This window comes from Symplocastrum torsivum, assembly GCF_059505465.1.
In genome coordinates this window covers 230,685-288,355 of sequence record NZ_JCACKQ010000095.1, presented here as the reverse complement: position 1 = coordinate 288,355, position 57,671 = coordinate 230,685, and the positions used below count along the sequence as shown (strand labels likewise).

At 44.4% G+C, this 57,671-nt stretch carries 45 protein-coding genes (1 of these 45 only partly in view); 26 read left to right on the top strand and 19 right to left on the bottom strand.

Annotated features, from left to right (window positions below; translation table 11 throughout):
• Positions 1 to 916, top strand: partial view of a carotenoid isomerase gene (crtH, locus tag AC5JL3_RS24520; protein ID WP_496076960.1) — the 3' portion only. The gene continues 635 nt to the left of window position 1, outside the view; the window shows 916 of its 1,551 coding nt (coding positions 636-1,551); its start codon lies beyond the left edge, outside the window; the stop codon is at positions 914 to 916.
• A gap of 111 nt (positions 917 to 1,027) precedes the next feature.
• Here crtH and AC5JL3_RS24515 read toward each other — a convergent pair whose 3' ends face one another.
• Together AC5JL3_RS24515 and AC5JL3_RS24510 are read right to left on the bottom strand one after the other, a co-directional pair.
• Entirely contained in the window at positions 1,028 to 1,846 is an 819-nt protein-coding gene (locus AC5JL3_RS24515; RefSeq protein ID WP_496076959.1) for a hypothetical protein, read from the bottom strand.
• A 378-nt stretch (positions 1,847 to 2,224) separates the two neighbouring features.
• On the bottom strand, positions 2,225 to 3,184 hold the full coding sequence (locus tag AC5JL3_RS24510; RefSeq protein ID WP_496076958.1) for a glycosyltransferase: 960 nt from the start codon (positions 3,182 to 3,184) through the stop codon (positions 2,225 to 2,227).
• Positions 3,185 to 3,306: 122 nt separating this feature from the next.
• On the opposite strand from AC5JL3_RS24510, the gene AC5JL3_RS24505 reads away from it, so the two are divergent.
• From AC5JL3_RS24505 to AC5JL3_RS24490, 4 genes are all read left to right on the top strand, one after another.
• Positions 3,307 to 4,542 (top strand): glycosyltransferase family 4 protein, encoded by a 1,236-nt coding sequence (locus AC5JL3_RS24505; RefSeq protein ID WP_496076957.1) that lies wholly within the window; start codon positions 3,307 to 3,309, stop codon positions 4,540 to 4,542.
• A gap of 351 nt (positions 4,543 to 4,893) precedes the next feature.
• Positions 4,894 to 6,111 (top strand): glycosyltransferase family 4 protein, encoded by a 1,218-nt coding sequence (locus tag AC5JL3_RS24500; protein ID WP_496076956.1) that lies wholly within the window; start codon positions 4,894 to 4,896, stop codon positions 6,109 to 6,111.
• A 373-nt stretch (positions 6,112 to 6,484) separates the two neighbouring features.
• The gene (rnc, locus tag AC5JL3_RS24495; protein WP_496076955.1) at positions 6,485 to 7,645 is read left to right on the top strand and encodes a ribonuclease III; all 1,161 of its coding nucleotides are present in this window, start codon (positions 6,485 to 6,487) and stop codon (positions 7,643 to 7,645) included.
• A gap of 520 nt (positions 7,646 to 8,165) precedes the next feature.
• The gene (locus AC5JL3_RS24490) at positions 8,166 to 8,738 is read left to right on the top strand and encodes a pentapeptide repeat-containing protein (protein WP_496076954.1); all 573 of its coding nucleotides are present in this window, start codon (positions 8,166 to 8,168) and stop codon (positions 8,736 to 8,738) included.
• 111 nt (positions 8,739 to 8,849) lie between these two features.
• Here AC5JL3_RS24490 and AC5JL3_RS24485 read toward each other — a convergent pair whose 3' ends face one another.
• A complete protein-coding gene (locus AC5JL3_RS24485; RefSeq protein ID WP_496076953.1) occupies positions 8,850 to 9,851 on the bottom strand; it encodes a tetratricopeptide repeat protein in 1,002 nt (333 codons plus the stop codon).
• A 208-nt stretch (positions 9,852 to 10,059) separates the two neighbouring features.
• Between AC5JL3_RS24485 and AC5JL3_RS24480 the strand changes: the two genes are divergently transcribed.
• The 8 genes from AC5JL3_RS24480 to AC5JL3_RS24445 all read left to right on the top strand — a co-directional run bounded on the left by AC5JL3_RS24480 (position 10,060) and on the right by AC5JL3_RS24445 (position 24,133).
• On the top strand, positions 10,060 to 11,274 hold the full coding sequence (locus AC5JL3_RS24480) for a DUF790 family protein (RefSeq protein ID WP_496076952.1): 1,215 nt from the start codon (positions 10,060 to 10,062) through the stop codon (positions 11,272 to 11,274).
• Positions 11,275 to 11,385: 111 nt separating this feature from the next.
• Positions 11,386 to 12,462: a sulfonate ABC transporter substrate-binding protein gene (locus AC5JL3_RS24475; protein ID WP_496076951.1), complete on the top strand. Its 1,077-nt coding sequence runs from the start codon at positions 11,386 to 11,388 to the stop codon at positions 12,460 to 12,462.
• A complete protein-coding gene (locus AC5JL3_RS24470) occupies positions 12,441 to 15,923 on the top strand; it encodes a PAS domain S-box protein (protein ID WP_496076950.1) in 3,483 nt (1,160 codons plus the stop codon). The genes AC5JL3_RS24475 and AC5JL3_RS24470 overlap by 22 nt, the downstream gene beginning before the upstream one ends.
• Positions 15,916 to 16,311: a response regulator gene (locus tag AC5JL3_RS24465; RefSeq protein ID WP_192221046.1), complete on the top strand. Its 396-nt coding sequence runs from the start codon at positions 15,916 to 15,918 to the stop codon at positions 16,309 to 16,311. Before AC5JL3_RS24470 ends, AC5JL3_RS24465 begins: the two co-directional genes overlap by 8 nt.
• A gap of 228 nt (positions 16,312 to 16,539) precedes the next feature.
• On the top strand, positions 16,540 to 18,321 hold the full coding sequence (locus AC5JL3_RS24460; RefSeq protein WP_496076949.1) for a PAS domain S-box protein: 1,782 nt from the start codon (positions 16,540 to 16,542) through the stop codon (positions 18,319 to 18,321).
• Positions 18,322 to 18,683: 362 nt separating this feature from the next.
• On the top strand, positions 18,684 to 22,193 hold the full coding sequence (locus AC5JL3_RS24455; RefSeq protein WP_496076948.1) for a PAS domain S-box protein: 3,510 nt from the start codon (positions 18,684 to 18,686) through the stop codon (positions 22,191 to 22,193).
• A 276-nt stretch (positions 22,194 to 22,469) separates the two neighbouring features.
• Positions 22,470 to 22,850, top strand: a complete 381-nt coding sequence (locus AC5JL3_RS24450; protein ID WP_496076947.1) for a hypothetical protein — start codon at positions 22,470 to 22,472, stop codon at positions 22,848 to 22,850.
• Between the two features lie 419 nt (positions 22,851 to 23,269).
• Positions 23,270 to 24,133 (top strand): DUF29 domain-containing protein, encoded by an 864-nt coding sequence (locus AC5JL3_RS24445; protein WP_496076946.1) that lies wholly within the window; start codon positions 23,270 to 23,272, stop codon positions 24,131 to 24,133.
• Positions 24,134 to 24,224: 91 nt separating this feature from the next.
• Here AC5JL3_RS24445 and AC5JL3_RS24440 read toward each other — a convergent pair whose 3' ends face one another.
• The gene (locus AC5JL3_RS24440) at positions 24,225 to 24,575 is read right to left on the bottom strand and encodes a DUF760 domain-containing protein (protein WP_496076945.1); all 351 of its coding nucleotides are present in this window, start codon (positions 24,573 to 24,575) and stop codon (positions 24,225 to 24,227) included.
• Positions 24,576 to 25,088: 513 nt separating this feature from the next.
• On the opposite strand from AC5JL3_RS24440, the gene AC5JL3_RS24435 reads away from it, so the two are divergent.
• From AC5JL3_RS24435 to AC5JL3_RS24425, 3 genes are read left to right on the top strand one after another with little or no spacing between them, the layout of a single operon-like run.
• Positions 25,089 to 29,807, top strand: a complete 4,719-nt coding sequence (locus AC5JL3_RS24435) for a PAS domain S-box protein (protein ID WP_496076944.1) — start codon at positions 25,089 to 25,091, stop codon at positions 29,805 to 29,807.
• Entirely contained in the window at positions 29,800 to 31,266 is a 1,467-nt protein-coding gene (locus AC5JL3_RS24430; protein WP_496076943.1) for a response regulator, read from the top strand. The genes AC5JL3_RS24435 and AC5JL3_RS24430 overlap by 8 nt, the downstream gene beginning before the upstream one ends.
• A 37-nt stretch (positions 31,267 to 31,303) precedes the next feature.
• Positions 31,304 to 33,310 (top strand): adenylate/guanylate cyclase domain-containing protein, encoded by a 2,007-nt coding sequence (locus AC5JL3_RS24425; protein ID WP_496076942.1) that lies wholly within the window; start codon positions 31,304 to 31,306, stop codon positions 33,308 to 33,310.
• A gap of 46 nt (positions 33,311 to 33,356) precedes the next feature.
• Here AC5JL3_RS24425 and AC5JL3_RS24420 read toward each other — a convergent pair whose 3' ends face one another.
• Together AC5JL3_RS24420 and AC5JL3_RS24415 are read right to left on the bottom strand one after the other, a co-directional pair.
• Positions 33,357 to 33,800: a QcrA and Rieske domain-containing protein gene (locus AC5JL3_RS24420; RefSeq protein ID WP_496076941.1), complete on the bottom strand. Its 444-nt coding sequence runs from the start codon at positions 33,798 to 33,800 to the stop codon at positions 33,357 to 33,359.
• A 77-nt stretch (positions 33,801 to 33,877) separates the two neighbouring features.
• Positions 33,878 to 34,855 carry an AEC family transporter gene (locus AC5JL3_RS24415; protein WP_496076940.1) on the bottom strand — a complete coding sequence of 326 codons (978 nt, stop codon included), beginning with the start codon at positions 34,853 to 34,855 and terminating at the stop codon, positions 33,878 to 33,880.
• A 154-nt stretch (positions 34,856 to 35,009) separates the two neighbouring features.
• Here AC5JL3_RS24415 and AC5JL3_RS24410 point away from each other — a divergent pair, with 154 nt between their 5' ends.
• Both AC5JL3_RS24410 and AC5JL3_RS24405 read left to right on the top strand, forming a co-directional pair.
• Positions 35,010 to 35,837, top strand: a complete 828-nt coding sequence (locus AC5JL3_RS24410; protein WP_496076939.1) for a M15 family metallopeptidase — start codon at positions 35,010 to 35,012, stop codon at positions 35,835 to 35,837.
• A 117-nt stretch (positions 35,838 to 35,954) separates the two neighbouring features.
• Positions 35,955 to 36,638: an ATP-dependent Zn protease gene (locus AC5JL3_RS24405; protein WP_496076938.1), complete on the top strand. Its 684-nt coding sequence runs from the start codon at positions 35,955 to 35,957 to the stop codon at positions 36,636 to 36,638.
• Between the two features lie 65 nt (positions 36,639 to 36,703).
• Here the strand turns inward: AC5JL3_RS24405 and AC5JL3_RS24400 are convergent, their stop codons facing one another.
• Together AC5JL3_RS24400 and AC5JL3_RS24395 are read right to left on the bottom strand one after the other, a co-directional pair.
• Positions 36,704 to 37,753: a GGDEF domain-containing protein gene (locus tag AC5JL3_RS24400; protein WP_496076937.1), complete on the bottom strand. Its 1,050-nt coding sequence runs from the start codon at positions 37,751 to 37,753 to the stop codon at positions 36,704 to 36,706.
• Positions 37,754 to 38,422: 669 nt separating this feature from the next.
• The gene (locus AC5JL3_RS24395; protein WP_242058662.1) at positions 38,423 to 38,620 is read right to left on the bottom strand and encodes a heavy-metal-associated domain-containing protein; all 198 of its coding nucleotides are present in this window, start codon (positions 38,618 to 38,620) and stop codon (positions 38,423 to 38,425) included.
• A 1,112-nt stretch (positions 38,621 to 39,732) separates the two neighbouring features.
• Here AC5JL3_RS24395 and alaS point away from each other — a divergent pair.
• Together alaS and AC5JL3_RS24385 are read left to right on the top strand one after the other, a co-directional pair.
• Positions 39,733 to 42,432: an alanine--tRNA ligase gene (gene alaS / locus AC5JL3_RS24390; RefSeq protein WP_496076936.1), complete on the top strand. Its 2,700-nt coding sequence runs from the start codon at positions 39,733 to 39,735 to the stop codon at positions 42,430 to 42,432.
• A gap of 329 nt (positions 42,433 to 42,761) precedes the next feature.
• Positions 42,762 to 43,049: a hypothetical protein gene (locus AC5JL3_RS24385; RefSeq protein WP_496076935.1), complete on the top strand. Its 288-nt coding sequence runs from the start codon at positions 42,762 to 42,764 to the stop codon at positions 43,047 to 43,049.
• A gap of 287 nt (positions 43,050 to 43,336) precedes the next feature.
• Here the strand turns inward: AC5JL3_RS24385 and AC5JL3_RS24380 are convergent, their stop codons facing one another.
• The 6 genes from AC5JL3_RS24380 to AC5JL3_RS24355 all read right to left on the bottom strand — a co-directional run bounded on the left by AC5JL3_RS24380 (position 43,337) and on the right by AC5JL3_RS24355 (position 48,981).
• Entirely contained in the window at positions 43,337 to 43,876 is a 540-nt protein-coding gene (locus AC5JL3_RS24380; protein WP_496076934.1) for a Uma2 family endonuclease, read from the bottom strand.
• A gap of 201 nt (positions 43,877 to 44,077) precedes the next feature.
• Positions 44,078 to 44,503 carry a hypothetical protein gene (locus AC5JL3_RS24375; RefSeq protein WP_496076933.1) on the bottom strand — a complete coding sequence of 142 codons (426 nt, stop codon included), beginning with the start codon at positions 44,501 to 44,503 and terminating at the stop codon, positions 44,078 to 44,080.
• Positions 44,504 to 44,542: 39 nt separating this feature from the next.
• Entirely contained in the window at positions 44,543 to 46,594 is a 2,052-nt protein-coding gene (locus AC5JL3_RS24370) for an FHA domain-containing protein (RefSeq protein WP_496076932.1), read from the bottom strand.
• Positions 46,595 to 46,610: 16 nt separating this feature from the next.
• Positions 46,611 to 47,150, bottom strand: a complete 540-nt coding sequence (locus AC5JL3_RS24365; RefSeq protein ID WP_496076931.1) for an FHA domain-containing protein — start codon at positions 47,148 to 47,150, stop codon at positions 46,611 to 46,613.
• Positions 47,151 to 47,566: 416 nt separating this feature from the next.
• Positions 47,567 to 47,812, bottom strand: a complete 246-nt coding sequence (locus AC5JL3_RS24360) for a hypothetical protein (protein ID WP_192221062.1) — start codon at positions 47,810 to 47,812, stop codon at positions 47,567 to 47,569.
• Positions 47,813 to 48,192: 380 nt separating this feature from the next.
• Positions 48,193 to 48,981 (bottom strand): DUF928 domain-containing protein, encoded by a 789-nt coding sequence (locus AC5JL3_RS24355; protein ID WP_496076930.1) that lies wholly within the window; start codon positions 48,979 to 48,981, stop codon positions 48,193 to 48,195.
• 343 nt (positions 48,982 to 49,324) lie between these two features.
• Between AC5JL3_RS24355 and AC5JL3_RS24350 the strand changes: the two genes are divergently transcribed.
• Entirely contained in the window at positions 49,325 to 50,080 is a 756-nt protein-coding gene (locus AC5JL3_RS24350) for a carbonic anhydrase (protein WP_496076929.1), read from the top strand.
• A gap of 313 nt (positions 50,081 to 50,393) precedes the next feature.
• On the opposite strand, the gene AC5JL3_RS24345 is transcribed toward AC5JL3_RS24350, so the two are convergent.
• From AC5JL3_RS24345 to AC5JL3_RS24335, 3 genes are all read right to left on the bottom strand, one after another.
• Positions 50,394 to 51,341, bottom strand: coding sequence for a DUF5996 family protein (locus AC5JL3_RS24345; RefSeq protein ID WP_496076928.1), 948 nt, complete (start codon positions 51,339 to 51,341; stop codon positions 50,394 to 50,396).
• A gap of 449 nt (positions 51,342 to 51,790) precedes the next feature.
• Positions 51,791 to 52,237: a hypothetical protein gene (locus AC5JL3_RS24340; RefSeq protein ID WP_496076927.1), complete on the bottom strand. Its 447-nt coding sequence runs from the start codon at positions 52,235 to 52,237 to the stop codon at positions 51,791 to 51,793.
• Between the two features lie 339 nt (positions 52,238 to 52,576).
• Positions 52,577 to 53,299 (bottom strand): hypothetical protein, encoded by a 723-nt coding sequence (locus AC5JL3_RS24335; RefSeq protein ID WP_496076926.1) that lies wholly within the window; start codon positions 53,297 to 53,299, stop codon positions 52,577 to 52,579.
• Between the two features lie 235 nt (positions 53,300 to 53,534).
• Here AC5JL3_RS24335 and AC5JL3_RS24330 point away from each other — a divergent pair, with 235 nt between their 5' ends.
• The 3 genes from AC5JL3_RS24330 to AC5JL3_RS24320 all read left to right on the top strand — a co-directional run bounded on the left by AC5JL3_RS24330 (position 53,535) and on the right by AC5JL3_RS24320 (position 54,645).
• Positions 53,535 to 53,783, top strand: a complete 249-nt coding sequence (locus tag AC5JL3_RS24330) for a type II toxin-antitoxin system RelN family antitoxin (protein WP_496076925.1) — start codon at positions 53,535 to 53,537, stop codon at positions 53,781 to 53,783.
• The gene (locus tag AC5JL3_RS24325; protein WP_496076924.1) at positions 53,773 to 54,153 is read left to right on the top strand and encodes a type II toxin-antitoxin system RelE family toxin; all 381 of its coding nucleotides are present in this window, start codon (positions 53,773 to 53,775) and stop codon (positions 54,151 to 54,153) included. The genes AC5JL3_RS24330 and AC5JL3_RS24325 overlap by 11 nt, the downstream gene beginning before the upstream one ends.
• 231 nt (positions 54,154 to 54,384) lie before the next feature.
• On the top strand, positions 54,385 to 54,645 hold the full coding sequence (locus AC5JL3_RS24320) for a hypothetical protein (RefSeq protein WP_496076923.1): 261 nt from the start codon (positions 54,385 to 54,387) through the stop codon (positions 54,643 to 54,645).
• Here AC5JL3_RS24320 and AC5JL3_RS24315 read toward each other — a convergent pair.
• Both AC5JL3_RS24315 and AC5JL3_RS24310 read right to left on the bottom strand, forming a co-directional pair.
• Positions 54,619 to 55,467 (bottom strand): Uma2 family endonuclease, encoded by an 849-nt coding sequence (locus tag AC5JL3_RS24315; RefSeq protein WP_496076922.1) that lies wholly within the window; start codon positions 55,465 to 55,467, stop codon positions 54,619 to 54,621. The two genes, AC5JL3_RS24320 and AC5JL3_RS24315, sit on opposite strands and share 27 nt — an antisense overlap.
• An 86-nt stretch (positions 55,468 to 55,553) precedes the next feature.
• A complete protein-coding gene (locus AC5JL3_RS24310) occupies positions 55,554 to 56,477 on the bottom strand; it encodes a DMT family transporter (protein ID WP_496076921.1) in 924 nt (307 codons plus the stop codon).
• Between the two features lie 175 nt (positions 56,478 to 56,652).
• Here AC5JL3_RS24310 and AC5JL3_RS24305 point away from each other — a divergent pair, with 175 nt between their 5' ends.
• A complete protein-coding gene (locus AC5JL3_RS24305) occupies positions 56,653 to 57,249 on the top strand; it encodes a CPBP family glutamic-type intramembrane protease (RefSeq protein WP_496076920.1) in 597 nt (198 codons plus the stop codon).
• Between the two features lie 39 nt (positions 57,250 to 57,288).
• Positions 57,289 to 57,663: a DUF1823 family protein gene (locus AC5JL3_RS24300; protein ID WP_496076919.1), complete on the top strand. Its 375-nt coding sequence runs from the start codon at positions 57,289 to 57,291 to the stop codon at positions 57,661 to 57,663.
• Positions 57,664 to 57,671 lie beyond the last annotated feature (8 nt).

Below are 57,671 nucleotides of genomic sequence, written 5' to 3'. Positions count from 1 at the left end.
TATGGAATGCTACTGCTGGTCAGTAGTACCTGCTGATAAGACACCGATGATTAATGCTGGGATGGTGTTTTCTGACCGACATTACGGCGGAATTAACTATCCTAAAGGTGGAGTTGGGCAAATTGCCCAAAAGTTGGTGGAGGGACTGGAGAAAGCTGGGGGACAGATTCGCTACAAAGCCAGAGTAACAAAGATTTTGACAGAAAAGGGAAAAGCCGTAGCTGTGCAACTAGCAGATGGCAAAGTCTATCGGGCAAAGCGGATTGTTTCTAATGCTACTCGCTGGGATACGTTCGAGAAGTTGCTGCCACCTGAGGAGATGCCAATATCTGAGAAGAAGTGGCGTAAGCGTTACCAGAAGTCACCGAGTTTCTTGAGTTTGCACTTAGGAGTTAAGGCAGATGTCTTGCCAGCAGGTACAGAGTGTCATCATATTTTGCTGGAAGATTGGCAGAAGATGGAGGAAGCGGAGGGAACAATTTTTGTCTCAATCCCAACGCTGCTTGACCCAGACTTAGCGCCAGAGGGTTATCATATTGTTCATACATTTACGCCGAGTTGGATTGACGATTGGCAGGATTTGTCTGCTAGTGACTATGAGCAGAAGAAGGAAGAATCTGCATGGCGGATTATTGACCGACTAGAGAAGATTTTTCCCGGCTTAGATGCCGGGTTAGACTTCATGGAAGTGGGGACTGCCCGTAGTCATCGGCGGTTTTTAGGACGTGAGGATGGTACCTATGGCCCAATTCCGCAGCGTAAGTTGATGGGGTTGTTGGGGATGCCATTTAATAGAACCGCTGTACCAGGATTGTACTGTGTTGGTGATAGTACGTTTCCAGGGCAGGGGTTAAATGCAGTAGCCTTTTCCGGGTTTGCTTGTGCCCATCGGGTAGGAGTAGATTTGGGGTTGTAGGTAACTGAGTGGAAGGCGATCGCATTTTCATCATGACTAAGATATCGCTTTCATCGCCGTGTACGGCTACTCAACCAAAATTGTAAGCGTACTCTAACAACTCCAGCCGATTCACTTCAAAGTGATAAAAAACAGCGGGGCACATCTTTCTAGGGGAATTCCTGCATCAATTTGCTCTGCGCTGAATGCACAGGCACTAGTTGCTGGTAAGGAAATCAGTTCTATTTTGTCAAGTCGTTGTAAACGCTGGAGTGTCTTGTCTAACTCTTCCCTTGATAAAATTAGTTCTAACCTCTCACGTAGATGAAAAATTGGCAGACGGTTATTTGTTGCGAGTTGTGTATCTAATTCACGAATTGTCAGTAAAATCTTATCATCACTAACTGGTTGCGTTGTCATAGATACGGGTGGCGAAACTTCATAGAAAGATTCCCGTAAAAACTGGAGGTAATTACTCATCAAATCCAGGCTGACAACTAAATTTTTGTCTTTAGAAGTGTACTCATATTGCAGATACTCCTTACCTCGCTCTGTCAGCCAGACTTCTTTAATCTTTTTGTGCTTTGGCTTTACCTGAATTAAATTCCGATTCGCTAAGCTTTGAATAACTGTCTGTTGCTCCTCAACAGGAATGTCAGTTTCTTGGGGTGTCATCGCACCTTTGGCACAGGCCTTCAGTATTTTGAGTTCCTGCTCCGTCAAAGGTAAGTCATCTGAGTCTTGCTTCAGTAAAAACTTACCGGGAGCAGCAATCTTAAATTTAGTAATTTCGTAGGTAAAAATGAGAAAACCGCGATCGCCCAAGTTGCGGCAAATTTCCTCTTGCTCAGGAATTGAGATTTTAGACTCAGGCTTAATTTCAACCAGAGGTGCCTTGTATCCTTCAAATTCCAACAACTTTAAGATAAACTTTAACTCAAGAATTTCCATATCCTCACCTTCACCCAAAGAGGCAGCAATAATTTAAATTAATCTGGCAATTTAATCTTTTAAAATCGTTCCAATGATATTTGACCTGACATCTTCCCTCTTATCTGTCAGGTAATAAATTCACTTCTCCTAGCCCAAGCCCTACTACATAGAATCGAATATAGTTTCAGTTTCTCTAGCAGTCTTCTCTAGGAGTTAAGAGATTGAGTTTTTTAGGGACTCGATTTCAAAAGTCACAGATTTGTGACAGAATATAACCTTAATCAATTTGTATGTAAATAACTTCTAATTATTTATAGATATCTATTCCTTCCAAAAGAGGGATGCTTTTTCCTGTAAATCTACTCTTAGCTCAAGAAAGCTCTTAAAGTTGTTTAATCATTCCTTCTTTGTAAACTTCAGTTTAACTAATTTACCTATCGTTCTTGGCACTCCATACAACTTACTAAAGAAAAGATTCCAAAAATAACCATATTGAGGGAAATACTTTGCTAATAGTACATCAGAGATAACGTGAAATCTCGGAGGTTTTAGAGAAGGATTTTTATCAATGTATCTAACTTGTTCGGGTTTCGGCATCCAGTGCCCGATGATTAGATCTTTTTGATAAAACTTCGCTTGAATAAATAACCCTAATAATCGATCAAACCCTGTTGAAGGTATCCAGGTAATAGCTCCCATTACTTTAGTCGCTTGGGAAAGCTCAGGAAGTGCTTGCTGGACTAGTTCAGTTCTCCAAATAATATTGTTAAAGTTTTCAAAATGATACCCTTGATTATCTCTTCTTTCTAGAAAAGGGAAAATGAGATAGCGGCTATCAAAGTGTTTATCTAAAGGAGCAATCGGAACTTCTAATAATCCCTTATAGTTTCCCTGTTGGTAAGGATAAGGGTTTTCCGGTGTCTTTTGGTCTACCTCTAGTTGATTGACATCGGGTATAGTATCCCAATGCCTTTTGATTCGTGCTTCATCAGAGATGTCTATAACCGCTTTTTGCAACCGGAGTATCCAACTCTCAGGAAATCTCTTAAAGTATTCTTGCGTCAAGTTGCAGACTTCAGGATGGACAAAATCATCATCATCTAGTGCTAGAACATAATCACCCTCGGCATTGAGTAATCCGACAAACCTTTGCATCATCTCGCCTTTGTAGGGACTGGTTAAAACTTTTATTCTCGAATCCTTAATTACTTTAGCTCTGACATGAGGAGGATAAACTAAAATAAATTGGACATTACCTTGAATCTTTAACAGATTATCTAACCAATAATCACTAAAGTTTCCTAAGGTAGGAGTAACAATAGATAGAGTTATTTTCTTATGATTGTTGGAATTCATAAAGTTGCATTTTGTTAAAATAATTTCTTGAATTTGGTAATACCCTTTACTTATTTTAAGTTCTCTTTGAGCCAGACGAACCCTCTCAATTTCAATAATTAAAGTATTTCCTAGGAATCTTTATGAATATTTTGATGCTCTCATCTACCTTCCCCTATCCACCCAGTCGAGGAGGAACAGAGATCAGAACCTTTAACTTGCTCAAATATTTGCAACAGCGTCATGAGGTTACGCTAATTACTCAACGTCATGCAGGAATCTCAGATGCTGAAGTGGAAGAACTGCAAAATTGGGTAAGTCAGTTGATTATTTTTCCGCTACCGCCAGAACCTGATCGCAAAGCTGGGATTGCTGGGATGTTGAGTAAGGTAGGGCGCTTTGCCAACTCAGTGATTAAGGCAACGCCACCGAATGTACTCTATCGCTATTCACTGGCGGTTCAGGCGTGGGTAGATGCTTGTGTGAAAGCGGGGAAGTGTGATGTCATTACTTGCGAACATAGCGTTAATGAAATCTATGTTCGTCCTGAATTCCGTACCTCAGTGCGAACTGTCGTGGATGTCCATAGTTCGATCTATGGCTGGATTCGCAACCATCTGGAAATGGGGGCTTCCCAGAATGCATTACGCGATCGCCTTTATCTTTCTCTATTATTAGCTCGCTACGAGAAGCGCTACACTGCCAAGTTCTCCAACATTGTTGTCACCACCGAGGATGATCAACAGCAGTTTCTTCAACTCTGTCCAGATAGCCAGATTCAGGTAGTTTCCAATGGCGTGGATCTAAACCTATTTCCCTATCGTTCAGTTGATCCAGGAGGACGGGGGTTAATCTTCGTGGGCGCTATGGATGCTATCCATAACATTGAAGCGGCCCAATTCTTTGCGCTGGAGGTGTTACCAGTGTTGCAGCAGCGCTATCCTGATGCCACCTTCAGGATTGTTGGTGCCCAACCCACTCCAAAGATTTTAAAGCTAGGGGAACGTCCCGGCGTTATCGTCACGGGTGCTGTCCCTTCAATCGTGGAATACCTACATCAAGCCACTGTATGCGTCGTACCACTACGAACAGGTTACGGGATTAAAAATAAAACACTGGAGGCAATGGCAGCAGGGACACCTGTGGTAGGAAGCGATCGCGGTTTGGAAGGATTGGCGGTTGATGGTGCTGATGTTCCCTTGAGGGCATTGCGGGCAAACCAAGTGCAGGAGTATGTCGAGGCAATTACCCGGTTGTTTGAAAATGCTCGGTTGAGAGAGGAACTGTCTCAAAATGCGCGATCGCTAATTGAACAGAAATACACTTGGGAACGTGCGGGTGAGCTTTATGAACAAGTACTTTTAGGGCGTTTGGATTAGGATCGTAGTAACTCAATCGTTTAGGTAAAGGGGAAAGGAAGCTTTCACAGCGTTTCATCGTCCTGCCAAAAGATGCTGTAAAAAGTCAGGATTGATAACACTTGGCAATCTACAGCGATGTTTTATTTAAGACTTGGCATGAAATATCCTGAAAAACTTGCAAACGATTGATTTATGATTTAAATCCTTTTGCTTGGTAATATATATAGCACCAAAAAAGTTAAAAAATATTAACTAAAATATTATTTGAGCTTAAATGCAAATACTAGAACAATCAGGAAGTACGATGACCTAGACGAGAAATTCTCCCTCAATAAGTTTATTGCAGTATCTTGAAAAACTTAACAGTCTATGAAGATTCTTATGCTTTCTTCTACGTTTCCTTATCCACCAACACGAGGCGGAACTCAGGTAAGGACGTTCAATTTACTGAAATATTTGAGTGGGAGTCATGCGATTACCTTAGTGACTCAGCGCTCAGAAGAAGTCATAGATGCGGAAGTGGAAGAACTGCAAAAATGGGTAGATGAATTGGTGATTTTTCCTCAACCACAGGTATCAGAGGGGGAGAAAAGCTTATTAGGGAAAATGCAGCGCTTCACTACGTTTTTACAACAGGGAACGCCTCTAAGTGTACTGGATCGCTACTCCACAGAGATGCAGGAATGGATAGATGAGGCAGTAAAACTTTCAACTTTTGAAGTGATTACCTGCGAACATAGTGCTAATGAAATCTACGTGCGACCAGAATGGCAGCAACAACTACGAACAGTTGTGAACATTCATAGTTCTGTATATGGAACGCGCCGTGTTCAGTTGGAAACAGGAGCCTCAGAAAATCAACTTAAAGACCAATTGAATTTGCCATTGTTGGCTCGTTATGAGGAGCGATATTGTTCTAAATTTGCGGCAATTGCTGTTACAACACCGGAAGATCGGCGTCAGATTGCAACGTTCAACCCAGAGGCAGAAATTGCGGTGATTCCGAATGGTGTTGATTTTGCACTGTTTCCAAAGCGCCTCTCTGACCCTGGAGGACACCACTTAATGTATATCGGGGCAATGGATAACCAACTCAATATTGATGCCGTGCGATTTTTTAGCTTAGAGGTGTTCCCAGAAATTTTGCGACGATATCCAGAGGCAACACTAGAACTGGTAGGGAAAAAGCCAGTGCCAGAGGTTTTGGAATTGGAGGAATGCCCAGGTATTACTGTAACGGGACAGGTGCCGTCGATGGTGGATTATCTGCACAAGGCAACTGTTTGTGTCGTGCCAGTCCGGACTGGTGTTGGGATTAAAAACAAAACACTGGAAGCACTAGCGGCAGGGGTACCTGTGGTAGGAAGCGATCGCGGTTTGGAAGGACTAGCAGTTGATGGTGCGGATGTTCCTTTAAGAGCATTACGGGCGAATGAACCAACAGAGTATGTGTATGCGATTAGTCGGTTATTTGAAGACCGCCAACTACGAAAGCAACTCTCAGAAAATGGGCGATCGTTAATTGAGGCAAAATACACTTGGGAACGCGCTGGTAAGCTATATGAACAGGTGCTAACAGGACGTTGAGACAACTTTCTTTGATGTCAAAGGATATCGGTAAACAGTCGCGTAAGCTTTTGTATTTTGTCTATGAAGCTTTCTTAAATTCTTGACGAAAGCAGAATTGATTGTTAGGTTCGTAAGAGATACCTGAAACATCCGCATTTGATATAAAACGTGGGTTGCTGTCTCAACTTCAGAATTATTTATCTAAAACAAGGTAATTCTGTGGTTAAGACATTGACCGACACAAAAGCACAGTTTCTTGTGTGCTTGGTATAAATTAATTTTGCTTTAAGGAACTTTTTCTTTGAGAGTCCTTGGAGCAACAACCTGCTGATTCTAGATGCGTGATTTACTAATGCTGTTGAGGTAAAAATACATATCTAAATGCAGAAGTATGAAACTCATAAAAGACCAAAGAAACGATTTGAAAAATATCGTTTCCCTTTATTGGGATTGTCAAAACGTTAAAATAACGCCAGAGCGAGCGGAGTTTTTACTGGATTTTGCCAATGAGCAAGGACACCTGGTTCGCCAAAAGGCTTACTCAAATTGGCAGCGTGAAAACCGAACTTATGCAAAACTTTTAAGCAGCATTGGTTTTCAACGAATTAATGTTTCCTCCACTGCCAAAAATAGTGTAGACAACAAGTTGATAGTTGATTGTATTGAAGAGGTATATAGCATTGAGGCGGCTGATACTTTTATTATTGCATCAGGAGATGGAGACTTTACTAGCTTAGGTCATGTCCTGAAAAACAGAGGAAAAAAGGTAATAATCTTTGCTCAGCAAGGTGGAGTAAGTCAAAGTCTACTTGATATTGCAGATGAATCTCACATCATTGAAAGATTAGATGAAGTTCCAAAGCTCCCACCTTTCCGAAATCCTTCTTACTTAGAGCAAGCACTCAATCACAGTTCATATATTAATGAAAATCCCAGCGCAGGTGAAGACAACGAGCGATTAGAGTTTCTTGGTGATGCTGTACTGAATTTCCTTAGCGGTGCGTTCCTCTATAACTTTAGTCCAGAACTAAAGATGAACGAAGCTCAACTGACTCGTCTGCGATCTATGTTGGTGGATGAAAAGCAATTGGCAAAGTTTGCAAAAGAACTGAATTTGGGTAGACGAATACGATTAGGTAATGGTGCAATAAAAGAAGGAGGACGCAAAAATGTATCGTTGCTCAGTGATATATTTGAAGCCGTTGTCGGTGCATACTTTCTTGATTCAGGTATTGAAGCAGTTCGTACTTTGGTTGAACCTTTATTTAATTCTGTAGTAAAAGATATCGTTACTCCTCAGTCTGATATTAGCTCTGATATTCTTGACCCTAAAAGTCGATTTCAACAATTAGTGCTGGCAAATCTTGACCCAACACCGCCTAAATATATAACCGACCGATCTGGTGGGACGGACAATGCCCCAGAGTTCACCTCCAAGGTGTTTGTGGGTGAGAAAGAGTGGGGAGAAGGCAAGGGTCGCAGCAAAAAAGATGCTGAAAAGGCGGCGGCTGAAGCGGCGTTAGTTAATGCGAAGAAACGAGGGCTAGTGTAGAGATATAGATTTAAGGTTTCTACAAGAACTAATAAGTAGTAGTAGAGTGGGCACTACCCACCCTACAGGTAGAGGTTCTGCGTAAGTCCTGTTCTTGAAGAGATGATGCATAACAAAACTACACCCTGCACTTAAACAGACAGCATAATAAACTTCTGTTAAACGTTAGCGCTAAACAATTATCGTTGCTATAGAATTTTGGTACAGTTGGCTACAAACCACTAGCTGCTACCACTGGTTAGCACTAAGCAGCCCTTAGCTTTCTGACCTAGGTTAAAAACGCTTAATACTACTTACTGACCACTATTCAGTAGCTATCTAGTCATAGCCGTCTCAACCGCTCACTTATTGCAAGTTGGGCGGAAAATTTAACTTCATTTTAGATACGGTGTGAGATTTGTTCAGCTTGTTGATATTGCGGCTGAGGTGAGTGCATTGCTAAAGACAGTAATGAAACCTGAAGCAAGAACTCTCCAAATCAAGGCCGCTTGGATTAAGAAGATTTAGGAAAACAAGGATTATGAAAACGCAAGACCTTTTGAACCATTACGCCGCGAGAGAGTGGGATTTTCGGGAGGTGAATTTGGCTGAAGCTGTCCTCAGTGGCGTTAACCTGAGTCGGGCTGATTTGAGTCGAGCTGATTTGAGTCGGGCTGATTTGAGCCACGCTGAATTGAGTGGCACGTCTCTCCATCAAGCTAACCTGACGAATGCTGACTTAAGTGGGGCTGATTTGACTGGAGCAAATTTAACCGAAGTCAATTTAATTGGTGCCGATTTGAGTGGGGCAAACTTGAGCGGTGCTGACTTAAGTAAGGCTGATTTACGTTGCGCCAACCTTCATCATGCTAATCTCAGTGATGCGAACCTAACGGACGCTGAACTTAGTGGGGCAGATTTGAGTGGGGCTTCCTTGAGGAATGCAACTGTCAAGGGCGCAACCTTAATTGGTGCTGATTTAATTGGTGCTGATTTAACTGGGTCAGATGTGATTGAGACAGAGGTGAATCGGGAAGCAACGTCGAGTGGTGTATCCCACAAGTGGGTGACGTGGAACGGCAGTTGCCCAACAAACGGCAGTTGTCCAACATAGGCAGGGCTGACGCACTACCACCACATATAGTAGGGGCGCACAGCTAGGCGCCCCTACTATATGTGGCTGGGGTTTTGTGATTTAGAAATTATTCATAGTTTTCTCAAGGTTTCAGCTACCAAAAACCAACGCTTTGAACTCCTCAGTGTCCCGGATACTGTCAAAGTCTGAATCAGTTTTGGCTAGCGCTTGATATTCAACGGGATTAAGCTCAATCACTTGTTTTAGGGAAGCGATCGCTAACTTTACATCACCCAGCAACGCATAGCAGCACGCTTGGTTGTACAACGCATATTCATCCTCTGGCTCAGGTTCTAGCGCTTTGTTGTAGCCAATAACGGCTTCCTGATAACAGCCCAACTGCCGCAGCAACTCACTGCGCTTGTACCAACTCCAGAAATCTGACGGTTTGATTTCTAACGCTTTGTCGTAACTTGCGATCGCTTCTTCAAGGTGCCCCCAGTGGCGTAAAGCATCGCCCCGACGATACCAACTCCAAAAATCTGATGGTTCGTTCTCCAGTGCTTGGTCGTAGCTGTTAACCGCTTCCTGGTATTGTCCTATCTGCCGCAGAGCATCACCCAATCGGTACCAACTCCAGTAGTCATCAGAGCGTACTTCTAACGCTTTCTTAAAACTTGCGATCGCTTCTTCAAACCAATCCAAGTCTTCCAACGCTACACGCCCTCGGTTGTACCATGCCCAGTAATCTCGTGGTCGTGCTTCCAAGGCTTTATCATAGCTAGCAACTGCATCCTCATAGCGTTCAAGGTGACGCAATATGCTCCCTCGCTCACACCAAGCCCAGTAATCAGTAGGCTTTTCTTCTAGGGCTTTGTCATAGCTAGCCAACGCTTCTTCATAACGTCCTAAGGCATCTAGAACATCAGCCCGCCAGTACCAAGCCCAATAATCATACGGCTTGTATTCCAAAGCTTTGTCGTAGCTGAAGAGCGCATCTTCGTAGTGCCTGCTATCACGCAACGCATTGCCCTGCTGATACCAATCCTGGTAGCTATCGGGTCTGCACTCCAGAATTTTGTAGACCGTGTAGGATAAAGGTCGCTGCCTAGGCATCACTCTACTCATCTTCAACTCTCTTGTTCGTGACATCGGTTTGGCAAAACCAGCTACTGAATCTCAAGCAAATAGCTTTCAGCGATTAGCTCTCAGCTAGGAGTTGAATGAGTTTAACCCCCACAATCATAGGAGCCTCAAACCCGCTAATAGCTGACCGCTCTCTAATGAAGAGTAGCATTGCTTTGAGGGCATTAACAGCATGGCTTGTAAGTGTCTCGACTATCAAGTATCAAGTTAATCAATGTTACCGACTGAACTACTCATTAATCGACAAAATGGTGAAGAAATCATTCCGAAACGGTTGCCGATTAACCCAGAAAGCTGTGCGATCGCGAATGAATTAATTATCGGGTTTCAGGAAGCCGTTGGCGGTACCCAAGGGGAACTCGATCGCAAGTTGTCAGAGTTGGAAGGCGACAGCCCCGACTACCGCCTCAAACGAGGGCTTGCCCATCTTCTCAAAACCAGCTTCTGCACGTTTGAAATTGTCAGCCCCCTGGAACCTCCTTTACTGCGGCAGAGAGTCTTTGCCCTTGCTGCCCAATCCGTTCCCAGCCCTCAGGCAACCGAGGCAACCCTCGAACACTTGAGCCTTGCCCTTAGTAAAGAGTTAAACCGTGAAATTGTACCCCAGCAAATTCGGACTGGACTCTACGCAGATTTACAAGAAAATCGCATTCTCACCCAATTTGATGACCCTGCACCAGAGGCACTGCTGCACCGCTACAACTTGTCTCAAGTGCAGGGAATCTTCTACCGCGCTAGTCAGATGACGCTGAATGCTCACCGGAATGTCCCTGGCGAGTATAAGCTCTTATTTCGCTATTTGAAGTTGTTTCAACTGATGACCTACATTGAAGGTGACGCTGACCATGGCTTCACAATTACCATTGATGGCCCAACCAGTTTATTTAAGCCGAGTACCCGCTACGGTTTAGCGATCGCAAAATTACTTCCAGCCTTGCTGCACGTTACAAAATGGAGTCTCAAGGCTACCTTACAAAGTCGCGATCCTTACACAGGTGCTAGGAGAACTGGGCGTTTTAGTCTCAATGACAAATGTGGCTTAGTCACTCACTATCCTCCTGGTAAGCCCTATGACAGTATGTTAGAAGCTGCCTTTGCTAACCGTTGGAACTCCTTGAAAACAGAGTGGGTGCTAGAGCGAGAAGTTGACCTTGTCCCCATCCCTGGTAGTGTGATGATTCCTGACTTTCGCCTTGTTCATCCCGATGGGCGTGATTACTTACTGGAAATTGTTGGCTACTGGCGACCAGAGTACTTACAGAAAAAATTTGCTCAGGTGCGTCGTTCGGAGTGCGATAACTTGATTTTGGCGATTTCTGAGCGACTAAATTTAGAAAAAGCGGGTATCAAAATGGCAAATGTACCCGCCAAGATTATCTGGTTTAAGGATAAACTTTCTCCAAAAGCCGTGCTGGAAGTTTTGGACTGAGTTTTTGTGAGTTTCTGTGAGTTTCTTATAACACCGTTAAATTAAGGAAAAAGAGCATATAGCAGTTAGCGGTCAGCTATCAGCTATCAGCATTAAGAATAAATCGATCCTGTGTCAACCAAATCTCTATACGACTTAGCTGTTAAAGCTCCTGAAAAACTTGTCCGCCTGAAGTTGACTAGAATTAGACAACATTGGGCGTTTATTATCTCATTGCTGTTTGTTGTTGGCTTGTGCTTGAGCTTAGTTTTAGGAAGCTGTACCTCAAAGCGATCGCTTTACTCTACCGCCAAAGCAGACAACTCACCGTCAACCCCCACCAAAATCGTTCGCATTGCTCACCAGCCTCATGGAACAATGCTCTACCTCAAAGTTAGTGGCAGTTTGGAAAAACGTTTATCACCAATGGGTTTTTCCGTCGATTGGAACGAATTTTCCGCAGGTCGGTCGATCTTAGCGGCAATGGGAGAAGGAAAAATTGATATGGGTTCTGCGGGAGTTGTACCGCCGATTTTTGCACAAGCGAGTGGTGTGCCTTTTGTCTATATTGCTAACGAACCAGCAGTACCTGAAAGCATTGGTATTTTAGTTCGCAAAGATTCGCCGATTCGGACGCTAGCTGACCTCAAAGGTAGGACAATAACAGCAACCAAGGCATCCGCAGGTCAGTATCTTTTAGTTCAGGCATTGATTAAAGGGGGTTTGACGCTAGAGGATGTGAAATTTGTCGATCTGCCACCATCTGAAGGGCGGACAGCGTTCGAGCAGGGGAAGGTCGAGGCTTGGGTGGGTTGGAGTCCCTTTTTAATCGAGTTGCAGGAAAGTATGCCCGTTCGTCTCCTGACGAATGCTGAGGGACTGATGAATGACACAAACTTTCATTTAGCGACGCACTCCTTTGCCAACGACCATGGTGACATTGTCAAAATTGTGATGGAAGAAGCGCGAGAGGTCGGTATTTGGGCAATGAATCATTCTAACGAAGCGGCTGAACTTCTAAGGGCAAGCACAGGATTGAAAGCTTCAACAGCGTTAAGGGTAACTAAAAGTCGCCAGTATGAAGCGCTACCGATTCAAGATCGAGCAATTGAGGAACAACAACGGATTGCAGAAACCTTCTTTCGCTTAGGACTACTGCCAAAGCGAATTTGGGTTGAAGATGCTGTATGGAAACAGGAATTGAGTTAATTGATAAAAGTGAAACTGCAATGTCCCGCCATCAAATCTTTTCGATCGCCAACCAACTGCGCTACGGTCTGGTTTCAATTGTTGTCTCTACCGTTCTGATCACAGGCAGTACGTTAACTTATCTTAGCTTTCGGGAACAGGCAGAACAGACAAGGTTGCTTCAGCAAGAGCGATCGCAAGGAGCAGCCAACAAAATTAGTGCTTATTTAGATAACTTACAACGTCAGCTCAACTACCTTTCAGAGTTGCGCGGCTTAACAGATTTTACGCCTGAAACTCAACGCAGCCTTCTCGAAGGATTAGTGAATAGTAATAGTGCTTATGAGATTGTTGGCATTCTTAACAACGAGGGTCAAGTTGTACAAGCAATGTCGCCCTACGAGCCGATATCGCCGTCCAGATTGTATTTTGCTCAAGCCTATGTTGATTCGCCTCTGTTTTTAACGACATTTAGCAGCGGTAGAAATTATGTCAGTCCAGTAGAAATTGACACCAAGATTGGTCTTCCTGTCGCTACTTTAGCCGTACCCATACGCAATAATAATAATCAGATTAATGGAGTTTTGTTCGCAAAAATTAATCTCAATTTTCTCACACAGATTGCCACACGAACTCAAGTTGGCAAAACTGGCTATAGCTACGTTCTCGACAAACGCTTAGCCCTTATTGCTGGGGGATTGGGGACAGTAGAACGTCAAAACTCTAAACAACAAACAAACGTTGAAACGCGGCAAGACCTCAAAAACAGACCATTTGTTCAAGAGTTAGCCAAACTATCACTATCTCCAGGAATTCAACCCGTTATTGTCTATAAAGGATTGAACGGTGAAGACGTTGTCGGCACAGCTACCCTAGTTCGTAGGGTGCAGTGGCTAGTTGTGGTAGAACTTCCGACAGATGAAGTCTATGCTCCGGTTCGCTGGATGATTTTAGTAATGGGTGGTGCTACTTTAGGGGGTACAGCCCTAGCTGTTGGTTTGGGGATTGCTTTTTCTAAGTCGATTACTGTTCCCTTAAAAAGCCTTACCGATGCTGCCTCTAGAATTAGTAACGGGCAGTTCGACTCTCAAGTGAATATTGCTGCCTCTAATGAATTAGGAAATCTCGCTAAGTCATTCAACAGTATGGCAAAGCAACTACAAACATTCTTTGCTGAAATGAATGCTTTGAATGAAGAATTATCGAAGAGTCAGCGCCGACTAACCCAGTTTATAGAAGCGATGCCAGTGGGTGTATTTGTAGCGGAGGCTAACGGCAAGCCCTACTACACGAATCAAGTAGGGCAACAGATTCTCGGTAAAGGAATTGTTGAGTCAGCGACAGCAGAAAATTTGCAAGAAGCTTATCAAGCTTATCTAGCAGGAAGCGAACAACTATACCCCCAAGAGCGCAATCCGATTGTTAGTGCTTTAAATGGGAAAAGCGTGAGGGTGGATGATATGGAAATCCGCCGTTCAGACAAAATTATTCCCCTAGAAAGTTTTGGAACACCGATCTATGACGAATTGGGCAACATTACTTATGCGATCGCAACTTTTACGGACATCACCAAACGCAAACAAGCTGAGAAAGTATTAGCCCAGTACAATCAAACACTACAACAAAAAGTAGAAGAACGCACCCAGGAATTAGAGCAGGAAATCGTGGAACACAGGCGGACAGAAGTAGCACTCTTGCAAAGTGAAGCACAAAATCGTGCCATCCTCTCTGCCATACCGGATTTGATGTTCCGAGTTAGTGCAGAGGGTATTTATTTAGGCTACGTTACTACCGCAGACTTCACAGACTTGTTACCGTCAGACTTTGATCCAATTGGCAAGCACATCTCAGAATTTTTGCCTCCAGAAGTCCATTCCCGTCACCTCCAACACCTGCAACAAGCACTCGATACAGGCAACAGCCAAATTTATGAACAGCAAATTTGGATTGAGGGCAAGTTGCAACACGAAGAAGTTCGGGTAGTCGTCAGTGGAGAGAACGAAGTGTTGTTCATGATTCGGGATATAAGCGATCGCAAACAGCTAGAAGAGGATTTATCGCAAGCTAACCGTTTCCTAGATAGCATTGTCGCCAACATTCCCTTGGCACTCTTTGTCAAAGATGTTCAGAATGACTGGCGTTATATCCTTTGGAATCAAGCTGCTGAAAAACTCTATGGTGTTTCGCAAGCGGAAGCGATTGGACGCAATAGCTATGATTTTGTTGATGCTGAACAAGCTAACCACTTCTTATCTGAAGACTTAAAAATTCTCGAACAAGGTACATTAACGATCATTGAAGAAGAGAAAATTGAGCACAAAGTTCGAGGTAGCCTCTGGCAGCGATTTATCAAAGTGCCCGTATATAACCAGCAAAGACAGGCAACCCATCTATTATGTATTGGCGAAGATATAACGGTTCGCAAACAAGCAGAAATTGCCTTACGTCAAAAAAATGAGGAACTTCTGATTACTCTGCAACAACTTCAAACGACTCAAGAAGAACTAATCCAATCTGAAAAAATGGCAGCCTTGGGTCAACTCATTGCTGGCATTGCTCACGAGATTAATACACCACTAGGGGCGATTCGTTCATCGGCGGGAAATATTTTCAAGTTCTTGGAGCAAATTCTAGAACAGTTGCCCGTACTTTTTCAATCTTTCTCAATAGAGCAAAGAGATGATTTCTTTGCTTTAGTACAACGTTCGCTGCAACAAGAAGTCACCTTCTCTACCAAACAAGAGCGTCAATTTAAGAAAGCTTTAATTCGCCAATTGGAAGCTGAGAACATCGACAACGCTGCTACGATTGCTGATATCTTAGTTACGATGGGGATTTATAGCGGAATTGAGGTCTTTCTCCCTCTTTTAAGAACATCAGATAGCTTACACATCCTCGAAATTGCTTATAAACTTTCCGGTTTGCAAAGAAGTGCGACAACGATTAATATCGCCACAGACCGTGCCTCAAAAGTTGTCTTTGCCTTAAAAACTTACGCCCGTTATGACTCATCTGGAAAAATGAGTCTCGCCTATCTAACTGAGGGAATCGAGACGGTCTTGACCCTCTACAACAACCAACTCAAACAAGGGGTTGAGGTAATTAAGAACTATGGTGAGTTACCACTCGTGCTATGTTATCCCGATGAGCTGAATCAGGTATGGACAAATCTGATTCATAATGCATTGCAAGCGATGAACAACCGAGGCACTTTGACGATTGATGTCAGCCAACAAGACCAGCAAGCTCAGATTACCATTACCGATAGTGGCAAGGGAATACCACAAGAGATTCAAGGGAGAATCTTTGAGCCATTCTTTACAACCAAGCCTCCAGGAGAAGGTAGTGGTTTAGGACTTGATATTGTCAGAAAGATCATCATCAAGCATTCCGGTGAGATTACGGTAGAAAGTGAACCCGGACGCACGACATTTAAAGTTTTACTACCAATTCAGCCCAACCAGGAGACACAAGATGTCTAAACCAGTTATTCTATGTGTTGACGATGAAAAAGTCATATTAGATAGTCTCAAGACACAACTTCAATTAGCTTTTGGCAATGCCTACCTCTATGAAGTTGCTGAAGATGCTAATGATGCCCTAGAGGTTATTAATGAACTGAATGAGGAGTCAATCAGCATTATTCTAATTGTCTCTGATTGGTTAATGCCCGGAATGAAGGGAGATGAGTTTCTGATTCGCGTCCATCAGCAATTTCCAGCAATTATTAAAGTGATGCTGACGGGTCAAGCGGATGAGTCAGCCATTGAGCGGGTAAAACAGCAGGCAAATCTTCATTGCTGTTTATTTAAACCTTGGTCTGAAGAAGAATTAGTAGAAACTATCAAATCTGGATTGTCAAAACTATAAACAACAAGACACCTAAAGAATAAAGAGTTAAACTTAATCTTTTACCTTTATCCTTGATAGCTAGTGTATCTGCAACTAGAAAATAGTGTATGACAGATAGTACTTTAGTATTACCACGACAAACGACTAATTAAGTGGATTGCAAGAGTAAAATAAAGCTTAAACACTTTCTTTAGAGCTTGGTTTGAAGAGAATTAGTGGAACCCTAAAATCTGGTTCAGGCAAATTATGACCAAACAGGTAGTTATCTGTGTCGATGATGAGATGACTGTACTCAGAAGCCTTAAAGCAGAACTAAAAGAGGCAATCGGCAAGGATTATCTGATCGAAATTGCTGAGGGTGGAGAGGATGCTTTAGCGTTATTAGAAGAGTTGCTAGAGGATGGATACGAAATTCCTCTAATCATATCAGACTATATCATGCCCGATATGAAGGGGGATGAACTATTAAAGCGCGTTCATCTCATCTCACCTCAAACCCTCAAAATCATGCTAACAGGACAAGCTGATCTAGAAGCAGTGGGGAATGCCATTAAGCAGGCAAAATTGTATCGGTATATAGCCAAGCCTTGGCAAGCCTCAGACTTGAGTTTAACAGTCAAAGAAGCCGTAAACAGCTATCTTCAGGATAAAAAACTTGCTGCACAAAACGTCCAACTCCAGCAAATGAATCAGGAGTTAGAACAATTAACTCGTGAGCAAGCTGGACTAATCGCCCAACTCCACGAGAATGAAAGTCGCCTGTTGAAGGCACAACAGAAGTATCGCAAAATCTTTGAGAATGCTCTTGAAGGCATCTTTCAGACTACGCCGGAAGGACGTTATATCAGTGCGAATCATGCACTTGCAAACATTTACGGTTACAACTCTCTTGAAGAGTTGATGACAATTCTCACTAACGTCCAACATCAACTCTACGTCGAACCTCACCGTCATCTTGAATTTATCAAGTTAATGCAGCAGCATGGTGAGGTGTCGGCGTTTGAGTCTCAAGTCTATCGTCGAGATGGCAGCATTATCTGGATTAGTGAGAATGCGCGTGCTGTTTGCGATATCAGTGGGAGAGTACTCTACTATCAGGGTTTTGTTGAAGATATCACTGAACGGAAGCAAGCTGAAGCTGAGCGAATAAAGTTTACGTCAGAACTCTTTGAACTAAACCGAGCTTTCTCGCGCTTTGTCCCACGGCAATTTCTCCAGCTTTTAGATAAAAAAAGCATTATTGATATTCAATTAGGTGACCAAGTACAGCAGGAAATGTCGGTGCTATTTTCCGATATTCGCGATTTCACCACTCTCTCAGAGAGCATGACACCTCAAGAGAATTTCAATTTTATCAATGCCTATCTTTCTCGTATGGAACCCGCCATCGTTGATAATCAAGGCTTTATTGATAAATATATTGGTGATGCAATTATGGCTCTATTTAGTGGCATTGCTGATGATGCCGTGAAAGCCGGGATTACAATGCTGCAACGTCTGGCAGAATACAATCGACAGCGTGTTAAGTCTGGTTATATACCGATTAAAATCGGCATTGGCATCAATACAGGTTCGTTGATGCTGGGGACAGTCGGCGGACAACACCGCATGGATAGCACCGTAATTAGTGATACGGTAAACTTAGCCTCTCGCTTAGAAGGACTAACAAAATATTATGGTGCGTCGTTGTTAATCTCTCAGCAAACATTAGGTCGTTTGCACCATCCAATGCAGTATAGTCTCCGCTTCATTGAGCAAGTTAAAGTGAAGGGGAAGTCAAAAGCTGTAGCAGTTTTTGAAGTATTTGATGGAGATGAACCAGACATGAAAGAGGGCAAGTTAGCAACGAAACCCCTGTTTGAAGAAGGTTTGTTCCTCTACCGTCAGCAGACTTTCAAGGAAGCGGCACAACGGTTTGATGAGGTTTTGAGGATTAATCCAAGGGATACAGTGGCTCAAATCTATCGATCGCGTTCTACGTCACAAGACAGTAAGATACAACGTATCCCTTCCTCACTTACAATGTGAGTTGGTACAGGAGTATCAGTTCTTCAATCTCCTCTAGTTGTCGTGTCCTAGGCGAATTGGTTGTCAGGAAAAGAGCAGGCAAAAATTATTAATCTTTCAGTTCCTGACTTGCATCTATCTTTAGGGGTACTTTTCAAGGCAGCTCATAGACAAACTAACCGTGGTAGGTTAGCGATCGCGTCCAGAATAAACTAGGCGATCGCGTTTTATCGTGCTAGTTAACCGCACCATCCGTTAAATGTTCTAAAGTATTAGTTTAGTGGTCAAGATTCGGGTGTTATCGAAACAGCACATTCGTGCAGCTCAACCTACTTTCTAGAATTGAGAAACTCCCCAAGCAATCTGGGACTGAACACAAGACAATGGCATTTACGGAAGTTTTCCCCCGTAGCAATTCATCGCAAGATTGTAAAGCAGACATTTTGTTGGTTGACGATAACCCGCAAAACTTGCGTCTTTTACGCACGATGTTGAGGCAGCAAGGGTATAAAGTCAGAACCACTTCCAATGAGGAATTTGCGTTAAACGCTGTAAACTTATCGCAACCAGACTTAATTTTACTTGATATTAATCTGCCCAATATAGAGGGCTATGCAGTCTGCAAGCAATTAAAGGCTAACCAGCAGACAGCAGAAATTCCAGTAATCTTTATTAGTGCTTTAGACGATGCTTTAGATAAAGTCAAAGGGTTTGAAGCTGGGGGAGTAGACTATATTACTAAGCCCTTTGACTCCCATGAGGTTTTAGTCAAAATCAAGAACCAGCTAACTCTGGTTTGGCAAAAAAAACAACTTCTTGAACAGCAAAAGCAACTGATTGGACAAAATACCCAGCTTCAACTTTTATTAACGACAACTCAAGCGATTAACGAATCTTCTAATTTCCAAAGCGCTCTAGAAGCAACCCTCCACCAAGTTTGTGAAAAAATTGGTTGGGACTATGGAGAATTTTGGATACCAAAAAATGATAGTGCAACAGACTTTGAATATGGTAAAGGTTGGTATGCCAGTGAAAAAAGATTTGAGGAATTTAGACACCAAAGTGAAGCCTTAACTTTTGCTCTCAACACGAGCATTGTTGGAAAAATTTGTCATAACCAAAGCCCCTATTGGCTCACTGATATTTCAGTTGAGCCATCCAACGTTTTTCTCCGTTGCCAACTTGCGAAGGAGATAGGATTAAGAGCCTGCTTAGGGGTACCTATTCTCTTTAATGACCAAGTACTCGCGGTTTTGGTGTTCTTCAAAAGAGAAGTGACAGAACCAGAACCGCGACTGATTCAGCTAGTCAAGGCTCTAGCTAGCCAGTTGAGTTCACTAATTCAACGCAAGCGTTCAGAATCAGCGTTGCGTAAAAGCCAGCAACAGCTAGCGGCGATGGCGGCTAATATTCCAGGTAGTGTCTATCGGGGTGTGTTTCATGCGGATGGACGGTTCTCACTCCTCTATATCAGTGAGGGAGAACGCGGATTGAGTGGCTCAGCCCCAGAAGAGGTAATCGCTAATTCAGAGCGCTATATCGAACTGATTCATCCTGAGTGTCGGACTAAATTTGAGACAAACTGGAGAGCAGCGATAGAAACGCTGGAGCCGAGTACTCAGGAATGCCGAATTATTTCCACAACTGGTGCAGTGAAGTGGATTCGAGATAGCGCTTGTTACTCTCGACTGGATAACGGCGATGTGATTATTGATGGAGTGAGGATTGACGTTAGCGATGTTCACGATGAGCTTCATTTGCGCCAGCAAACAGAAGCAGAACTCCAACGCACTCAAAGCTTCCTGAACTCTCTGCTAGAAAATCTGCCAGTGGGAGTGTTTGCAAAAGATGCTAAAGACTTAAGGTTTGTCTTCTGGAACAAGACGAGTACTGAACTGATGAGCTACACTGCATCTGACGTTCTTGGTAAGAGTGACTATGACTTGTTTGAGCATCAGCAGGCAAGTTTCTTCACCGCTCAAGATAAAGAGGCACTCTCCACTAGAAGGCTCGTAGATCATCCCGCAGAACTCATCCATACCCTTCGGGGTGAACGACTATTTCATGTCAAAAAAATTCCGATTTTTGATGAAGCGGAGCATCCCCAGTATGTGTTGGGGATTGTGGAAGACATCACTGAGCGCAAGCTTGCAGAGGAGCGTCTACGAGTCCTCGAAAGAGCGATCGCAGCTTCTAGTAACGGTATCACCATAAGCGATCCAAGCCAACCGGATAACCCAATCATCTATGTAAATCCAGGGTTTGAGCGGATGACAGGTTACTGTGCCGAGGAAGTGATTGGCAAAAACTGCCGCTTCTTGCAGGGCCAAGAGACTGAGCAACCTGCAATCCCAGAGTTGCGGCAAGCGATTCGGGCGGGTAAACAGACTCAGAGAGTTTTACGCAACTATCGTAAAGATGGCACGTTATTCTGGAACGAATTCTCCGTCTCTCCGGTGCGAGATGCTGATGGGAACTTAACTCACTACATTGGCATTCAAACCGATATTACCGCTCGTAAGGAGGCAGAAGAGGCACTACGACAGCAGAAGGAGTTGCTGCAAACTATCTTTGACCACATCCCTGTGATGGTGGCTTTTTATGATGCTGCGGGTCAGCTTCAATTAGTAAACCGGGAATTGGAACGTGTCTTAGGTTGGTCTAAAGCAGAACTAGAGCAATGTGACATATTAGTTGAATGTTATCCTGACCCTGAATATCGTCAATCGGTTTTGGATTTCATGGTGGCAGCAACAGGGAAATGGCAAGATTTAAAAACTAAAACTCATGACGGTCGTGTCATTTATACATCCTGGGCGAATATTCGATTATCCGATGGTACGAGTATCGGCATTGGACAGGATATTACTGAGCGAAAGCTTGCAGAAGAATCGTTACAGATATTCACCCAGCAAGAACGGGAACGAGCCTTACAGCTTGAGCAAACACTCAAAGAACTTCAGCGTACCCAAGCTCAGCTAGTGCAGAATGAGAAAATGGCAAGTTTGGGTCAGTTAGTCGCAGGGGTTGCTCACGAAATCAATAATCCGACAAGCTTTATCTCCTGCAACATTCATCCGGCAAGTGAATATGCTCAAGACTTGCTGAACTTGCTCAAGCTTTACCAAAACTACTATCCTGAGCCAGTTGCAGAAATCACTGAACAACTAGAGCGCATTGAACCAGAGTTTATCGCCCAAGATTTTCCAAAACTGCTCGCATCGATGAGAGAAGGTGCAAACCGGATTAAAGAAATTGTGCTGTCCTTAAAAAACTTCTCTCGCCTTGATGAAGCGGATCGCAAACGGGTAGATATTCATGAAGGGATTGATAACACCCTGCTCATCTTACGGCATCGCTTGAAACCCCAGTCCAAGTATCCTGAGATTCAAGTCATCAAAGAGTATGGGCAATTACCCCTAATCGAATGCTATCCAGGGCAGCTCAATCAGGTCTTTATGAATCTCTTGAGCAACGCTGTTGACGCACTCAGAGAATTGCATAGTGGTGGATTAACAGTTGTTGAGGGAGATGAGGAAGTAATTTCTGCCCTACCTTCCTTACCTTCCTTAACTAAGTGCCGTTCGTTTATAGCGCCTAACTGCGAAGGTACAACGCCTTATATTCGCATTCGTACCGAGACAGTCGAACAAGATAAGGTAGTGATTTATGTTGCTGATAATGGACTTGGCGTGTCAGAAGAAGATCAGCAAAGAGTATTTGACCCCTTTTTTACAACAAAATCACCAGGGGAAGGGACGGGATTAGGATTGTCAATTAGTTATCAGATTGTAGTAGAAAAACATAAGGGACGGCTTAGGTGTCGTTCTACACCCGGTCAAGGAACGGAATTTATCATTGAACTGCCGACGATACAAGGGATGAAATCCTGAAAATTCTGTCTTGAGAGTGGAGCGGATGCTTATCTTTGATGCTCAATCTCTGTTCGCCAGTGAAACCTAATCCCTGAGATAGGTGCAAGTGGTTAAAGAGTTTTGTTAACTATTGATGATAAGCTCCCGCTTGAAAAGTCATGTTTAAGGCTTAATTTATGCCCAAAAACTCCCAAATTATTTGAGTTTCAGGGCTTAGGGAAAGTTGGTTAATCAGCATTGCGAGATGGGCAAAACTTCCTAGGAAAATTCTTATATGAATAGAGGTTAATTCAGATGCAGACTGATAAGTTTTTCAAGGTCGCTGCACTAGGAGAAAATCGTTTTAATCCGGAAAACGTGACTCAGATAGAACTAGCTAGGGCAGAACCTGATGGGATGAAACCGGATGTCACAGCCATGCCTGATTACGGGCTACTTTTGATTCCTATGGGTTTCATGATGGTTTGGACGATTGTCGTTTTGATGACTTCAGATCTCTGGACAGTTGCACGACATGGAATGTTAACTGTCAAACACTTACATCAAGTTCCCTGTAGAAACTGCCGATTCTTTAAAAACAACCCTTATTTGCAATGTGCAGTACACCCTTCTATGGCTTTAACGGCTGAAGCGACAAATTGCTCTGACTACTTGCCTCAGAAGGAATACAGATAAAGAGAAGATAATGCGATCGCACTATGAATCATTCAGCGATTAGCTGTATAAAATAAAAAACCCCAGAAGAAGACTGGGGTTCATTGGAGTTCAGGTCTGCACGCCTCTCATTACTACCAATAAGAAAGTAGCAGTATCAAATCCGGCTTTTATCTACTCAGAGACGGGCATGTATGTTAAATAAAAGGGTGTAGAGGAACACACCTATTATTAATAAGTCGGTCGGTGGAAATAAAGCTTGTAGAAATAAAGCTTGTTGATTTAGTACTTGGGGGTTGAGAGATTTTGCCCGTTCCAAGTCCCAAAAATGACAAGTTCTATTTAAACTAGTGTTGCAAACTAAAGACATTAACCAGTATTACCAAGGAACTGCAACCATGTAATACATGGCAAAAACATAGAGATATAGAGGTTGTGCCATGACCCTTAACGTAGTAGAGCAACAAATAATTCCCTTAAGAACCAACTCTGAGGAATTGGGGATTGATGTTTACCGAATGCCAAGTGGTGAGATTCGAGTTGGAGTCTCAAGTATTGGGCAGGTTTTAGGGTACACAAATAATTGGTTCAAGCGAATTGTTGGTTCACCGTCAAAAAAGCCAAAGGCATTACAGAGCCTGGGTTTTAGTGGGGAAGTTGAAACAGTTTTGATTGAAGGGACGAGAGAGCCTCAAGAGGTACAAACTATTAGCTTGGAAGATTTTGAGCGTTTGCTACATTATGGGGTACTCAATGGCAAGAAGCCTGCTTTGGCTTTCTTAATCTCAAAGGCTACTGTAGGTTTCCTTGAGGCTTTGCGTTGTACAACTGTTGAGGGTGTTAATCAGTCCTTTGAGTTATACGAACTAGACTTCTACGCATGGACGCAACAACAAGCAGAGTTTCTCCAGCATAAAAAGTGGAGCTGCTTAGATGTCCCAAACTTGGTTGAGGAGATTGAATCGTTGGGCAAGCAACAACGACAGGAACTAGGAAACCGTTTGGGCATCTTACTAGGGCATCTACTTAAATGGGAGTTTCAACCCAGTCATCGTTCCAAAAGTTGGTTGGCTACAATTCGGGAGCAGCGTCGTCAGGTTTTGCGGCTTCTCAAAGAAAGCCCAAGTTTGCAACCTTATTTACTAGAAGCCATGGAAGATGGTTATCAAAGTGCTTTAAACCTAGCTGTCAGCGAGACTCCGTTAGACTACGAAGATTTTCCTCAAGAATGTTCTTACTCTTCAGGTCAGGTACTAGACCCTCAATTCCTCCCAACGCAGCACCCAGAGACAGATGAAGGGTGAAATGGAGTTGGATGCTTGTTGCCTCCGCTGCTAGTTATTGCTGTTGTGTTGGAGTTGATGGTTAATTACTGCCTATCGGCTTAGTCTTGATTTACTGTTCCTTAGCTCCACTCTCATTCGTTGCTGCTGCTACTTGCAAGGACTTTTCAAACGCCATTCGTTGCTGAGCATTGTGCAGAAAGTAGCCATTAATCATTGCAGAAGCCAGAAGCCGACCTAGATGTTCACGGCTAGTGGTAATATCTACATCAAAGTGTTCTGAAGGTAAAGTTCCGAGCATTCCAACAATATTACGTTCTATCACCTGAACGACTTGAGGGTCAGGCTTTGAGAGTTGGGCAACTGTATCTGGATTTAGGGATTGGACGTATTGCCATAGCTGGTTGCCGCCTTCTGACTCGCTGCCAAAAGACTCTGGGACTCGATTTGACAGATTGTTCATGGTAGTAATCGGCAATGTGTGGAGTTGTTGTTTCTATTACCTACTTTAATGAGTTTGTCTGTATAACTCAGTGAGTGCAACCGAATCTACAGAGGACGGATTCTCCTACCAGGGGTAGCAGACGTACTTAGAGACTCAGAGGGTGGCGATCACATTTTGCCCAAATCCTCCTCTTTAGTCCCTGCCACTGTTTATCCGAGTCTAGTTAATCGCCTAGATTCAGATCGTATTCATTCAACAGCATCCTTGCTTTCCTGATCAGGGTTTGGTTCTGGCTTAGCCTTCATGGTGTTTTCAGAGGCATTATCAGAAAGACCATTAACAACGTCACAACTTAAATATACGAAGCGATCAAACGGAGTTGATATGACATATTGAATACAAATCAGATTTGATCTTGACCTGTTGTCTTCAATTGCTCAATCCACCCTTCCTATAAGTCTCTAACTGTCTAGCAAAGTATTTTCAGTTAGAGCCGCTATTGCCCTCAACCCAACTAACACTACCCTAGAAATGAGCCAGGAGCCAAGTTATCTCCCCAAAGGAAACATTTTAGTTGTTGATGATACCCTCGCTGATTTGCAACTTCTAGCTGGGATGTTGTCTCAGCAAGGATATGAAGTGCGATCGGCATCAAACAGTGTAGTGGCGCTAGAGTCTGTCGAGTCAATCTTACCTGACTTGATTTTGCTGGACATCATGATGCCCCAGATGGACGGTTATGACCTTTGCTCTGTGTTGAAAGCCTCTCCAACGACTAAGGACATACCCGTTATCTTCATTAGTGCCTTAGATGAAGCGTTTGATAAAATAAAATCTTTTTCCGTTCGTGGTGCGGACTACATTACTAAACCCTTTCAGGTGGAAGAAGTTTTGGCTCGTGTTGAGAATCAATTGAGGATTGGTAGGCTTTCTCGGCAACTCGCGGAGCAAAATGCACGGCTGCAACAAGAGATTCGTGTTTCTGAAGCGTACCAAAGACAAGCAGCCAAGTATAGTCAACAGGCAAAGCAAGCCGAGAAAGCATTACGAGAAAGTGAAGAGCGTTGGCAGCTAGCGCTCAAAAGCATCAATGGTGGGATTTGGGACATTAACTTTAAGACTGGGGCAGTCTTCCACTCAGCTCAATGGAAAGAAATGTTGGGGTATGAAGACAACGAGGTTGAGAACAGCAATGATGAATGGCTCAGGCGAGTGCATCCGGATGATCGGGAAGCGGTGATGAATGCTCGCCAAGCTCACCTAGATCAGAAAACCCCTAATTACGTTGCTGAGTATCGTCTCCGGTGTAAGGACGGCAGCTACAAATGGATTTTATCGCGAGCGCAAGCCGTATGGGATGAACAAGGAAATCCAATCCGACTCATTGGCTCCCATGAAGATATCACTGAGCGCAAGCACACAGAGGTAGCCCTAGCTGAGAGTGAACAAAAGTATCGCGCTCTGGTTGAAGCATCGCAGGATGTGATTTGGTCAGTGGATACTGAGGGGCGTTATACCTTCGTCAACTGTGCAGTTAAACAAATTTATGGTTATGAACCGGAAGAAATGCTGGGTCGTCCGTTTACAGATTTCATGCCACCGGAACAAATGGCTAAAGATTTAGAAGTTTTCCAGAGCCTTCTGGCTGGAGGATCTGTTTTCCAGTATGAGACGAAACACCTGGCGAGAGACGGGAAGCCAATCCAACTCATGGTGAACGCGATCGCATATCAGGACTCTGAGGGAAACATACTAGGGGCAACTGGCACCGCTAGTAACATCACTCAACGCAAGCAAGCTGTTAACGAAGCGGCACGAAGTGCTGCTGTGATCGCGAGTAGTGAGCGGCAATATCGTAATCTTGTTGAGACATCGCAGGACATTATCTGGTCAACGGATACTCAAGGATGTTTTACCTTCGTTAACCCAGCCGTCAAGCAAATTTTTGGTTATGAGCCTGAAGAAATTATCGGTCGCCCGTTCTCTGACTTCACCCCACCCAAACAAGTTCCTCTAGATCTAGAGGCTTTTCGGCACCTTTTTAATAAAGAAGGACTCCACCAGTATGAAACGATACGCTTAGCGAAAGATAGTAGACTGATTCATCTGCTGGTTAATGCACTTACGCTCTTGGATGAGCAAGGAAATGTGGTAGGGGCAACTGGCACAGCTAGCGATATTACGGCTCGAAAGCTTGCAGAGGCAGAAATTATTCGTAGTAGAGACTTACTAGAATCGATTTTCAATAACTCGGCTGATGCACTTTTTCTGGTAAGTTCTGAAACGCTTTTGACCGTTGACTGCAATCAGCGTGCAGTAGAACTGTTTGAAGCCACAAGCAAATATGAACTAATTAATATTGAGGGGCACAGCCTTCAGAAAAAATTATTTACGCCAGAAGAACTGACTTTTATTGTGGATGAGATGGCTCTCTACGGCGTTTGGACTCGCGAGTTAGAGTATGTAACCAAAAAAGGAAAAATTTTTTGGGGCAGTTTAGCAGCAAAGCCAATTCATGTCGCTGATCATCAGATGCATCTGGTTCGCGTTACAGATATCACCGAACGTAAGCATCGGGAAGAGGCACTGCAATTAATTGTCGAAGGGACAGCCTCAGCAACTGGCAGTAACTTTATGCACTCCTGTGTCCGTTATCTGGCTCAGGCTTTGCAAGTTCGTTACGCGATGATTTGGGAGGTGCTGGATGATAGAGCAACGGTAGTGTTAGACCAAAGTCCAGTAACGCAGGAGCCACCAAGAGTGTCGGAGTGTAGCCGAGTTCGGATCTTGGCATTTTGGCAAGGTGAAAAATGGGGTGAAAACAGCGAGTATGAGTTAGTTGATACTCCCGGTAAACAGGTTTTAAATCGTGGGACAAAGTGTCACTATCCTCAAGATGTACAAGCCTTATTTCCTAATGCTCCAGAGCTAGTTCGATTGAATGCCCAAAGTTATTTAGGAATGCCTCTAACTGACTCCGACGGCAATATCTTAGGCGTATTGGCGGTGATGGATGTGAAGCCAATGCCTCATGATTTGGGCAAAGAGATGATTTTGAAAATTTTTGCGGCGCGTGTGGGAGCGGAGTTAAAGCGCCAGCAGATAGAAGAAGCGCTACGGGAAAGTGCTAAGCGGGAACATGCGATCGCACGAGTAATTCAAAGGATGCGCCAGACACTGGACATTGACACGATATTCCGTGCAACAACCCAAGAACTGCGGCAAGTCATCGAATGCGATCGCGTAGCCATCTATCGTTTCAAGCCGGACTGGAGTGGAGAGTTTGTTGCCGAGTCAGTCGCGAGTGGCTGGATTTCTTTGGTGCAGGAACAAAAGAATAACCCTGAGCTTAAAAAGGATGCTGTGGAAGGCGAACGTTGTGTTGTCAAAACCTTCGACAGTGATCCAAATTTGGTGCAAGATACTTATCTGCAAGAAACCCAAGGCGGTGCGTATACCCAAGGTGCAACTTTCCGTTGTGTTCAAGACATCTATAAAGCCGGGTTTGACTCCTGTTACCTCGATCTCTTAGAGCAATTTCAAGCCAGAGCCTACATTATTGTCCCGATCTTCTGTGGTGAACAGCTTTGGGGATTACTCGCGACGTATCAAAATTCCGGTTCCCGCCAATGGGAAGCTGAAGAAATCAATATAGTGGTTCAAATTGGTGTTCAGTTGGGAGTCACCCTGCAACAGGCGGAATTACTTGAAGAGACTCAGAGGCAATCGGCTCAACTCAAAGAAGCTAAAGAAGCCGCTGAAGTTGCCAATCGTGCCAAAAGTAAATTCTTGGCGAATATGAGCCACGAACTGAGAACCCCGCTCAACGCCATCTTGGGTTTTTCTCAAGTGATGAATCGCGATACCCTCTTATCTCGTGAGCAGCAAGAGCATTTGGCGATTATCTTACACTCTGGTGAGCATTTGCTGGAATTGATTAATGACATTCTCGAAATGTCAAAAATTGAGGCAGGTAGGATTACTCTCAAGGAAAATAATTTTGATCTCTATCACCTGCTCGATAGCATTGAGGAGATGTTACAACTCAAAGCCTCTTCCAAGGGTTTACGACTAATTTTTGAGCGAACAACAGACGTTCCCCAACATGTGTACTGTGATGAGGGAAAATTGCGTCAGGTTCTGATTAACCTCCTGGGTAATGCAATTAAATTTACGGAGTCCGGTACGGTGGCGCTGCGCGTCGGAATTGAAACTGGGGAAGGGAGGCAAGGGGGACAAGGAGGATTTTCTAACGCTTCCCCTTCTTCGGTGTCTCCCCAATCCTCACTTTCTACTCACTACTCCCGAATTAGCTTTGAAGTCTCTGACACAGGCCCCGGTATTGCACAAGAGGAAATAGACTCTCTTTTTGAACCCTTTACCCAAACAGCAACAGGTCGAGAATCTCAGCAAGGCACTGGTTTGGGTTTACCGATTAGCCGCTCCTTTGTCCAACTGATGGGAGGAGATATCTCTGTCAGCAGTATCGTTGGTCAAGGCGCTACCTTTAAATTTGATGTTCTGCTTAAGACAGCGAGAGTAACTGACACTCAAGTTCAACAGCCAAGTCAGCGAGTGATTGGATTAGCACCTGAGCAACGAGAATATCGCCTTTTGGTAGTAGAGGATACACGAGTTTCTCGCCTACTCTTGGTTAAGCTCTTAACGTCGGTAGGATTTCAGGTACGTGAAGCTTCCAATGGGGAAGAAGCGATCGCTTTATGGCAGAGTTGGGAACCGCACCTAATTTTGATGGATATGCAGATGCCTGTGATGGATGGTTATGAGGCAACCCAACAAATTAAGTCTCATTTGCAAGGTCAGGCGACGGTGATTATCGCCTTAACGGCAAGTGCCTTTGAAGAAAATCGCTCTCACGTCTTATCAGTTGGCTGTGATGATTTTATCCGTAAACCCTTCCGTGAGCCAGTGCTTTTTTCCAAGATAGCTGACCATCTGGGGGTATGTTATGTCTATGAACAAAGCGCTCAGCCTGCAGCTACGTTCACTCCTCAGCCAAAAGCAACTGAACGCTATGAACTGAGTGCTGCAAGCTTATCTGTGATGCCTTCACAATGGATTTCCCAACTTCATCGAGCAGCAGAAGGTTGCCAAGATGAAGAAATTCTCGCCCTAATTGAGCAAATTCCAGAGCCGCATTCGTCTTTGAAGCTAGCTTTGGCAGATTTAGTCGATAATTTTAGACTTGACTTAATCATTGATTTAATAAACGCATCTACTAATGAATAGCCACTCAATCCATACTTTTAAACCCGATATTTTATTAGTTGACGATAATCGGGATAACTTACGTCTTCTATCCACAATGTTGAGTGATTCTGGGTATAAAGTCAGGAAAGCAATTAATGGGAATCTGGCATTAAGAGCGATAGAGGTTGCCAAGCCTGATTTGATTCTCCTGGACATCAATATGCCGGAAATCAACGGGTACGAAGTTTGTCGGCGATTAAAGGCTCACAAGGAGACAGCGGATATTCCAGTCATCTTTATTAGTGCATTAGATGAAGTTCTAGATAAGGTAAAAGCATTTGAAATCGGAGGATTAGACTATATTACTAAGCCTTTTGAGGTTCAAGAAGTTTTAGCCAGAGTTAAAAATCAAGTAACAATATCCATCCAAAAGAAAGAACTTCTATTCCAGCAAAATCAACTAATTGAGCAAAATGCGAAGCTTCAACTTTTATTAACAACAACGGTTGCAATTAGTGAAGCGGATGACTTTATCTCTGCTCTGGAAGCCACCCTCTGCCAAGTTTGTGAAAAAATCGGTTGGGATTTCGGCGAATTTTGGCTGCCAAACTCTCAGGCTTCAGTTTTTGAATTGGGTAAAGGTTGGTATGCCCGCGATCAAGGTTTTGAGAAATTCAGACGTAAGAGTAAGACGTTAGCTTTTGCAACCCATAGAGATTTACTTCGGCAAATTTGCCTCAGCCATCAACCTAGTTGGACTATAGATGTTTCAGTAGAACCCAATGACATTTTTCAAAGAAACCAACTTGCTCAAGAAGTCGGATTAAAAACCTGTTTGGGCGTTCCTATTCTCTTCAATGAAAAAGTCCTAGCAGTTTGGGTCTTTTTTAAACAAAAAGCCAGCTCACCTGACCCACAGTTAATTGAACTTGTCAATGCTCTTGCAACCCAGTTAGGTTCACTGATTCAGCGCAAGCATTCCGAATCGGCATTGCGTGAAAGTCAGCGACAGTTCGTGGCGATGGCGGCTAATATTCCTGGTTGCGTCTATCGGGGTGTCGTTCATCCAGATGGGAGGACAAAGCTTCTCTATATCAGTGAGGGAGAGCATGAACTGACTGGTTTAAGCCCGAAAGCAGCAATGGCTGAACTAGAGCGTTTGCTTGGAACTCTTCCTCCTGACAGCCAAGCTGATTTCTATGAAGCCTTGAAAGCCTCAGCAAAATCGCATAAACCAGTGACTCAGGAATACCCAATCACCTCTGCTGACGGTGAGGTGAAGTGGGTACGAAATAGCGCCCGATATTCCCTTATGGATAATGGCGATGTCATGGTGGATGGAGTCGCGATTGATATTAGCGATTGTCTTCGTAACAGCTTTGCTTCAGATACGAAGGCTGGTGAGCGTGTACAACTCCTAGAAAATGCGATCGCGGAAGGCACAGCGTCGTTTCACTCTGCTTCCCACGATAACCTAACCATCAGAGACTCTACCTGATCCAATCTACCCAAGTTTAAAATATTGATTTGTCCTAATGAATACTCATCAAGCACAAGCCGACAAAGGAGACATTCTCATCGTTGATGATACACCGGATAACCTACGATTGTTATCCGCTGTGCTTGAGTCTCACGGGTATCGAGTCAGGAAAGCGATTAATGGACAACTAGCTTTGAAGGGGGCACAAATTGCTCCCCCTGATTTGATTTTGCTTGATATTAATATGCCCACAATGAACGGCTATGAAGTTTGTGAACAGCTAAAAATTAGACCAGAAACAGGCAATATTCCAGTTATTTTCATTAGCGCCTTAGATCAAGTCCGTGACAAAATTAAAGCGTTTCAAATCGGAGGTGTAGATTACATCACTAAGCCTTTCCACGTAGAAGAGGTATTAGCACGAGTCGAGAATCAACTTAAACAACAGCGACTCTCTAAGCAACTCCAAGAGCAAAATACCCGTCTCACGGCTGAAATTAATGTTCGCCAACGTGCCGAAGAGGAAATCTTTTTTCTCGTCTCTATGACTCAAGCGATCGCTGAAGCGTCTAACTTTCAATCGGCATTATCTATTATTTTGCGCTCTTGTTGTCAGACAATTAATTGGGATTTTGGAGAAGCTTGGGTTCCTCGCGCTGATGGCACAACGCTTGAACACTCTCAAGCTTGGTATGCTAATAGCCCAGATTTAGAGGGATTTAGCCAACACAGTTTGGCAATTCCAATAGTTCCTTTGGTTGGACTAGCCGAGCGAGTTTGGTCATCTAAACAACCGGAGTGGGTAGAAGATGTTTCTGTTGAGCCAGAAGAGATTTTTCCTCGTTCTAACCTCGCGGCAGCTATCGGCTTAAAAGCAAGTTTCGGTGTTCCAATTCTGCTGAATAACCAAGTCTTAGCAATCTTAGTTTTCTTGAAAAAAACAGCAAGCCCTATCCAGCCGCATTTAGTAGAGTTAGTTAATGCTGTTGCTACTCAATTGGGTTCACTGATTCAGCGCAAGCAGACAGAAGAAGCTCTGCGAATTGCCGAAGAGAAATATCATAGTATTGTCGAAAACGCTGTCGAAGGTATTTTTCAAACTTCGCCGGATGGTCGGTTCTTAAGTGCCAATCTTGCCTTAGCAAAAATTCATGGCTACACCTCACCAGAAGAATTGATTGAAAGTATTGAAGATATCTCACGACAAGTTTATGTTGACTCCAATCGTCGCCAAGAATTTCTTGCCCTTATAGAATCTGAGAATGAGGTGAAGGAATTTGAGTCTCTAGTATATCGCAAAGATCATAAAGTCATTTGGATTTCTGAAAACACCCGTGCTGTACGTGATTCTCAGGCGAGGCTACTGTACTACGAAGGGACAGTTTCTGATATCACAGAGCGGAAGTCAATCCAAGAGGCACTGAAATTTCAACAAGAAAAAACTGAAACCTTACTGCTCAATATCTTACCAGCACCGATTGCCAAGCAGTTGCAGCAAAACCAAAGCCCAATTGCTGAGCGTTTTGAAGAGGTCAGTGTTTTATTTGCCGACATTGTTGGCTTTACGGAGTTTTCCAATCGAAAAACACCGGAAGAACTGGTGTCCGTTCTCAACATTATTTTCTCAACCTTTGACCAATTAGCTCAACAATACGGCTTAGAAAAAATTAAGACGATTGGTGATGCTTATATGGTAGTTGGGGGTTTACCAACACCCCGCTCAGATCATGCTCAAGCTATTGCCCAAATGGCACTTTCTATACAAGCGGTAATGGCAGATATCAATGCCAAAATCAGCGAAGCGTTTACAATCCGAATTGGCATTAATATTGGGCCTGTAGTGGCAGGTGTGATTGGTCTTAGCAAGTTCATCTATGACTTGTGGGGCGATACAGTAAATATAGCTTCTCGCATGGAAATGACAGGAATTCCAGGTAAGACTCAGGTAACATCTGCTAGCTATGAGCGATTAAAGGAGCAGTTTTTGTTTGAAGAGCGGGGTCAGGTTTCAATTAAAGGGAAGGGCGATATGACAACTTATTTCCTTTTGGGTCAAAAATAAGCTGATGTGTATTTATAGCAGAAGGCAGAAGGCAGAGGGGTTATAGTTAAGTATTTGCTTTCACCAGAATTAAATCTCCTTGGGTCTTAACTTCGTAAGTGGGTAAGGGTTTCTGTGCTGGTTCTTCAAGAACCTTGCCATCGGCACCAAATTTGGCACCATGACAGGGACATACAAACGATTTTTCTTGTGCCTTCCATTCCACCGTACAACCTCGGTGTGTGCAGGTAGGATTGACAGCCGTAATCGTCTCTGAATCAGGCGATTGGCTGACGACAAGCACCCCACTTGTTGAAATTTTCTTATTCAGGATATAGCCCTTTTGGCTTAATTCCGATATCGTGCCAACAGATTGAAACCCATCTGGGCGAGAAAGGCTAGCAGGTGATTCTGAATCGGTGGATTTAGGAGAGCAGGCAGCGAGGGCTACTGGGAGGGAACTTGCGATACCGCCAACACCGACCCATGTAATAAACTCACGACGGTTCATAAAAGGTTGTTAGTGCGTGTCTGTTTGGAAATCAGTCTGGGGACGATGCACTCAAGAACAAGGGGATGAGGTTGCTTTTAAGGGCTAAACAGCAACAGCCAAATTGGTAATGTCAACAAAAGAATACTCGACCCAACAGCCAGTGCTGTAACCGTGAGGTCACGGTCAAGATCATAAACTTCTGCAATTACTAAAGTAGCAAAAGCTGGAGGCATTGCTGCTTGCAGAACGATGACTAATAGGGGTAGACGAGGAATGCCCAACTGCAATAACCCAATCCCTAAAATCAACGGGATAATAAGCATTTTGATGACCACACTCACTGAGGCCTGTTTCAAGTTGCTCCAGGAATCTAGCTGGCTCAATCGCATCCCAATTAACACCAACGAAAGTGCGATCGCACTCCAGGCAATTCCTTGCAAAGCTTGTTCAACCAACTCAGGCAGTGGAATCTGACGAAAACCTAGTCCAAATCCCAAACTCCATAATGCTGGGTTTTGCAGTAGTGCTTGGACTAGCTGTTGGTAACTCTGTGACTCCTTGCCAAAACGAGCAGCAAGCAAGACACCCAAGCCGTAGGCACCAACTGTAGTCCCCAACATGTCATAAAAAATTGCCCAACCAAAGTATTTTTCTCCTACCAAAGCTAGGGTAATTGGAAAGCCCAAGTAGCCTGTGTTACCGAGCATTGCCGACAGGAGAAAACTGCCTTGTGTGGGTCTACTCCAAGATGACTCCTGAAGTGGCTTATTACTACTATTGGTAGGCTGTCTGAGTGATTGTCCTTGAATCCAACTCCAGGCTAATACCGCCCCTAAAAAAATTGCTACCCAGGCAGCCACTGGCGCAATCCAAATTGCTCCGGATAAGTCGGCACCCCGCAGGAAGGTAATAATACTGAGGGGAACGCCAATCCAGAAGAGAAATTGACCAATGAACGTTGGTAGTGCCTTTGATGCATAACGTCCTAAAACCCATCCCAGCAGGACACCGCCCCCTAGCTGAATATAGAGTTTGAATAGTGGTTCTAAAAGCTCAGTATTGAAGCTGGGCATGGCTTGATTCAGTAGAGAGGCAACTTCCAAAAATGGTAAGTCAGTCTCTAGAGAATGGGTAATTTGAGCCTACATAGGGTGGCAACTGCTAGACTGGCTCAAGACTAAAATTTGGGTAAGTTTAAGTATTGATTCTCAGTGCAGGAGTGGATTCTTGAATAACGCGGGTCTCCCAAAAAAAACAGCCAAGCTTTCAGCGCCACCTGGAGATGATATTCCGGAGGCGATGCGGGATACACCGGATGTCAAACGCCGTCGATTAAGTCCTGTACTACTCATTATTGGGTTAGTCGGGGGAGGTGCGATCTCACTCTTGCTTAGTCTCTCGCTTGCTAACAGTCCTAAACCGAAGCCAATTGCACAGTCCTCACCCCAACCAACCTCCACTGATACTTCAGTCTCCCCTAGCCCACAAGATACTGAAGAGGACACGATTCTAGGACATTTTGCCTACGAAGAAGCACCCGCCTCAGAGTTACGACCCATACTACCTGGTAGTCAAATCAAGCTTCGGGCAGCGGCCGCTCAGCAATTTCAAGCAATGGTCGCAGCAGCACAGGCGAGTGGTGTCGTATTAGTGCCAATTTCGGGTTTCCGTTCCGCCTCTGAACAGCAGCATCTGTTTTTTGATGTCAAAAAACAGCGCGGACAAGTCGCTACCAAGCGAGCAGAAGTTAGCGCTCCCCCCGGCTACAGTGAGCATCACACTGGCTACGCCGTGGATATTGGTGATGCTCAGACACCAGCAACAAACCTAAACCCTAACTTTGAGAATACAGCAGCCTTTAAGTGGCTTGAGCAGAATGCTGCTTACTACAGCTTTGAACTGTCCTTTCCCAGGAATAATCCTCAAGGCGTCAGTTATGAGCCGTGGCACTGGCGCTTTGTTGGCGATCGCAATAGCCTAGAAACCTTCTACAAGGCGAAAAACTTAACTAGTCCTGCACCGACTCCAACAACCGACGCTTCCCCAAACCCTTGAAGAAGGGGAGTTTACCTCCCCATTTCCCCGTCTCCTTTAGTGACCTAAACTTGTAACAAAAGCTGAAAACGTTTTACAAATAGTAATACTCAGGAGTTCACCACCAACAGTAAAAGAATGCAGCAAACTGCCCTGAATTTAATCGCGATCGGTGTCTTTGGTATGACACTCTCAGCATTGCTGGGGCCAATGTTCAACCTCTCACCCGCTATTCCTGCGGTTGCAACTCTTAGTGTCTTAAGCCTTGCCACACTCGATAGCTTCCGCTTCCAAGGCAGAGGGGCAACCTTACTGTTGGATTGGCTGGCTAGTGCATCCGGTCAGCATCGCGATCGCATTCTCCGCCACGAAGCGGGTCACTTTCTTGTTGCTTACTTCCTAGGCATTCCAATTACTGGCTACACTCTGACTGCTTGGGAAGCCTTCAAGCAAGGGCAACCGGGGCTAGGGGGAGTCACCTTTGATTCTGCGGGACTCTCAACAGGCACGCTTGCTGTTGGCGAAATGCGATTAACCTTAGAGCGTTTTTGTACTGTTTGGATGGCTGGGATTGCAGCAGAAACTTTAGTCTACGGCAGCGCTGAGGGAGGCGTAGAAGACCGACAGAAACTCACAGAAGCTTTAACTTCATTAGGGCGTCCTATTAGCGAGTTACAAATAAAAGAACGATGGGCAACTCGGCAAGCTCACACAATTATTGAAGAACACTGGGCATCTTATGAAGCGCTAGTTGAGGCAATGAAACAACGAGCCTCAGTAACAGAGTGTTATCAGATAATTCAGCAACATTGCCAAAATTAATTTCGTACACCTCAATAGTTTTTGTCTTAACCTTCCTCATCCCTTTAACAACCAACAACCAACAACTAATAACCATCGTCACCACCAAAAACCTGATTACGACCACTAGATTTTGCCCGCAGCAGGTTGTGGTCAGCACGCCACAGCAAACTCTCTCCTTTCAGGTCATCTTCTGAATTAAGGGAAGCGAACCCCAGACTAATAGTAATTTCAAGAGCAAATGTCCCATCAATGTTAAAGGGTTGGTCACTAATGAGTTGTCGTAGGTGTCCGGCTACAATTTGGGCTTCCTGAAAGTTAGTTTGACTGAGAATAATTACAAATTCTTCGCCACCATAGCGAAACAGGGTGTCCTGAACCCGCAAGTTGTGTTGTAGACGTGCTGTGAGTAGTTGAAGAACGCGATCGCCTACTTGATGCCCATAGTTGTCGTTGACGGACTTAAAATAGTCCACATCCAGCATAATCAGGCTCAAAGGTGTCGATTGGATCAGAGCATTTTGAATTTGTCGGAGCAAATCCCATTCCATTGCCCGACGATTGCTCAATTCTGTTAAGGGATCGGCTAACGCCATCGTCGAGAGTACGTCATTCGTTTGCATCAACTCTCGGTAAAGTTTGACGCCTCTTAACCCAGCTTGAATTTGCGCCCTTAGCAGTCGCTTGCCTTCAATATCCTCTTGGTCCCCAGTTCCTGTTAAGGTCAGCCCTAAGTAAGCATCTGCCCCATTTTCTAGGGCTTCAGCACAAGCTACCCAATCTAGACGTTGGCTTGATAGCGTTTCTTCCTTACTTATCTTGGACTGGTCGTTGACCAAAATACAGTAGATCCAGCCCAACTGAGTCTGTTCTTTAATCTGAGAACACAGTTCCAAACTCCCTATCTGCGTTGCTTGCAAAATCAAAACAGCAGGTTGTTTCATTGGAATCAGGACTAGAGCCTCATCAATACTAGAAGATGCCTCGACTGTGCCAGACATCAGATAGCGAATCTGGTTAACGAATGTGGAGAGAAACCACTCATTTCCAACCACCAATACAGAAGCATCCATTGTTGTATGTAGCTCTTGAAAGCAAAGGCATTGACCCTGACTAAAAGATGTCAAAACTTCCATCACCTAAATGTTTTAGTTGTGAGATATATCAATAACCCGCTCCGCTCTCTTCTAATAATCCCTGGTTTCTACAGGTCGCAGTAGTAGCGATTCCCTATTTAACTAACAAGTTTGCAAAATCTTTAAGAAAAGTCATCAATACACTGATTTTTTTGAAGCTGACGTGAGCAGATTGCTTTGTTCTTGTTGACTGGTTCGCAACGACGAAGCCTCAGGGAAATATTCAACGCACGTTACAAAGCAATCTGCAAAGTCGGCAAGAGCTAAAATAAGTCCTTGCTAGTTCTGACAAAGTTGTCGAAAACTAAGTAAGCGTAGCTTTAGTTCTTTTAGTAAATGACGCAAGTTAAGCCAAGTGCATTTAAGTTGCCTTTCGCTACCAGCCGTTAAAGCAAAAGATTAAGGAGCAAAGGAATACTTCCGAAACCTTTCCCTTCATCTTTGAATCTAAATTAATAATTTTGCCTTGCTAATGAAGGCTTATTAGCTTAAAAGGGCTAGGAAATCTTAGCTTAACCGCCAATTCCTAGCCCCCAGTTCCAAGACAACAAGTTCTGTTTAATTACGCTAGCGACTGAACTTGCACGTTGCTAATTAATAAGCTTTCTTGTGGGATAGGCAGAATAGCCCGTCCAGATTATGCTTTCTTAGAGGTACAGACGCTGATTCCTATTCGACAGAGTAGCCTACTGCTACGATCATCTGTTTTATTGATGCTTCGGAAGCTTCAGTTTCTACACTCACTGTCTTCGCTTGGACATCAACATCCACCTTAGCGTCTGACTCATGGGTGAGAATTTCGTCTGTAATAGTTTTTGCACAACCATCACAGGAGATATTTGGAACTTTAAACTTCATTGTCGCCATAGCTTAAACCTATTTGTGGAATTTTTGTTACATTCAATCTTTTATTGTAATACTCTATTGAACACTCAGCGCTTATTTCCACTAATGTTAGTCAAATCAGGTTTTAGACAACATTAGCTTGATGGTCTCATTTCCATTTGCACTTATAAATCAAATGAGAAGTTATTTGCTAGTTTTTATGGCTTAAAAATTAAATGGGTCTAACCAAGTGCGGCTAGACCCATTTAAGTACAAAAGTTTGAGTTTTCAACAAGTTAACTTTTTAACGATAAATCGTGAATCACTAAGTTTACATCTCTCACAGCTCCACCTTATCTGGCTCCAACATAGTTGCGTCTTTCTAGACCTTGGTTTGGCTTTTTCCAGCTAATACTGGTATTTGCCCCATAAAGCTATGCTTGGTTGGTTTCTACTGTGGTTAGGTCATAGATCAGGGACATCACATCTATGCCTGGTTGGTTTTCTCCTGTTGCTTGTCCGGAGCTTGATGTCCACTCTTTAAAATTAACACAGTACTCATTAGCGGCTGAATGATATTTACCAAAGTTGATGAGTCTTTACGAACTGCAAGTCTTGTATTAAGAAGTGAAAATCGTCTCGGTTTTTGTAATGCCTAAAATGTGATGCAGTGAAACTTCTTGCTGTTAAACCAAATCAAGCCGTTTTCTAAGGGCGGGACTCCCCTATCTGTCGCTCACAGCAGAGAATGAAAGTCTCTTACCCTAATTCATATCTTGCACCTGGCGGTTGAAGTCGCAGCTTCACAAACACGCACCTGCCTGGAGCCGGCTACAAAATCCTCACTAAAGCTCCGGTTGATTTTTGCCTTTCTCAGATTCGTGCAAGAAGCCTCATGAATGGCAAAGGCAGCAACATTGCATAAACAAATGTAAAAATAGATAACAACTTAACCGATAAGCGAAAGCTTTATAGGAGTGATGAGTCTAATCGCGTAGCTGCGTTGCAGTGATGCCAAGCCTTTCCACCTCCTGGTGCCTTTGGTACCGCTGCAAAGAGTGCTGACGCGCTACGGTTGCGTTTTAGCTCAAGGTGTGATTAAGCTCAAACTTCACGCCTCGAAATGTTTGATCCCTAGCCCTTTTTTTAAGACCATGTCTGTTCCCCATTTCCTCAGCGGTAGCGAAATCCGGCAAACATTCCTTGACTTTTATGCCCAACGGGGGCACAAGATGCTGCCAAGTGCCTCTTTAGTACCGGAAGATCCAACCGTGCTGCTGACGATCGCGGGGATGTTGCCCTTTAAACCGATTTTCTTAGGGCAGCGATCGCCTGAAGTTCCTCGCGCTACCACTTCCCAAAAGTGCATCCGCAACAACGATATTGAGAACGTTGGACGCACGGCACGGCATCACACATTCTTTGAGATGCTAGGCAACTTCAGCTTTGGGGACTACTTCAAAGAACAGGCGATCGCATGGGCATGGGAACTGTCAACAAAGGTTTTTGGCTTACCTCCAGAACGCCTTATTGTAAGTGTCTTTAATGATGACGATGAAGCCTTTGCAATCTGGCGGGACCAAATCGGTATCCCTGCTCATCGCATCCAGCGCATGGGAGAGGAAGATAACTTCTGGACATCTGGCCCCACGGGTCCTTGTGGTCCCTGTTCAGAAATTTACTATGACTTCCATCCCGAACAAGGTGATGAACATATTGATTTGGAAGACGGCAGCCGATTCATCGAGTTCTACAACTTGGTGTTCATGCAATACAACCGGGATGTTGAAGGCAATCTGATCCCGCTGAAAAATAAAAACATTGACACGGGTATGGGATTGGAGAGGATGGCACAAATCCTCCAAGGTGTCCCGAATAACTACGAAACTGACCTGATTTTCCCGATTGTTCAAACGGCAGCTAAGATTGCGGGAATTGACTACGACAAGAGTGATGAAACAACCAAAGTTTCTCTCAAGGTAATTGGTGACCATGTTCGGGCAGTTGTCCACATGATTGCCGATGGAATTACTGCTTCAAACACAGGGCGAGGCTATGTCTTGCGCCGCTTACTGCGTCGCGTGGTGCGTCATGGTCGTTTGATTGGGATTCAAGGTGAGTTTACCTCTCAAGTCGCTGAGAGTGCGATCGCACTTTCCGAATCTGCCTACCCCAATGTCCGGAAACGGGCAGTTGCAATCAAAGCAGAAATGCAACGCGAAGAATCCCAATTCCTCAAAACCTTAGAACGTGGCGAGAAAATGCTAGCGGATGTAATAGAAGCTTTCAAAAAAAATGTGCAGCAAGCACAGGACATACAAGATACGAGGTTGGGAGAAGCATTTAGAGAGAATGTGCAGCAAGCACAGATTTTGGGTAGAGAAGCCTTTATCCTCTATGACACCTACGGCTTTCCATTGGAACTAACACAGGAAATAGCCGAAGAACAGGGTTTGACTGTGGATATCGAAGGCTTCAAGGAGGAAATGGAGAAGCAGCGTCAACGCTCCCAGGAAGCCCACGAAACTATCGATTTGATGGCTGTTGGTTCCCTGGAAGAACTGGCATCAGGTGCTGCCACTACTGAGTTTCTAGGCTATAATCTACCGTCCACTACAGCTCAGGTGAGTGTACTCATTGCGGATGGTCAGCAAGTAGAATCAGCTCAGGCTGGTGCAAAGGTACAAGTGATTCTCGACCAGACTCCGTTTTATGCGGAATCTGGAGGACAAATTGGCGATCGCGGTTACTTAACGGGTGAAGATGTTGTAGTACGAATTGAAGACGTTAAGAAAGAAACGAATCTTTTTGTCCACTTTGGTCATATTGAGCGAGGCACATTGCAATTAGGAGCCACAGTAACGGCTCAAATTGACCGTGCTTGCCGTCGTCGCGCTCAAGCTAACCATACAGCAACCCACCTACTACAGGCGGCACTGAAACAGATTGTTGACCCTTCCATCTCTCAAGCTGGTTCCTTGGTTGCTTTTGACCGTTTGCGCTTTGACTTCCACTGCCCTCGTTCTCTAACACCCGACGAGGTGCAACAAGTCGAGGAGCAGGTTAATACCTGGATTAGTGAGGCTCATACGGCTGAAATAGAAGTGATGCCGATTGCCGAGGCGAAAGCCAAGGGTGCGATCGCAATGTTTGGGGAAAAGTACGGCGACGAGGTGCGGGTGATTGATTTCCCTGGTGTCTCAATGGAACTGTGTGGTGGGACTCATGTGAGCAACACGGCTGAGATTGGGGTGTTCAAAATTGTTTCTGAAGCTGGGGTTGCGGCTGGTATCCGGCGGATTGAAGCGGTTGCAGGGTCAGCGGTGTTGGATTACCTAAATGTGCGGGATAAAGTGGTTCGGGAATTAAGCGATCGCTTTAAAGCCAAACCAGAAGAACTAACTGACCGCATCACTAATCTTCAGAATGAACTCAAGACATCCCAAAAACAGTTGGAAGCCCTCAAACAAGAACTTGCCTTAGCAAAATCTGACCAACTTTTAGCACAAGCTGAATCAATTGGTGAGTTCAAAATTCTTGTTGCGACAATGGGAGACGTTGACCCGGATGCTCTGAAAACAGCGGCGGAACGTTTGCAGCAAAAACTAGGAGAAAGTGCTGTGGTGTTGGCTTCTGTTCCCGAAGCAGACAAAGTAAGTTTAGTGGCAGCTTTTAGTAAAGGTGTCAACGAAAAAGGCTTACAAGCAGGGAGGTTTATTGGCGCAATTGCTAAACTCTGCGGTGGTGGTGGTGGTGGACGCCCGAACCTCGCTCAGGCAGGTGGACGTGATGCTAGTAAATTAGCAGAAGCTCTCTCAAGCGCACGCGAACAGCTACACTCTGCATTGAGTTGAGACAGTGCTAAGTTGTCACGCATTTGATTTGTAGTATGCACTCATGGCGAAAAGGTTAAAGGGAAAGGGGAAAAGGTTATTCCCTTTGACCTTTCACCTTTTCCTTTTTCCCTAAAAAACCAATTCGTTAAATAGGTGACGCGAGATGCACAACAGCTTGGGTATAGCAATCCTAAATGATTCGTAAACGCTCAGATTCCCGACTTCTTCAAGAAGTCGGGAATCTGAACAGTAAAAGTTTGTAACTAAAATAGGATTGCTATAGATTGGTATTATTAGCTTAATTAGAAACTTATCAATGAGGTAAATTTGTAGACGGAGGAAAGTTTATGCAGAGAATCGTAATTATCACTCTGGTAGTTGTGGAGTTGGTTTTACTATCTCTACTAACACTAAAGCCTGCTGAAGCCAAGCTTAATGACTCGCCAACGTATACCTGGGGCTTTGCTCATGTTGGCAGTAATAAAGTGGTTTGTAAGAAGCTTGCCTTTCATCCAGAAAAATGGACACCACCAGCTTCTGCTAATCAAGGAACTGTGAAACTACACTCTACAACAGCGATTGTTAATGATAGCTATTGTGCTAATTTAGCTAAGCCAGTTGTTGCGAGTAATTAATCCCCTAAAAATTGAGGTCAGTAAACCTCTTGCATGAATCCTTGAGTACTCCCTTGCATCACCCAATCTTGGGGGACTTGGAATTATTGTTCCCCAAAATTGGGGAGCGAGAACTTGATTCGTGCAAACCAATCAAGGCAATACACCCCTACAAGCGAAACCTAAAGAGACTTTACTGTGGTAACTTCGTCAACTGCCGACGAAGTTCCTCCTTTGCCTCCTTCGCAAATTGAATACTGCTAAGCCTCGATTGTGACAAACATTAAGCGGTAAGAAAACATCCATTCTCAAGCCAACAAATCATCCAATAGCACACTAAAACCCTTTAAAACTCTTTGCGTACTGACCACTTGACCCGATGTAAACATCAACCCCTGATTTTCAGTAATTACCATCACCCATCTACTCTCAGGAAACACTAACCAAACTTCTTCGCCCCCAGACTCTAAATACTCCTGCGCTTTTAGCAACACATTTTCAGCGATATCTGTAGGCGAAACAATCTCAGCACATAAGGGAAAACTCTGCGGCAAAGTAGCCTCATTACCAAATTGTGCCACCAGTTCAGGCGTGAGATAAGCGACATCAGGAGAGCGTCCCTGCTTATTAGTACGGCAGGGCACATCGGTGTATATTTTTCCTTCTTGTCCAAGAGACTTCTTGTAATCATCCCAGCAACGAGCTAGCTTGTACTGAATTTCACCATGCCTAAGTGTCATGCCATTTTTTTCTATTAGTTGACCATCCACCCACTCCATATGATCGGGAGGATTCGCAACAAAATCTTCTAATGAAAAATTGTCTTTGACAAGAGTGGAAATTAGCATTGTTGTTTCCTCATCGCTGTCTCAATTATTCCTAATTTATTTGAGTTAAGCCTCTGTGAGAGTGGAACAGAGAGTGAAAATGATAGCCCTTTGTGAGGGATTTGCGATCGCCCATTCCGATCTGGTCAGTGAGTATCGCTCGAAACGATCGAGAAAAGAGCTAATTCCTCTAAGCCTCTTTTTCAATATTTCATTTGTCACTTAAAGCCACTGCCCACCTTTAAAACGCCAACGGGGAAACAAAATCCGCATCAGCGCCTGAGAAGCGGTAAAAATTCCGATCCAGACCAAGCTGTAATGCAAAGCAAATGCTGGAAGTGGTAAATCGCGTGGTACTCCAGGTAAGCCAAAGGTTTTAATTGCAGTAGCGACAAAAATAGCTTCCCAGATACCAGCTAGCAGTTGAAAAGCAGCAGGCCAATCACGATCCCACCGAAACTGCTGGAGATAGTTATAAGCAACATCCCAAATTAATCCGAAAGCAGCAATGTAGCCAAGCATCCAGTAATAAACTACGTTAGCTCCGGAACCAATGATACCGAAACGAAAGGGTAAGGTAAGTAGGAGACCTACTGTGGCAAAGAGTAGGATTCGAGTTTGCCAACGCCCAAGGAGTGTAGGAGTCAAGTTGCGAAAGCTCCAATTCAAAATTATCAGTTCAAAAAATCAGCAAGGAGATTGATTAGCTATCCACTTTAGCCATTGAACGGAGGAACCTGCAAGGTTCAATCGCCCGATTCCAGGAGCTTTGGTTGAGGCGATAGCGAAGCGCTGCTGCGTTCGCCCTTGGCGTTGCCGAAGGCTAGCGCAGATCGCATCTACTGATTGTAGGGCGGCATACTGCAAGCCCAGGAAGCTATCAACTGCTGCATAGGGACCACCCAGAGTAATTGCGCCTGCGGCATACATTCGACCTCGTGACCCACGCATTTCTACGAGTTCAAAATCATTGCTGACGCTCAAACGTCCTAAAGGATTGAGCGGTAAGTTGTAGTGAGTGACTAAATCATTGAGTAGAGGGTTGGCTGTCACCTTCGCATCAAGACCCGTAGCATCAATGATAAAGTCTGCTTCGAGGCGCATTTGCCCCTTGAATTTTTTCTCCTGGATGTAGGTGATAATGCAGTCTTGCTCACGCTCAACTCGTTCAACTTCTCCAAATTCAATTTTGTACCAGCCTTGATTCACCCCTTCCTCAACAATGCGTTTCCAATCCCGACGGTCAGCCGTGGTTGTACCGCCCCAGTCAGCAATTAAGCGCTGTCGTTGTTGAGGGTCAGCTTTTTCTAGAGTTGCTCGGAGTTCGCCACCCCAGCAAGCTTTCGGCCAGTTGAAGGGTTGAAATTCATAGTGGTGTTTAACGAGACGTTGGGACTTGCCAAATTTGTTACCTTGAGGTTTTGGCGATCGCATTAAATGCACTAACCAAATCTGCGGGTTGTGCTTCCGTGCTTCATAAACTCGCTGCACAATGCGCGACGCAACAATCCCCCGACCCCGAATCAATACAGTCCCACCACACCGCTCTAATTGTTCGTAAACATGATCGTGCGGTTCATAAGCATTCACCACTGATTTAAAATCGTTAGTTTTCTCCCGATACGCTTGCAAATCCGGAAGAAATTTAATCGCTGGATAGCCTGTTGCAATGTGAACATAGCGGGCAACGAGGAAAGCATGGTCACGTCGTCCGCTGCGAGTTCGGGAATAGGCTATGCAATAACGTCCATCTGTGGTTTTCCGAATCGAACGGACACTACCATAACGAAATATTTGCTCCCAACCAATTCGCTTCGCTTCCCGATCTAGCGAATCAAACACGTTACCAGCACGCGGTGTGTAGGTTTGAGCAAAAGTCGGTTCAGCAAACACCTGCCATAAATACCCAAAAGCTTCGCCCAAACGCCCTCGAACTAAATCGTGCCATGCTTCCCGCAGCGCATAGCTGGGCCAGCCCCAAATATTATCAGGACAAGAATCAGAATTAGAGCGCAACCGCTCATGAAGGGGAATCTGGGAACTCAGGCAAAGTTGTTTGTAACGACTGTAGGGTTGGGCCTCAATCCCCAAAGCGGCAATCTGAGAACTCTTCACCCCATAAATTCTCAAAAAATCTACCCAAACAAAACTACCCAACCCCGCCCCAACGGCTACATAATCCACTTCATCCACAGGCAATCCTGTAGCATGAAGGTCTTGCACAGCCACCTCAGAAGCCTGAAATACTGGCGGCGGAAAGGAAGGATGACCTGCTGGGTTGCCTCTACCGGGTATTACTGGCTGTGGTGGCGGTTGGCTGGGGTCTGGTAATTGTGTATTGGGGTTAAAGAAAATCTGTGAATTACCAGAAGGTGCAGGTACCTGTGTTCTCGCACCAAAATTCACACTAATCTGGTAGGGTCCAATTTGTAGTGTGTCACCATTTGCCAAAGAAGTCCGGTTGTTCACTACAACACGAGTACCGTTCAAAAAGCTACCGTTGCGGCTATTTTGGTCAATCACTACCAACCCACCGCTATCTTGGTCAATTAAGGCATGGAAGCGAGACACCTCAAGACTATTCAGCACCATCCGGGAGACAGGATGCCCTTGAATCTCGGTTGGCATCCCATTAAAATCTCGACCTAGGGCAATTGGCAGAGTTAGCCTAGGTTCTCGTCGATCTCCCGTCGCTGGATCATCCCAACTTAACTGAATTCGCAATGGTGCAGAATTCATCCTTTCTTACTCTTCATTAGGTGGGTGTCATCAAAACACTGACGGCTGCCGCTAAAGATGTTCCGCACCACTGACATCCAAAATCTATCCGTTCATAGGGAGAAGTGCGATGGCAATGAGGACACTGCAAGCCGTAGGATTCAATAGCTGGAGTTGGCTGATTGGCGGCGAAAAACGCTTGTGGTGACAGCAGGATTGTGGGAGGGATGCCAGCGTTCGTTGTAAATAGAGAAATAGCAGTGACAGTTACTTCCACTTGCCCCAAGTAAATCGTGCTACCTTCGCTTAAACGGACTTCATCCTGAACAATTTGCCGTCCATCTACCACCGGAGGATTACTAATCCGAAGGTTGCGTAAGGCAAATGAGTGCTGTTGAGGGTGATAAAAGATTTCGACGTGCAGCCCTGACACAGTTGGGTCGCTAAAAACGAAATCGCACCGCGCTGGGTCACGACCAAGCCGTACTGTCCCTGGATTCTTACTCGGCTGTTGGTCATGAATCGTTTCTGTTCTAGTTCGACCTGCTTCTTGCCACTCCAACGTTAATTCGTTCATTGCCCTGATTTTGAACTTACTAATAAAAATTTCAAGTGATAAGTGCTTGATTCCTAACTATGATTTTGGCTAGGAATAGATGGGGTTGGCTAGATAATGGAATAGAATTTAATGTGGATTGCCTGGAAAAAGCCAGGATTAGAGCATTTGATGGGCATATACCATACGCTCATACCACAGACTCACCCCCATGCTTGTGCAAGTTAGAGCCACACTCTCAGGGGGAGTCTATGCCGATAAAGGCTTGTTTAGAGGATTTCCAGCAAACCTCTCAGTTGATGCTGATGGGTGAGTGATTGATTACCCTGAAACGTTTAGAAGAGCTTGGACTCAGTAAGCAAGTAGGAAAGAAGACGCGATCGCACTTCTAGAAAAGTTAGCCAAAAACTTCTCTTGTAGCCCCCCTACTCCTGCAACTACCGATAGTAGTCTACAATCACTCCCGCTTTTACCAACTTGACCAGTGAATCAAGATTAAAGCTGTTCAAGGCTTTACATAGATTTTCAAACTGTGCATATCTCTCCAAGCCATAGGCACTGTCTGCGTAGCCCATCAGTTTACAGAACTCCTCATAATCCGCCTTCCAATGAAGGGCATTAAGGGCTTCAACAAAAACTTTGATTTCCTTATAAGTTAATTCGTTTGTTACTTTAGTTACCATATTCTGCCTACCGTAGTTCGCACTTTGGAATGAGTTGCGGGAATCTTGCTTTTGAAACAGACGGAGCAAAAGGCTCTAACCAAGAACCACAGTTGAGCTATTTGTCTTCCACCTTATGAAGGATGTACTCTTAACCTCAACCAGTTCAATATCTGGCGAAACTCCCTGATTGAAAGTGATTGAGTCCTGTTCGACCTGTGAAAGTAATAGGCTTTTCTTGTGATTGCAATAATTTAACCCAGTGAGGCAAGACAGCTAGAAAGTGTGATCTCGATTACTGGTATAAAGATTATTTCCCAAACTGGACACAGTAAGTTGAGCGATTTGATAGATGCGATCGCTTCATTGACGATTAGGCAGGTGTAAAAACAGAGTTCTACTTAATTTCTAATAGTTGTGACTGAACCGACTAGTGGGGCTTGTGCGATCGCATCTAAACCAATCGACTGCAAGAGAGCTGTCCAGTCTTCTGCTAGTTGTGGATCATTGGGATTAGCTTCACGAAGCTGTACGAGACTAGTTACAGTGTCATACCAAAGACCTGCATTAGCATAGATGGAAGGACGATCTTTTGGTGCTGCCTTCTCTAACTCATTAGCAAGCGTTGGTGTCAGCTCATTTCGTTGAATCCAACCTTCTAGAACAATATCTTGACCTCGGTCAGTTGGGTCACAAACAATTGCAAAGTTCCATTTATAAGTTTTGCCAACTTCTAGTGAAGGTGAAGCAAGACTCTCCCTAGGAAGACTCACGCTAACTATACCTGGAACATCAGACAAGTCTACGGCTGTTTCGTAGACTACTTGATCATCTGAGTCTTGTAGGGTGAATTCAACCTCCTTAGTCGTCGGTTGAGGTATATGGAAAAAGAACGTTGGGTTTGCTGCAACTGTCAAACCAATTTGGGTTGAGGGTAATAAAGCAACGGGGCGCTGTACTTCAGAACTGCAACTGCCACGCGAGGCTCCTGCTGTACGGTTACGAGGAGCTTTGATGTTTGGCAGCCTAAATCTTAGCCTTGCCACCCAGACTGCTGAGTTCCGCTCAACTTGTGGAGAAAACCTTTGGGCTGATACATATCCCAGCGCTGGTAGGTGAATACCCATCGCCAGCGCTACTGTTAAGGAAAAAGACAGTGTTCGCAGATGTTTAGAAAGCATAGTTTCCATGGTCTTTTTAGATTACAGCGCGTTACTTATGCTCCATTATCAGAGCTAACAAATAATACCCGACGAAAGTAGAGTTTTAACTTGACATCCTCCCACCGCTAACCTCTACGAGGTATAGCGGGAGCCTTCTGCCGACATTAGGGTGATGTACCTCACTGATACGAGAATCGCTATAAATTGAGCGAGACGAAGTGATTGAAATAAGCTGAGCCGCCTATTGCCAAACGAGATATCTATGGGTCAAGTCAAATTTATTGCCCAGATTGTTACAGTGGCTGCATAACTCCCACTCAACCAAGTGTAGTTTTTGTATCATCAAGAAATTTTTACAAAACAATGCTTTATGGATGGAAAAGCCCATCACTTGGAAGACCAGTCAGTATTAGAACATGATTTGGAGCTAGGTCGAGTGTTTCAAACTAACCTCACAATGAGGGAGGTTGCTCAACTCAAAGCCCCTACAATTCAAACGGCGGAAGAAGCCATTCTTACTTTAAAGATTGGCAATGCCCGCTTTTTCAGTGGGACTCAAGTTCCCTCTGATTTTTCAGCCGTTGCTCGTCGCGCACAAGTTATCACACAGACTCCTTTTGCTGTTGTCCTTGGCTGTTCAGATAGTCGAGTCCCAACAGAAATCATTTACGATCAACGGGCAGGTGACTTATTTGTTATTCGTGTTGCCGGTAATGTTGTCGAGGCAGGCACCTTGGGGAGTATCGAATATAGTATCAATCACTTAAAAACACGGGTAGTCGTCGTGATGGGTCATGAAGGCTGTGGTGCTGTACAAGCAGCAATGCAAGATGAAGCAAAACGGAGTTTTGAATCACAATATATCCAATTTCTGATTGATCGCATTGTGCCATCTGTAAGCAACCTGCCACGGATTCGCGACTCGAAGGCACGGATGCGAGAAGCCGTGATTGCTAATGTTCGGAGGCAAGTCCATCAACTTAAGCAAAACCAAGTTGTTGCAGACGCACTCCAAAAGAAAGAGATTGCCGTGATTGGTGCTTACTACGAAATCAGCAGTGGCGCAGTTGACTTTCTCGAATCAGAGAGAGACTTATCCATTGATGATAGTGAAGTTTCTGAGTAGGAAGGTGGTAGGTGGTAGCGTGAGCGGCAAGTCTTGGAGTTATAGCAAAAGGCAAAAGGCAGAAGGCAAAAGGCAGAAGGCATTTATGTTTATTACTGATACGTGGTCGTTTCAGCCGTTAAATCTGTCCTAACCTTTGTTGCGACAGCTATAGAATTTCCTGAAGTCTAATCTTTCTAGTCTTGATCTAGATTTTCCCCTAAAACCTACCACCTACGACCTAACACCTTTTACAAATTAAAGGCGTGACAGCTTACGTTGTGGTATGAGCAATTGTGCAAACCTTTACCTAGTTTTATGGATAGAAGCCAAGTCAGGTTTGTAAAACTGGAGTACTCTCCAACGCTGCTCGATCCCAATCTCCTAAATTAGCAGCTGCCTCGTAGGTACTTTGGAGGAAGCTAAGGAGGACTTCATCAGGATTGTCAGCTTGCCGCACGGCTTCATAAGGTAGGATAAACTCTCCTAGTTGGGAGTTGTAAAATGCTTCCTTGGGTTGGATGGAATAGTCTGCGAATCCCTCTGGTGTAGGGTAGGCGTAAGCATAAAAAATCGGTTCAACCACTGCCCCACCCCCTGGCCAGAAACCACAGCTACTCACTTCATGCGAGTACGCTTCTCGTGTCACCCAATCTGCCATGTTAGGAACTCCACCAGGATGTTCTGGAGCAAGCCGTCCAGAAAAGCGAGTCACAGCAAGGTCAAAGCTGCCCCAAAAAAAGTGTACAGGACTGCTTTTACCAATGAAACGCGATCGGAACGCTGTCATTATCCGGTCTGCTTGTAGGAGAATACGCCAAAACCGCTGTGCGTACTCCGGATCGTAAGCAGCATGTTTGTAATCCTGCTCAAAGGGGATAGGTTCCTGTACTTCCTGCGGCATCGTCCATATCTGAACATTAATATTGAGCGCACGCAATGTCCCGATAACATCTTGGTAAAAGTCCGCCACCGATCGGGGAGCAAGCGCAATTCTCCGGGTAGTGCCGTCACTGGTGTCGATTTGTAACTGGTGTTCGAGAAAATTGAAGCTAATCTCAAACGTGCGCGTTCCACAAGCCATTGAAGAGGTTGTCACTCCGCGCGGTGTTACATACAACGTAGAATGCCACCAGTGATTGATTTTCGGAGCTAACGTTAGCCGGATTTTGCCAACGATCTGAGTCCACATATGGAGTGTTTCATAAGTGTCTTGCCACTCTGCAAGAGGCAGACTCGGCCAGGTAGTATCGATGAGCGTGCCATGCACGGGATCTGCCATGATGCAAGCCTCCGGTAGGAATTCAGATCAGGGAGAGTACCAGATGGAAACGGCTGTATGGATTAGCTCAATGCTTTGTTAGAGCTAGGTTATGGCTTGCCAAAATAGACAAGTACAATAAATAGTACGCAGATCTAGCAATATGTGCAAATGACAGTAAAGGTTTGTCAATAGCTGTCAGTGCGATCGCGTTTCAGGATTCATTTGAATGATGGGCAGACTAAATCATTTGAGGCTGGGATGCGATCGCTCTTGGGTCGTGCTGATAGCATCTGAAACTAAGTTCCGCAATGGTGCCTCTCCCGTACTTATGGTGGAAACTCCCCTATTACTGATAGCTTCCCAAAAAATGTTGTCCTGAAAGCGTTACCATAAAAGGTTTTTATTACTAATCACCTTTGTTTATCACCCTAGCTACGGGAGAGCCGAGAGCGTAGACAACTCTAAAACTAGATGTGGGCAATCTCTGCTGTAGGCAATCCATCACGCTTGAACCTCTTATCTTCTGTTGTCATTACGATACCTGTAATTTTTTTCCAGGTTTGAGAATCTGTGGCAGCGATAAATTTTCGTTCATCATTAAGTTCGCACGTAAAGGTGATTTCAGTTCTTTGCCCTTTAGCCATTGCTCCAGCTACTCCGCCAGCGATGAGACCTAGACCACCAGTGAGGAGTCCGGCAGCCAACCCAGTGGCGATTCCCCAACCGGCGGACGATGCAATACTTTTGATCTGTTCCTGGTCAACCATCTCTGCCGATTTGATAGTATTCAGATCTAATTTCCTGTACTCACTTCCAACATTAGTGACTACTTCAGGAAAAACATCGATAAACAAGAACTTAGTATCCCACTTGCTCGCAGGAATTTCTCCACCAAGCACATTAATTCGTGCCACTGTCATTCCTCCCTTGATTAAACTGGCAGACTGAATTTTTGGCTCAATTCCCCTGACTCAACCGACCTACTCTACTCAGACCTAAATATTTATTCAATTGCCCAGTGCGGTTTAACACTCGTATCTGGAACACTATTCACACTTGGTAATCTAAATCCGGAACTCTGAAGGTTAGCGAAATAGATGCGGGAGACCAGGGAACGATTGCTCCTCTTCGCTATTGATTGGTTATGAGGAACTTAGTTAGTTATCTCAAATTCTCTTGAGAAACGCTTATATTTCGTACTGGCTAACTTTTTTTACTATCAAGCCGATATAGCGGTGTAATAACTTATTGGTTTACCAGCTACTCTCGTCGAATTTTTCACCATTGAGCCTTTCGCCTAAATTCGTGAATAACTCTATCAGGCGGTCATCAACTTGCCGTAACTCGCTCTTAAATCGTTTGTGAGACACTTGAGTGTAAAACTGCCTGAGAATAATGATGCTTCCCAACCAAATAGCTATCTTATACTGGGAAGATTTCATACAAATGATTGCAAAGAGCTTGATGAGTTCATGCACATCATACTGATCTTCACCCTTTTGAGGCTGAACTTTGCTTTCATCCGTATGACCCCACTTGAAAGCTTTGTTGAATCCTTTCTTATTCAATCCTTTCTCATCTGCATCTGGGAGATTAGCAACAAACTGCTTTAAGCTAAGATTAACATTGGATACGTCGTGAATGAGTTTGTTTCTGACTTCAGACAATGTTTTAATAAATCTTTTGGAGTTAGAGTCCAAGAGACCCATGCTATTCAAAAAAGCGATCTTGCCCGTTCTAGAATTGCTCAGTTCTAGAAAGCTTATAACATCCTGCGCTTCCGGTTTGTCCAGAACTTCAACCAACAGGTGAGTGGCTGCCGCTTCGATGAGCGAATGCAATTTAATAACGAACGACCAATCATCTTCTTCCAGCAAACCGTTAAAGAAAGCTGGAGTAACGCCTAACTCAGCTTCTAAATCCTTGAAAAAAGAAAATTGAGGGATATCTAGAAAAAAGGGAGTATTTTCGGTCATTTTAGTAGCCTTACGTTCAAGAAATTTGCTGCATCGAAACGCCGCGCCCAAGGAGACACTAGCTTTGTAAAATATCTGTTGCAATGGGCGCAAGAAGAGCGCACTATCCTCCTCGAAGTCTACTCCTCCAAAGCTGAGGCAGCACGAAAAGCGATCGCGCCTTCCCATGCCAACCCTACAATGTGTGTTGAGCGATTGCTACTAACTAGAACTTTGGCAGACACCTGATAAACCTATGAAAGCCTACGAATTTCCAGCCAAAATAACGCCCGAAGGAAAGCTTGAACTCCCTGACGTGCAATTAGAGGACTTGCCGCATAATTCAGTAGTGAGAGTGATTGTTTTGGTTGAAGAGCAGACCGATCAAGAAGATGAGGACGAGCTAGACTCTGTAGCAGATAGCCTTCGCAGGGCACTGCATGAGGGAAAGATGGGGCAGACTAAGCCAATCTCTCAGTTATGGGATGGAATCGATGGAGACTGAGCCACTCTCAGTAGAGATTCGCTTCACCGATGAATTTGAGCGCAGATTACAAAGTCTGTCGAGGAAGTATCGCCGGATTGGTTCTGATATTCAGCCGCTTATCAAGCAACTACAAGCCGGAGAAACTCCTGGCGATAGAATATCAGGAACAGGAACTACAGCTTTTAAGGTGCGGCTCAAGAATAGCGACATCAGGAAAGGTAAGAGTGGGGGCTATAGAATCATCTACCAGGTTGCTTCACCCACAAGCATTGTACTGTTGACCATCTACTCCAAGTCTAACCAGACTAACATATCAGCAGCGGAGATTCAGCAAATCTTGACCGAGTTTGAGCAGCAGAGAAAAGGAGAAGAAACAGAGGAAGAATAGAGCGATCGCGTAGTTTGCTTCCCTGCTAGCCGACTCTATAGGATAACCAATAGCTCTGCTCGTCACGTCCCAGCTTGGGAGAGGTCTTACATTCCCAACATGCCCCAATTATCCAGAGCCGAGGCAACACTCGTATGGGATTGCCTTTGGCACCAGCGAAGCTGATCGCGCTCACTCCCATAAGCTACGATGAATCCAAAGGTATGAGAGAGAAAACCCCTGTCTGAGCAAGTGCGTTACATTACCAACGAGCAGGGGGAGCGAGTTAGCGTCTTGTTAGATTTGGACGCATACAATCGATTAGCAAACCCATTGGCTCTGGATGAAGAATGCTTAATTGGCTTAAGCCCAGATGAACTGCAAGCATTAGCCGATAGTAAGCTAGCTCCTGCCGCACAGAATCAATTGGACGATATGCTAGTTCGGAATGCAGAATCTCAACTCTGTGCCGACGAAATTGCAAATCTAGACCGTATCAGGGTCAATTCCTGAATCCCGAAGTCGCTCAAGTAAAGACTCTAACCTAGCTTCCGCTTCTTCAGCTCTAGATTCAGCTTGTTCGGCTCGCTGTCTCTCCTGTTCCGCTTCAGTAGGAATCCAATTACCTTGAGCGTCATACCAACGCAACCACAACCGTTCGATTCCTTGAAACTCCCCTTGCCATAACCTCAAGCCCAACTCTAACTCTGGCATCCACACTTGCGATTGGTGTAACTCCAGTTCTTGATAATGCGCCCCATCCAGTTTAAAAGCTCGTAACTGATTGGTATAACGACTAAACACTACATAGTAAGGAATCCGTAAAATCCACTCGTAAACCTCCCATTTTCGTGGTGGTTTCTCCTCACGCTGAGGTTCGATCGTTTGCCCATTGTCTGCAACTTTCTTCGATTCAGGAGGCAGTTTTTCCTCGTCAAATTCCCCTAAATCTTCTTTCTCTGTACCTGGAGAAAGCAATTCCACAATCACATAAGGATTTATGCCCTCTTGCCAAACCACGTAAGACAAGCGCATATCGACTTCATCATAAAGTCGGGGTACACCTACAACGCCAAACCAGTCCGGTCGCTTGTACCACTGAGCATGACGCACATCATAATAGAGGTTCATGTCACTGGCGCTGAATACTTGAGAAGCCGGATAGTTTGGAGGGCAAAACGTGAGGCTTAATAATTGCGGTTGCAAGTCATGGAATTCGTCAGGCAAACCAGGTTCCTCTGGATCTTCGCTAGGCAGATCATACATCGTCGGTAGCGTTTCTCTAGGCGACAAGGGTGGGTCAGTTTGAGGAACGGGGTATTTGTAGGGAAACATAGAGGCTGGGGAATGCTGGCTCTATGCTAACAGTACACGCTCGTTTGACCTGTTCCCTACAGGCAATTTGAATGCACATTAGCTTATTACGACCTAGATTTTTCCCTGGCTCCGAAAACAGCGATCGCAACTCCACCCAGCAACACTACTGCACCCACTAATACCAGTAATCCAGGCACTTCATTAAAAATTAAATAGCCAAGAAAACTAGAACTAACAGGTTCAAACAAAATCGCCAGCGTAACAAGTGTCGGGGAAATCCAACGGACTGCCCAATTCAGAGTCGTATGCCCTACCACTTGTGAGGCAACAGCCATTAAAAGGATGTAGAGGTAAACCGCAACTGGGTAGCCACTGTAGCTTGTACCAAAGATTAACGGTAGAGGCAAAAGTACCAAAGATCCTGTGCTGTAGGCAACAACAACATAACTACCAATGCCTAAACCCCGCCGCTGCGCTTCACGTCCCAAGAGAAAATACAAACTCGCCATCCAAGCACCTGCAAGTGCAAGAAAGTTACCCAGTAGCGGATTACTCGCAGCACTAACTACCCCCACATCCCCTGATGCAATCAGCACACCACCCATAAACGCAACCCCAATCCCAAGAATCGTTAACTTGGTTGGTTTTTCCTTAAACCAAAGCCAAGAAAATAAGGCAACCCAAACAGGATTAGTTGTAACAAGGGTAGTAGAGACGGCAATTGAGGTAAAGGACAGTGAGGTGATCCAAGTGCCAAAGTGTACAGCAAGACAAATACCCGCCGCGATCGCGTAATGCAATGCACCCGGACTGAGTTGACTTGGCTGGAGGTTCCGCCACGCAGGAAGTAGTAATAGAGAAGCGATCGCTAAACGTGAGGCAGAAACAAAAAGGCTAAATCCTACCCCACTGACACCTGCAGCGTCCATCGTTAGCCGAATAAAAATTGCGGCTGTCGAAACCGCAAAGACACCAGCAATTAGAATCAATCCCACCTGCCACTTCAGCGGCTGATCGAGAATTCTCAATGTTTTGCCTTAAATCAATTAATTAGCCCACCGTGAAGCATCATATCGACTTGGCAGTGACTTAGGCTATGCATCATCAACTAAACTGCCCATGTTGGCAATCACATGGCAGGTCATTGCACTAAGCTGTTCATAAGCTTGGTTCATCCTATTCAACACTCATCCCCCGATCCCTGTGGACATCGTAACGGTGCAACAGTTCCAAGACAACATCTTTGCTAACTTGAGTGTGATTCACGTAGTACGCGATCGCATTTATGCTGCTATCTCAACGATTCCTGAAACCGAGGCATGGCTACAAACATTTGGGCTACTAATCCTTTTTACACTAATTGCTTTGCCACTCGGATTTCATTCGGGATTCCTGCAAGTTGATGTTTTAAAAACGTCATGGAAAACAGCGCTTGGGATTATTGCCACCTCTTTAATAACCCCAGCAGTAACAGAAGAGTTATTTTTCCGTGTTTTATTCCTCCCTCAAACCACTGAAAATGTATCAATATCAAAGCTGTGGCTTTGGGGGATTATCAGTTTGGTGATGTTTGTTGTCTATCATCCCCTCAATGCCTTGAGCTTTTTTTCACAGGGACTTGAGACGTTTTTTAATTCAGCTTTCTTACTCTTAGCAACACTATTAGGCATTACCTGTAGCCTTGCTTACCTACAAAGTGGCTCCCTTTGGACACCTGTTGTCATTCACTGGCTAGCTGTTGTTGTCTGGTTACTCTTTCTGGGTGGTTATAGAAAACTGTATGAAGTTGTACAAAAATAATCTTAAATATAGAAGCCAACAACCAACAACTAATAATCTATGCCTGATTTACCACCACTAACCAGCGAAACAGTTTGGGCAATTTTGAATGAAAAAATTGATGATGATACAGTAAACGAGTTAGTTTGGCACTGTCTGGGTTATCGCTACGATGCCGTTGCAGCCAAATGGAACGCTACAGAGGTTGCTTCTGACTGGCAGGAAGCATATCCTGAACCACCAGACTTCATTGAAAGCCGTCCTGCAACTGTGAAACTGACTCGCTCTATTCCCCAAGAAAACAAGCAGTTGCTGAAAGAGCAGTTAGGTTTTAAGGGGTACAAGATAGGAGAATTTGGCCCTCGACAGACTCGTCGAGCTACTGCCGCCAATTGGTTACTGAGTTACATGAAAGAGAAAGGTTTAACAAAGTAGATTCGTTT

Bases quoted from the DNA above. Each gene is read 5' to 3' on its own strand.
- AC5JL3_RS24515 (WP_496076959.1), bottom strand. From the start codon at position 1,846: ATGGAAATTCTTGAGTTAAAGTTTATCTTAAAGTTGTTGGAATTTGAA.
- AC5JL3_RS24510 (WP_496076958.1), bottom strand. From the start codon at position 3,184: ATGAATTCCAACAATCATAAGAAAATAACTCTATCTATTGTTACTCCT.
- AC5JL3_RS24505 (WP_496076957.1), top strand. From the start codon at position 3,307: ATGAATATTTTGATGCTCTCATCTACCTTCCCCTATCCACCCAGTCGA.
- AC5JL3_RS24500 (WP_496076956.1), top strand. From the start codon at position 4,894: ATGAAGATTCTTATGCTTTCTTCTACGTTTCCTTATCCACCAACACGA.
- rnc (WP_496076955.1), top strand. From the start codon at position 6,485: ATGAAACTCATAAAAGACCAAAGAAACGATTTGAAAAATATCGTTTCC.
- AC5JL3_RS24490 (WP_496076954.1), top strand. From the start codon at position 8,166: ATGAAAACGCAAGACCTTTTGAACCATTACGCCGCGAGAGAGTGGGAT.
- AC5JL3_RS24485 (WP_496076953.1), bottom strand. From the start codon at position 9,851: ATGTCACGAACAAGAGAGTTGAAGATGAGTAGAGTGATGCCTAGGCAG.
- AC5JL3_RS24480 (WP_496076952.1), top strand. From the start codon at position 10,060: ATGTTACCGACTGAACTACTCATTAATCGACAAAATGGTGAAGAAATC.
- AC5JL3_RS24470 (WP_496076950.1), top strand. From the start codon at position 12,441: ATGGAAACAGGAATTGAGTTAATTGATAAAAGTGAAACTGCAATGTCC.
- AC5JL3_RS24465 (WP_192221046.1), top strand. From the start codon at position 15,916: ATGTCTAAACCAGTTATTCTATGTGTTGACGATGAAAAAGTCATATTA.
- AC5JL3_RS24460 (WP_496076949.1), top strand. From the start codon at position 16,540: ATGACCAAACAGGTAGTTATCTGTGTCGATGATGAGATGACTGTACTC.
- AC5JL3_RS24455 (WP_496076948.1), top strand. From the start codon at position 18,684: ATGGCATTTACGGAAGTTTTCCCCCGTAGCAATTCATCGCAAGATTGT.
- AC5JL3_RS24450 (WP_496076947.1), top strand. From the start codon at position 22,470: ATGCAGACTGATAAGTTTTTCAAGGTCGCTGCACTAGGAGAAAATCGT.
- AC5JL3_RS24445 (WP_496076946.1), top strand. From the start codon at position 23,270: ATGACCCTTAACGTAGTAGAGCAACAAATAATTCCCTTAAGAACCAAC.
- AC5JL3_RS24440 (WP_496076945.1), bottom strand. From the start codon at position 24,575: ATGAACAATCTGTCAAATCGAGTCCCAGAGTCTTTTGGCAGCGAGTCA.
- AC5JL3_RS24435 (WP_496076944.1), top strand. From the start codon at position 25,089: ATGAGCCAGGAGCCAAGTTATCTCCCCAAAGGAAACATTTTAGTTGTT.
- AC5JL3_RS24430 (WP_496076943.1), top strand. From the start codon at position 29,800: ATGAATAGCCACTCAATCCATACTTTTAAACCCGATATTTTATTAGTT.
- AC5JL3_RS24425 (WP_496076942.1), top strand. From the start codon at position 31,304: ATGAATACTCATCAAGCACAAGCCGACAAAGGAGACATTCTCATCGTT.
- AC5JL3_RS24420 (WP_496076941.1), bottom strand. From the start codon at position 33,800: ATGAACCGTCGTGAGTTTATTACATGGGTCGGTGTTGGCGGTATCGCA.
- AC5JL3_RS24415 (WP_496076940.1), bottom strand. From the start codon at position 34,855: ATGCCCAGCTTCAATACTGAGCTTTTAGAACCACTATTCAAACTCTAT.
- AC5JL3_RS24405 (WP_496076938.1), top strand. From the start codon at position 35,955: ATGCAGCAAACTGCCCTGAATTTAATCGCGATCGGTGTCTTTGGTATG.
- AC5JL3_RS24400 (WP_496076937.1), bottom strand. From the start codon at position 37,753: ATGGAAGTTTTGACATCTTTTAGTCAGGGTCAATGCCTTTGCTTTCAA.
- AC5JL3_RS24395 (WP_242058662.1), bottom strand. From the start codon at position 38,620: ATGGCGACAATGAAGTTTAAAGTTCCAAATATCTCCTGTGATGGTTGT.
- alaS (WP_496076936.1), top strand. From the start codon at position 39,733: ATGTCTGTTCCCCATTTCCTCAGCGGTAGCGAAATCCGGCAAACATTC.
- AC5JL3_RS24385 (WP_496076935.1), top strand. From the start codon at position 42,762: ATGCAGAGAATCGTAATTATCACTCTGGTAGTTGTGGAGTTGGTTTTA.
- AC5JL3_RS24380 (WP_496076934.1), bottom strand. From the start codon at position 43,876: ATGCTAATTTCCACTCTTGTCAAAGACAATTTTTCATTAGAAGATTTT.
- AC5JL3_RS24370 (WP_496076932.1), bottom strand. From the start codon at position 46,594: ATGAATTCTGCACCATTGCGAATTCAGTTAAGTTGGGATGATCCAGCG.
- AC5JL3_RS24365 (WP_496076931.1), bottom strand. From the start codon at position 47,150: ATGAACGAATTAACGTTGGAGTGGCAAGAAGCAGGTCGAACTAGAACA.
- AC5JL3_RS24360 (WP_192221062.1), bottom strand. From the start codon at position 47,812: ATGGTAACTAAAGTAACAAACGAATTAACTTATAAGGAAATCAAAGTT.
- AC5JL3_RS24355 (WP_496076930.1), bottom strand. From the start codon at position 48,981: ATGGAAACTATGCTTTCTAAACATCTGCGAACACTGTCTTTTTCCTTA.
- AC5JL3_RS24350 (WP_496076929.1), top strand. From the start codon at position 49,325: ATGGATGGAAAAGCCCATCACTTGGAAGACCAGTCAGTATTAGAACAT.
- AC5JL3_RS24345 (WP_496076928.1), bottom strand. From the start codon at position 51,341: ATGGCAGATCCCGTGCATGGCACGCTCATCGATACTACCTGGCCGAGT.
- AC5JL3_RS24335 (WP_496076926.1), bottom strand. From the start codon at position 53,299: ATGACCGAAAATACTCCCTTTTTTCTAGATATCCCTCAATTTTCTTTT.
- AC5JL3_RS24330 (WP_496076925.1), top strand. From the start codon at position 53,535: ATGAAAGCCTACGAATTTCCAGCCAAAATAACGCCCGAAGGAAAGCTT.
- AC5JL3_RS24325 (WP_496076924.1), top strand. From the start codon at position 53,773: ATGGAGACTGAGCCACTCTCAGTAGAGATTCGCTTCACCGATGAATTT.
- AC5JL3_RS24315 (WP_496076922.1), bottom strand. From the start codon at position 55,467: ATGTTTCCCTACAAATACCCCGTTCCTCAAACTGACCCACCCTTGTCG.
- AC5JL3_RS24300 (WP_496076919.1), top strand. From the start codon at position 57,289: ATGCCTGATTTACCACCACTAACCAGCGAAACAGTTTGGGCAATTTTG.